Origin of the sequence: Curtobacterium sp. TC1, assembly GCF_019844075.1 — a bacterium.
Classification (GTDB): Bacteria; Actinomycetota; Actinomycetes; order Actinomycetales; family Microbacteriaceae; genus Curtobacterium.
Genome location: NZ_CP081964.1, coordinates 449,217 through 505,459, shown reverse-complemented (window position 1 = coordinate 505,459; position 56,243 = coordinate 449,217). Strand labels below are relative to the sequence as shown.

At 71.2% G+C, this 56,243-nt stretch carries 56 protein-coding genes and 1 tRNA gene (2 of these 57 cut by a window edge); 24 read left to right on the top strand and 33 right to left on the bottom strand.

Features of this window, described 5'->3' with window-relative positions; genetic code table 11:
• From mmsA to KZI27_RS03595, 3 genes are all read left to right on the top strand, one after another.
• A protein-coding gene (mmsA, locus tag KZI27_RS03605) for a multiple monosaccharide ABC transporter ATP-binding protein (protein ID WP_222661166.1) crosses the window boundary here: on the top strand, nt 1-740 show its final stretch. It extends 784 nt beyond the left edge of the window; 740 of the gene's 1,524 nt are visible here — the last part of the coding sequence; its start codon lies beyond the left edge, outside the window; its stop codon occupies nt 738-740.
• Entirely contained in the window at nt 737-2,029 is a 1,293-nt protein-coding gene (gene mmsB / locus KZI27_RS03600) for a multiple monosaccharide ABC transporter permease (protein WP_222659351.1), read from the top strand. Before mmsA ends, mmsB begins: the two co-directional genes overlap by 4 nt.
• 62 nt (nt 2,030-2,091) lie before the next feature.
• Entirely contained in the window at nt 2,092-3,195 is a 1,104-nt protein-coding gene (locus KZI27_RS03595; protein WP_222659350.1) for a sugar-binding protein, read from the top strand.
• A 162-nt stretch (nt 3,196-3,357) separates the two neighbouring features.
• Here KZI27_RS03595 and KZI27_RS03590 read toward each other — a convergent pair whose 3' ends face one another.
• The 3 genes from KZI27_RS03590 to dcd all read right to left on the bottom strand — a co-directional run bounded on the left by KZI27_RS03590 (nt 3,358) and on the right by dcd (nt 4,927).
• Nucleotides 3,358-3,705 (bottom strand): DUF86 domain-containing protein, encoded by a 348-nt coding sequence (locus KZI27_RS03590; RefSeq protein WP_222659349.1) that lies wholly within the window; start codon nt 3,703-3,705, stop codon nt 3,358-3,360.
• Nucleotides 3,702-4,217 carry a helix-turn-helix domain-containing protein gene (locus tag KZI27_RS03585; protein ID WP_222659348.1) on the bottom strand — a complete coding sequence of 172 codons (516 nt, stop codon included), beginning with the start codon at nt 4,215-4,217 and terminating at the stop codon, nt 3,702-3,704. The genes KZI27_RS03590 and KZI27_RS03585 overlap by 4 nt, the downstream gene beginning before the upstream one ends.
• A 122-nt stretch (nt 4,218-4,339) precedes the next feature.
• Complete coding sequence (gene dcd, locus KZI27_RS03580; RefSeq protein WP_222659347.1) at nt 4,340-4,927, bottom strand: dCTP deaminase; 588 nt, start codon at nt 4,925-4,927, stop codon at nt 4,340-4,342.
• 89 nt (nt 4,928-5,016) lie between these two features.
• Here dcd and KZI27_RS03575 point away from each other — a divergent pair, with 89 nt between their 5' ends.
• The 3 genes from KZI27_RS03575 to KZI27_RS03565 all read left to right on the top strand — a co-directional run bounded on the left by KZI27_RS03575 (nt 5,017) and on the right by KZI27_RS03565 (nt 9,047).
• Nucleotides 5,017-6,111, top strand: a complete 1,095-nt coding sequence (locus KZI27_RS03575) for a GNAT family N-acetyltransferase (protein WP_222659346.1) — start codon at nt 5,017-5,019, stop codon at nt 6,109-6,111.
• A gap of 9 nt (nt 6,112-6,120) precedes the next feature.
• Entirely contained in the window at nt 6,121-6,819 is a 699-nt protein-coding gene (locus tag KZI27_RS03570; protein WP_222659345.1) for a DUF6882 domain-containing protein, read from the top strand.
• A 167-nt stretch (nt 6,820-6,986) separates the two neighbouring features.
• Nucleotides 6,987-9,047, top strand: a complete 2,061-nt coding sequence (locus tag KZI27_RS03565) for a cytochrome c oxidase assembly protein (RefSeq protein WP_222659344.1) — start codon at nt 6,987-6,989, stop codon at nt 9,045-9,047.
• Between the two features lie 42 nt (nt 9,048-9,089).
• Here the strand turns inward: KZI27_RS03565 and KZI27_RS03560 are convergent, their stop codons facing one another.
• Nucleotides 9,090-9,401, bottom strand: a complete 312-nt coding sequence (locus KZI27_RS03560; RefSeq protein WP_222659343.1) for a hypothetical protein — start codon at nt 9,399-9,401, stop codon at nt 9,090-9,092.
• Nucleotides 9,402-9,426: 25 nt separating this feature from the next.
• Complete coding sequence (locus KZI27_RS03555) at nt 9,427-10,545, bottom strand: DUF6177 family protein (protein WP_222659342.1); 1,119 nt, start codon at nt 10,543-10,545, stop codon at nt 9,427-9,429.
• Nucleotides 10,546-10,743: 198 nt separating this feature from the next.
• On the opposite strand from KZI27_RS03555, the gene KZI27_RS03550 reads away from it, so the two are divergent.
• The 6 genes from KZI27_RS03550 (at nt 10,744) to KZI27_RS03525 (ending at nt 17,203) form a co-directional block, all read left to right on the top strand.
• Nucleotides 10,744-10,817 (top strand) — tRNA-Gly (locus KZI27_RS03550).
• Nucleotides 10,817-11,767 (top strand): class A beta-lactamase, encoded by a 951-nt coding sequence (gene bla, locus KZI27_RS03545; protein ID WP_222659341.1) that lies wholly within the window; start codon nt 10,817-10,819, stop codon nt 11,765-11,767. The genes KZI27_RS03550 and bla overlap by 1 nt, the downstream gene beginning before the upstream one ends.
• Nucleotides 11,768-11,854: 87 nt before the next feature.
• The gene (locus tag KZI27_RS03540; RefSeq protein WP_222659340.1) at nt 11,855-13,123 is read left to right on the top strand and encodes an NAD(P)/FAD-dependent oxidoreductase; all 1,269 of its coding nucleotides are present in this window, start codon (nt 11,855-11,857) and stop codon (nt 13,121-13,123) included.
• Nucleotides 13,120-14,256: an FAD-dependent oxidoreductase gene (locus tag KZI27_RS03535; protein ID WP_261784068.1), complete on the top strand. Its 1,137-nt coding sequence runs from the start codon at nt 13,120-13,122 to the stop codon at nt 14,254-14,256. The genes KZI27_RS03540 and KZI27_RS03535 overlap by 4 nt, the downstream gene beginning before the upstream one ends.
• Nucleotides 14,253-15,812, top strand: a complete 1,560-nt coding sequence (locus KZI27_RS03530) for an ABC transporter substrate-binding protein (protein WP_222659339.1) — start codon at nt 14,253-14,255, stop codon at nt 15,810-15,812. The genes KZI27_RS03535 and KZI27_RS03530 overlap by 4 nt, the downstream gene beginning before the upstream one ends.
• Complete coding sequence (locus KZI27_RS03525; protein ID WP_261784066.1) at nt 15,809-17,203, top strand: M20/M25/M40 family metallo-hydrolase; 1,395 nt, start codon at nt 15,809-15,811, stop codon at nt 17,201-17,203. The genes KZI27_RS03530 and KZI27_RS03525 overlap by 4 nt, the downstream gene beginning before the upstream one ends.
• Before the next feature lie 58 nt (nt 17,204-17,261).
• Here the strand turns inward: KZI27_RS03525 and KZI27_RS03520 are convergent, their stop codons facing one another.
• The 6 genes from KZI27_RS03520 to KZI27_RS03495 form a co-directional block, all read right to left on the bottom strand.
• Nucleotides 17,262-20,825, bottom strand: coding sequence for an HtaA domain-containing protein (locus KZI27_RS03520; protein WP_222659338.1), 3,564 nt, complete (start codon nt 20,823-20,825; stop codon nt 17,262-17,264).
• A 70-nt stretch (nt 20,826-20,895) separates the two neighbouring features.
• The gene (locus KZI27_RS03515; protein WP_222659337.1) at nt 20,896-21,471 is read right to left on the bottom strand and encodes a hypothetical protein; all 576 of its coding nucleotides are present in this window, start codon (nt 21,469-21,471) and stop codon (nt 20,896-20,898) included.
• A gap of 56 nt (nt 21,472-21,527) precedes the next feature.
• On the bottom strand, nt 21,528-22,526 hold the full coding sequence (locus tag KZI27_RS03510) for a hypothetical protein (RefSeq protein WP_222659336.1): 999 nt from the start codon (nt 22,524-22,526) through the stop codon (nt 21,528-21,530).
• Complete coding sequence (locus KZI27_RS03505; protein ID WP_111085393.1) at nt 22,523-23,326, bottom strand: heme ABC transporter ATP-binding protein; 804 nt, start codon at nt 23,324-23,326, stop codon at nt 22,523-22,525. Before KZI27_RS03505 ends, KZI27_RS03510 begins: the two co-directional genes overlap by 4 nt.
• The gene (locus KZI27_RS03500) at nt 23,323-24,426 is read right to left on the bottom strand and encodes a FecCD family ABC transporter permease (RefSeq protein WP_410004016.1); all 1,104 of its coding nucleotides are present in this window, start codon (nt 24,424-24,426) and stop codon (nt 23,323-23,325) included. The genes KZI27_RS03505 and KZI27_RS03500 overlap by 4 nt, the downstream gene beginning before the upstream one ends.
• Nucleotides 24,423-25,550, bottom strand: a complete 1,128-nt coding sequence (locus KZI27_RS03495) for a hemin ABC transporter substrate-binding protein (protein ID WP_222659335.1) — start codon at nt 25,548-25,550, stop codon at nt 24,423-24,425. Before KZI27_RS03495 ends, KZI27_RS03500 begins: the two co-directional genes overlap by 4 nt.
• 118 nt (nt 25,551-25,668) lie before the next feature.
• On the opposite strand from KZI27_RS03495, the gene KZI27_RS03490 reads away from it, so the two are divergent.
• Nucleotides 25,669-26,706 (top strand): glycerate kinase, encoded by a 1,038-nt coding sequence (locus KZI27_RS03490; protein ID WP_222659334.1) that lies wholly within the window; start codon nt 25,669-25,671, stop codon nt 26,704-26,706.
• 114 nt (nt 26,707-26,820) lie between these two features.
• On the top strand, nt 26,821-27,867 hold the full coding sequence (locus tag KZI27_RS03485) for an NAD(P)-dependent alcohol dehydrogenase (RefSeq protein ID WP_123310619.1): 1,047 nt from the start codon (nt 26,821-26,823) through the stop codon (nt 27,865-27,867).
• 79 nt (nt 27,868-27,946) lie between these two features.
• On the opposite strand, the gene KZI27_RS03480 is transcribed toward KZI27_RS03485, so the two are convergent.
• The 4 genes from KZI27_RS03480 to KZI27_RS03465 all read right to left on the bottom strand — a co-directional run bounded on the left by KZI27_RS03480 (nt 27,947) and on the right by KZI27_RS03465 (nt 31,986).
• On the bottom strand, nt 27,947-29,356 hold the full coding sequence (locus KZI27_RS03480) for a hypothetical protein (RefSeq protein ID WP_222659333.1): 1,410 nt from the start codon (nt 29,354-29,356) through the stop codon (nt 27,947-27,949).
• Complete coding sequence (locus KZI27_RS03475; RefSeq protein ID WP_222659332.1) at nt 29,346-30,167, bottom strand: TIGR03943 family putative permease subunit; 822 nt, start codon at nt 30,165-30,167, stop codon at nt 29,346-29,348. Before KZI27_RS03475 ends, KZI27_RS03480 begins: the two co-directional genes overlap by 11 nt.
• Nucleotides 30,154-31,173, bottom strand: a complete 1,020-nt coding sequence (locus tag KZI27_RS03470) for a permease (RefSeq protein ID WP_222659331.1) — start codon at nt 31,171-31,173, stop codon at nt 30,154-30,156. The genes KZI27_RS03475 and KZI27_RS03470 overlap by 14 nt, the downstream gene beginning before the upstream one ends.
• 234 nt (nt 31,174-31,407) lie before the next feature.
• A complete protein-coding gene (locus KZI27_RS03465; protein WP_261784064.1) occupies nt 31,408-31,986 on the bottom strand; it encodes a TetR/AcrR family transcriptional regulator in 579 nt (192 codons plus the stop codon).
• Between the two features lie 97 nt (nt 31,987-32,083).
• Here KZI27_RS03465 and KZI27_RS03460 point away from each other — a divergent pair, with 97 nt between their 5' ends.
• Together KZI27_RS03460 and KZI27_RS03455 are read left to right on the top strand one after the other, a co-directional pair.
• On the top strand, nt 32,084-32,398 hold the full coding sequence (locus KZI27_RS03460; protein ID WP_222659330.1) for a DMT family transporter: 315 nt from the start codon (nt 32,084-32,086) through the stop codon (nt 32,396-32,398).
• A gap of 1 nt (nt 32,399) precedes the next feature.
• Nucleotides 32,400-32,768, top strand: a complete 369-nt coding sequence (locus KZI27_RS03455) for a DMT family transporter (protein ID WP_222659329.1) — start codon at nt 32,400-32,402, stop codon at nt 32,766-32,768.
• Nucleotides 32,769-32,910: 142 nt separating this feature from the next.
• Here the strand turns inward: KZI27_RS03455 and KZI27_RS03450 are convergent, their stop codons facing one another.
• Together KZI27_RS03450 and KZI27_RS03445 are read right to left on the bottom strand one after the other, a co-directional pair.
• Nucleotides 32,911-34,050 (bottom strand): CE1758 family FMN-dependent luciferase-like monooxygenase, encoded by a 1,140-nt coding sequence (locus KZI27_RS03450; RefSeq protein ID WP_123310633.1) that lies wholly within the window; start codon nt 34,048-34,050, stop codon nt 32,911-32,913.
• 98 nt (nt 34,051-34,148) lie between these two features.
• Complete coding sequence (locus KZI27_RS03445) at nt 34,149-34,955, bottom strand: phosphatase PAP2 family protein (RefSeq protein ID WP_222659328.1); 807 nt, start codon at nt 34,953-34,955, stop codon at nt 34,149-34,151.
• Between the two features lie 331 nt (nt 34,956-35,286).
• Between KZI27_RS03445 and KZI27_RS03440 the strand changes: the two genes are divergently transcribed.
• Nucleotides 35,287-35,736 carry a DUF4383 domain-containing protein gene (locus KZI27_RS03440; protein ID WP_185021241.1) on the top strand — a complete coding sequence of 150 codons (450 nt, stop codon included), beginning with the start codon at nt 35,287-35,289 and terminating at the stop codon, nt 35,734-35,736.
• 115 nt (nt 35,737-35,851) lie between these two features.
• Here KZI27_RS03440 and KZI27_RS03435 read toward each other — a convergent pair whose 3' ends face one another.
• The 12 genes from KZI27_RS03435 to KZI27_RS03380 all read right to left on the bottom strand — a co-directional run bounded on the left by KZI27_RS03435 (nt 35,852) and on the right by KZI27_RS03380 (nt 46,190).
• On the bottom strand, nt 35,852-37,183 hold the full coding sequence (locus KZI27_RS03435; RefSeq protein ID WP_123310641.1) for an ATP-dependent RecD-like DNA helicase: 1,332 nt from the start codon (nt 37,181-37,183) through the stop codon (nt 35,852-35,854).
• Nucleotides 37,180-39,138 carry a cytochrome c oxidase assembly protein gene (locus KZI27_RS03430; protein ID WP_222659327.1) on the bottom strand — a complete coding sequence of 653 codons (1,959 nt, stop codon included), beginning with the start codon at nt 39,136-39,138 and terminating at the stop codon, nt 37,180-37,182. Before KZI27_RS03430 ends, KZI27_RS03435 begins: the two co-directional genes overlap by 4 nt.
• Nucleotides 39,139-39,313: 175 nt before the next feature.
• On the bottom strand, nt 39,314-39,601 hold the full coding sequence (locus KZI27_RS03425; protein ID WP_111085379.1) for an HU family DNA-binding protein: 288 nt from the start codon (nt 39,599-39,601) through the stop codon (nt 39,314-39,316).
• A 290-nt stretch (nt 39,602-39,891) separates the two neighbouring features.
• Nucleotides 39,892-40,197: a 30S ribosomal protein S14 gene (gene rpsN, locus KZI27_RS03420; protein ID WP_017886455.1), complete on the bottom strand. Its 306-nt coding sequence runs from the start codon at nt 40,195-40,197 to the stop codon at nt 39,892-39,894.
• Nucleotides 40,198-40,199: 2 nt separating this feature from the next.
• Nucleotides 40,200-40,370 (bottom strand): 50S ribosomal protein L33, encoded by a 171-nt coding sequence (gene rpmG, locus KZI27_RS03415; RefSeq protein WP_017886456.1) that lies wholly within the window; start codon nt 40,368-40,370, stop codon nt 40,200-40,202.
• Nucleotides 40,370-40,606, bottom strand: a complete 237-nt coding sequence (gene rpmB, locus KZI27_RS03410; RefSeq protein ID WP_111085377.1) for a 50S ribosomal protein L28 — start codon at nt 40,604-40,606, stop codon at nt 40,370-40,372. Before rpmB ends, rpmG begins: the two co-directional genes overlap by 1 nt.
• Nucleotides 40,607-40,836: 230 nt before the next feature.
• Nucleotides 40,837-41,529, bottom strand: coding sequence for an alpha/beta fold hydrolase (locus tag KZI27_RS03405; protein ID WP_222659326.1), 693 nt, complete (start codon nt 41,527-41,529; stop codon nt 40,837-40,839).
• Between the two features lie 10 nt (nt 41,530-41,539).
• Complete coding sequence (locus tag KZI27_RS03400) at nt 41,540-41,989, bottom strand: Fur family transcriptional regulator (RefSeq protein ID WP_222659325.1); 450 nt, start codon at nt 41,987-41,989, stop codon at nt 41,540-41,542.
• Nucleotides 41,986-42,990, bottom strand: a complete 1,005-nt coding sequence (locus tag KZI27_RS03395; protein WP_222659324.1) for a metal ABC transporter permease — start codon at nt 42,988-42,990, stop codon at nt 41,986-41,988. Before KZI27_RS03395 ends, KZI27_RS03400 begins: the two co-directional genes overlap by 4 nt.
• The gene (locus KZI27_RS03390) at nt 42,990-43,835 is read right to left on the bottom strand and encodes a metal ABC transporter ATP-binding protein (RefSeq protein ID WP_222661156.1); all 846 of its coding nucleotides are present in this window, start codon (nt 43,833-43,835) and stop codon (nt 42,990-42,992) included. Before KZI27_RS03390 ends, KZI27_RS03395 begins: the two co-directional genes overlap by 1 nt.
• Nucleotides 43,836-43,882: 47 nt before the next feature.
• On the bottom strand, nt 43,883-44,794 hold the full coding sequence (locus KZI27_RS03385; protein ID WP_222659323.1) for a metal ABC transporter solute-binding protein, Zn/Mn family: 912 nt from the start codon (nt 44,792-44,794) through the stop codon (nt 43,883-43,885).
• 127 nt (nt 44,795-44,921) lie between these two features.
• Nucleotides 44,922-46,190, bottom strand: coding sequence for a PTS transporter subunit EIIC (locus KZI27_RS03380; RefSeq protein WP_222659322.1), 1,269 nt, complete (start codon nt 46,188-46,190; stop codon nt 44,922-44,924).
• Nucleotides 46,191-46,368: 178 nt separating this feature from the next.
• Here KZI27_RS03380 and KZI27_RS03375 point away from each other — a divergent pair, with 178 nt between their 5' ends.
• Together KZI27_RS03375 and KZI27_RS03370 are read left to right on the top strand one after the other, a co-directional pair.
• Nucleotides 46,369-46,605 carry a PTS transporter subunit EIIB gene (locus KZI27_RS03375; protein WP_222659321.1) on the top strand — a complete coding sequence of 79 codons (237 nt, stop codon included), beginning with the start codon at nt 46,369-46,371 and terminating at the stop codon, nt 46,603-46,605.
• Nucleotides 46,602-47,054, top strand: a complete 453-nt coding sequence (locus KZI27_RS03370) for a PTS glucose transporter subunit IIA (RefSeq protein WP_222659320.1) — start codon at nt 46,602-46,604, stop codon at nt 47,052-47,054. The genes KZI27_RS03375 and KZI27_RS03370 overlap by 4 nt, the downstream gene beginning before the upstream one ends.
• Before the next feature lie 102 nt (nt 47,055-47,156).
• Here KZI27_RS03370 and KZI27_RS03365 read toward each other — a convergent pair whose 3' ends face one another.
• Nucleotides 47,157-47,891 (bottom strand): GntR family transcriptional regulator, encoded by a 735-nt coding sequence (locus KZI27_RS03365; RefSeq protein ID WP_222659319.1) that lies wholly within the window; start codon nt 47,889-47,891, stop codon nt 47,157-47,159.
• Between the two features lie 268 nt (nt 47,892-48,159).
• Here KZI27_RS03365 and KZI27_RS03360 point away from each other — a divergent pair, with 268 nt between their 5' ends.
• The 3 genes from KZI27_RS03360 to KZI27_RS03350 are packed head-to-tail and all read left to right on the top strand — an operon-like array spanning nt 48,160 to nt 51,111.
• Entirely contained in the window at nt 48,160-48,399 is a 240-nt protein-coding gene (locus KZI27_RS03360; protein WP_222659318.1) for a lactococcin 972 family bacteriocin, read from the top strand.
• 55 nt (nt 48,400-48,454) lie between these two features.
• On the top strand, nt 48,455-50,482 hold the full coding sequence (locus KZI27_RS03355; protein ID WP_222659317.1) for a hypothetical protein: 2,028 nt from the start codon (nt 48,455-48,457) through the stop codon (nt 50,480-50,482).
• Nucleotides 50,479-51,111, top strand: a complete 633-nt coding sequence (locus KZI27_RS03350) for an ABC transporter ATP-binding protein (protein WP_222659316.1) — start codon at nt 50,479-50,481, stop codon at nt 51,109-51,111. The genes KZI27_RS03355 and KZI27_RS03350 overlap by 4 nt, the downstream gene beginning before the upstream one ends.
• Before the next feature lie 6 nt (nt 51,112-51,117).
• On the opposite strand, the gene KZI27_RS03345 is transcribed toward KZI27_RS03350, so the two are convergent.
• The gene (locus KZI27_RS03345; RefSeq protein WP_222659315.1) at nt 51,118-51,699 is read right to left on the bottom strand and encodes a GNAT family N-acetyltransferase; all 582 of its coding nucleotides are present in this window, start codon (nt 51,697-51,699) and stop codon (nt 51,118-51,120) included.
• A 122-nt stretch (nt 51,700-51,821) separates the two neighbouring features.
• Between KZI27_RS03345 and KZI27_RS03340 the strand changes: the two genes are divergently transcribed.
• Both KZI27_RS03340 and KZI27_RS03335 read left to right on the top strand, forming a co-directional pair.
• Nucleotides 51,822-52,880, top strand: a complete 1,059-nt coding sequence (locus KZI27_RS03340; RefSeq protein WP_222659314.1) for a hypothetical protein — start codon at nt 51,822-51,824, stop codon at nt 52,878-52,880.
• On the top strand, nt 52,877-53,713 hold the full coding sequence (locus KZI27_RS03335; protein ID WP_222659313.1) for a hypothetical protein: 837 nt from the start codon (nt 52,877-52,879) through the stop codon (nt 53,711-53,713). Before KZI27_RS03340 ends, KZI27_RS03335 begins: the two co-directional genes overlap by 4 nt.
• A gap of 6 nt (nt 53,714-53,719) precedes the next feature.
• Here the strand turns inward: KZI27_RS03335 and KZI27_RS03330 are convergent, their stop codons facing one another.
• Nucleotides 53,720-55,321, bottom strand: coding sequence for a dihydrolipoamide acetyltransferase family protein (locus KZI27_RS03330; RefSeq protein WP_222659312.1), 1,602 nt, complete (start codon nt 55,319-55,321; stop codon nt 53,720-53,722).
• A gap of 46 nt (nt 55,322-55,367) precedes the next feature.
• On the bottom strand, nt 55,368-56,243 hold the 3' portion of the coding sequence (locus tag KZI27_RS03325) for an alpha-ketoacid dehydrogenase subunit beta (RefSeq protein ID WP_123312162.1). It continues 84 nt past the right edge of the window; the window shows 876 of its 960 coding nt (coding positions 85-960); its start codon lies off the right edge, out of view; its stop codon occupies nt 55,368-55,370.

Here is a 56,243-nt window from a genome sequence, read left to right as displayed (position 1 = left end):
TGCAGCACCCGCTCGACTCGTCACGTCTGGTCTGCAAGGGCTCGAACTTCCACGTCCGCCGCGGTGAGATCGTCGGCTTCGCGGGCCTGATGGGCGCCGGACGCACCGAGCTCGCGATGAGCCTGTTCGGTCGTTCGTACGGCACCTGGCTCGACGGCCAGATCATCAAGGACGGCCGCGAGATCAAGGTCACGAACGTCCAGCAGGCGATCGAGAACGGCCTCGGCTACGTCTCCGAGGACCGCAAGGCGCTCGGCCTGAACCTGCTCGACACGGTGAAGCGTTCGACGGTCGCCGCCGACCTGCAGAAGATCTCGAAGGTCGGCGTCGTCGACTCGCTCGAGGAGTACTCCGTCGCCGAGAAGTACCGCAAGATGCTGCGCACCAAGGTGCCGAGCGTCGAGGACAACGTCGGCAAGCTGTCCGGTGGCAACCAGCAGAAGGTCGTCCTGTCCAAGTGGATGTTCACCGACCCGGACATCCTGATCCTCGACGAACCCACCCGCGGCATCGACGTGGGCGCGAAGTTCGAGATCTACGGCATCATCCAGCAGCTCGCGGCCGAGGGGAAGGGCATCATCCTCATCTCGTCCGAGCTCCCCGAACTCCTCGGTCTCTCCGACCGGATCTACACCATCTTCGAGGGCCAGATCACCGCTGACCTCCCGGCCGACCAGGCCGATCCCGAATCGCTCATGCGCAGCATGACCTCCGCGCGGAAGGGCGCCACCGCCTCATGAACAACCTGAAACTGCTCTTCGGCAAGGGCAACAGCATCGGCCAGTACGGCATGATCATCGCCCTCATCGTGCTGTTGGTCTTCTTCTCGGTCACGACGAACGGGCTCATCCTCGAGCCGACCAACGTCATCAACCTGTTCCTGCAGTACTCGTACATCCTGATCCTGGCGCTCGGCATGGTCATGGTCATCATCGCGGGGCACATCGACCTGTCGGTGGGTTCGGTCGCAGCGGTCGTCGGCATCGTCGTGGCGCAGTCCATGGCCGTGTGGGACTTCCCGGTGTGGGCCGCCATCATCCTGGGACTCGTGTGCGGTGCCCTGATCGGTGCGTGGCAGGGCTTCTGGGTCGCGTTCGTGAAGGTCCCGGCCTTCATCGTGACGCTGGCCGGTCAGCTCATCTTCCGCGGTGTGAACCAGATCATCGGCAACTCGACGTCGGTCCCCGTCCCGGACGCCTTCACCCCGATCGGTGCCGGCTTCCTCGGTGACTTCGGCCCCGACTTCGGCTTCAGCAACGGCACGCTCCTCATCGGCCTCGTCACGATCCTCGCGCTCATCATCATCGAGGCCCGAGGCCGTGCCCGCCGCCGGAAGATGCAGGCCGAGGTCCCGCCGCTGTGGGTCTCGATCGTCCGCACCGGCATCCTGGTCGCCGTCACGCTCGTCGCCACGTACCTGTTCGGCGCCGGCCCGGTCGGCACCTCGGTCCCGATCGTCGCGATCATCCTCGGCATCCTGACCATCGTCTACGGATTCGTCACGAAGAACACGATCTTCGGTCGCCAGGTCTACGCCGTCGGTGGCAACGCCAACGCCGCCGTCCTGTCCGGCGTCTCGGCGCGACGGGTCAACTTCTTCGTCATGATGAACATGTCGATCCTCGCCGCGATCGCCGGCATGGTGTTCGTCGCCTACTCCGGCGCCTCGGGCCCCGCGGACGGCACCGGCTGGGAGCTCGACGCGATCGCCGCCGTGTTCGTCGGTGGTGCTGCGGTCGCCGGTGGCGTCGGCACGATCTCCGGCTCGATCATCGGTGGTCTCGTCATGGCGCTGCTGTCGAACGGTCTGCAGCTCATGGGCCTCGAGTCCAACCAGGTGCAGATCATCCGCGGTCTGGTCCTGCTCGTGGCCGTGGCCTTCGACGTCTACTCGAAGTCGCAGGGTCGTCCGTCCCTGATCGGCGGCATGCTGCGGCAGTTCCAGCGCAAGGACACGGAGCAGAACACGGTGGCCGCCCAGCAGCCGCGGTCCATCGAGGACCAGCCGGACAAGATCACCCTCCCCTAGTCCACCCCTCCCCACAGCGGGGCTCCGGCCCCACACCTCCTCAACGAAGAGAAAGCAATCACATGCGCAAGAAGATCGTCGCCGGCCTCAGCCTGGCGCTCATCGCGGGCCTCGCCCTCAGCGGCTGCTCGGCACGCGGCTCGTCCGACGACGCCGGCAGCACCAGCACCATCAAGAAGGGCGACCTCATCGGCGTCGCCCTGCCGGCCAAGACCTCGCAGAACTGGGTCCTCGCGGGTGCAGCCTTCAAGAAGTCCATCGAGGACGCCGGCTTCAAGGCCGACATCCAGTACGCCAACGCCGGCAACCCCGTCCCGGACCAGCAGTCGCAGATCTCGGGCATGATCACCAAGGGCGCCAAGGCCGTCATCATCGGTGCCGCCGACGGTTCGCAGCTGACCGCGCAGGTCAAGTCCGCCAAGGACCGTGGCGCCGTCGTCATCGCCTGGGACCGCAACATCCTGAACACGAAGAACGTCGACTACTACGTGGCGTTCAACAACTTCAAGGTCGGCCAGCTGCAGGCCGAGGCGCTGCTCAAGGGCCTCGAGGAGAAGAAGGGCGACAAGCCGTACAACGTCGAGCTCTTCGCCGGTTCGCCGGACGACGCCAACGCGACCGTGTTCTTCAACGGTGCGATGGACGTCCTGCAGCCGAAGATCGACGACGGCACGATCAAGGTCGTCTCCGGTCAGACCACGTTCCAGAAGGTCGTCACGCAGGGCTGGCTCGCGCAGAAGGCCCAGTCGCGCATGACCGACCTGCTCTCGCAGTACTACACGGGTGACACCGAGCTCGACGGCGTCCTGTCGCCGAACGACACCCTCGCCCGTGCGATCCTCACCGCGACCAAGGCCGCCGGCAAGGACAACCCCGTCGTGACGGGCCAGGACTCGGAGACCGCGTCCATCCCGCTCATCATGAAGGGCACGCAGTACTCGACGATCTTCAAGGACACGTCGAAGGAGGCCCAGGCGGCCGTCGACCTCGTCTCCACGCTGTCGAAGGGCGACAAGCCCGACACGACGATGGACAAGACGAACAACTACAACGGCAAGAAGACGGTCCCCGCGATCGAGCTCACGCCGGTCCTGGTCACCAAGGACAACGCCGTCGAGGCCTACAAGGGCAACGACACCCTCGAGGAGCTCGCCAAGAAGGGCTGATCTCCCCAGCACCACGGACGGCCCCGTCTCGCCTCGGCGAGACGGGGCCGTCCTGCGTCGTCCGGGCGCCGGCCACACGGCGGACGGGAGGCCCGGCGCACGTCGTGATCCGTGCCTCCCGTCCGCCGTGCACGCGGTCCAGGGCCGACGCGACCCGCCGACTCAGGGCCGCGCCGCGCGCAACCGACGCGCCGCCTCGGCCAGGTGCGGCACGTCGGTGTGGGCGGTGCCGAACACCACCGCGCGGGTGGTGTCGAAGTAGCGCCGGGTCAGGCGTTCGCCGAGGTCGGACACCCGCGACCACGGGATGTCCGGCTCACTCGCGGTGACGGTGCTCGGCAGGACACGGACCGCCTCGCCGATCTCGACCAGCCGCATCCGGACCGCGTCGTGCACCAGGTCCTCCGGCAGGCGTGCGTCCCCGACGTAGCGCCGGATCGCCTCGCACGCACCGATGACGTCGTCGAGTCGGTCACGGACCAGGCGGTGCGTCGTCGGGTCCTGGCTCACAGCGGCACCGCGCGGCGGACGACCTCGGGGCTCATGCCGGCGGCGTCCACGACGTCGACGCGCACGCCCAGCAGCCGTTCGGCGGCGTCCTGGATCCGCATCAGCGCGAAGATGCCGAGGCCCGCGTCCACGTCGATCATCAGGTCGACGTCGCTGCCCGGGCCGTCCTCACCGCGAGCGACGCTGCCGAAGAGGCGGGGGTTCCGGCCGCCGAACCGCTCGACGACGGCGATCAGGTCCTGCCGTGCGGCGGCGACGCGGTCCCGCAGGGGCGGTGGGTCCTCGACCGGCAGCAGGTCGATCGACGTGGTGAAGCCCGCGGCCCGGAGCATGCGCTGGAGCGCGGCGAGCGACGGTTCGCGGCGGCCGTTCTCGTACGTGCTGATGACGCTCTGTGTGACACCGGCCCGACGGGCGAGCTGCACCTGCGTGAGCTCGGCGCGTTCACGGGCGTCGCGGATGAGCGCGGCCGCCGACACCGTCGGCACCGGATGTGGAGGGACTGCGGACATGCTGCAACGATACACAGAATGCGACATTTCGTCCGCTGGATGACGTGGCGGTGCCGACTCGGAACGACGTCATCGATGTCGCACGACGTCGATGACGTCGTTCCGAGTCGGATGGACCGCGGTCAGGAACGCGCTGAGACGTCCGCGCGGTGGAAGTTCTGCGCGGAACGCGACGGCGTCGGGCCGCGCTGGCCCTGGTACCGCGACTGGTACTCGGCCGAGCCGTACGGCTTGTCGGCGGGACTGGACAGCTGGAAGAAGCAGAGCTGCCCGATCTTCATGCCGGGCCAGAGCTTGATCGGCAGCGTCGCGACGTTCGAGAGCTCCAGCGTGACGTGGCCGGAGAACCCCGGGTCGATGAACCCGGCGGTCGAGTGGGTCAGCAGCCCGAGGCGGCCGAGCGAGCTCTTGCCCTCGAGCCGCGCAGCGATGTCGTCGGGCAGCGTGACGACCTCGTACGTCGAACCGAGCACGAACTCGCCGGGGTGCAGCACGAAGGCTTCGTCCGGGTCGGTCTCGACCAGCCGGGTCAGGTCGGGCTGGTCGACCGCCGGGTCGATGTGCGGGTACTTGTGGTTGTCGAACAGCCGGAAGAACTTGTCGAGCCGGACGTCGATGCTCGACGGCTGGACGAGCGAGGCGTCGTGGGGGTCGAGACCGATCCGGCCCTCGGCGAGCTGGGCGGTGATGTCGCGATCGGAGAGCAGCACGCCGTGCAGCCTAGCGGCAGCGGACCCCCGCCGATATGCTGCGAGGCTGTCCGGGGCCGGGCGGCGTCGCACCGCCGGGAGGAACCGACATGACCGCGTACACCGTCCACGAACTCGTGGTCCCCGCCACGATGGACGACGACCCGGGGACCGTGCAGGCGTTCCGCGAGTGGGTCGACGTGCAGAACCGCGCCGAGGTGTCGATCACCGGACTGCCGGAGCTGCTCTGGACGCCCGAGGAACAACTGCCGTACCTGATCGACCCCGACGCACCCAGCCGACTGTTCCTGGTCCGGGACGACGAGGGAACCGCGGTCGGGGCCGGCTCGTACGACTCGAAGGCCACCGCGGACGCCCCGAACTGCTGGATCGCGGTCAGCGTCGCGCCCGAGCACCGACGCCGGGGCATCGGCACGCTCCTGGCCGAGCACGTCGAGGACGTCGCTCGGCAGCAGGGTCGCACGCAGTGGAAGACGTACGCCGTCTCCCGGCACGTCGGGGCGGCGTCCGACCCCGGCTACCTCCGTGCGCCCACCGGGTACGGCGCCGTGCCCGAGGACGAGCCGGGGGTCCGGTTCCTGACGGGCCGGGGTTGGCGGTTCGGCCAGGTCAACCGGATCAGCCGTCTCGAGCTCCCCGCCGCCCCTGCTGCCCTCGCCGAGATCCGCGCCGCGGCGACGCGGGCAGCAGCCGGCCGGTACCGCGTGCACACCTGGGCCGGGCCGACGCCGCTCCGGTGGCAGACGGACGTCGCGCTCCTCCTGACGCGGATGAGCACCGACGCCCCGTCCGGCGACATGGCCGAGCCCGAGGACGCCTGGACGGTCGACCGGCTCCGGACGCACGAGCAGCACCTCGACGACGGCCCGCGAACGATGCGCACCGTCGCCGTCGAGAACGTGTCGTCCGGCTCACTGGTCGGCTTCACCCAGCTCGCCGTCCCCGGACCCGTCGTCCAGCCGGTGATGCAGGGCGACACCCTGGTGCTGCGCGAGCACCGCGGCCACCGGCTCGGGTGGCTGCTCAAGGTCGTCGGGATCGAGACGATCGAGCGCGACCACCCGGGGCACCCCTCGATCATCACGTTCAACGCGGAGGAGAACCGCCCGATGCTCGACGTGAACGAGGCCGTCGGGTTCGTCGGCGTCGGCAGCGAGGGGATCTGGGAACACCGCCCGGCGTAGGGTTCCCCCATGGCGCGCTCACGGGGGATGGACGATCTGGTCAGCGACGGGGTCTTCCTGGCCTGGGAGGCGCAGCTGCAGCTCGCCGACCTGTACGACGACCACGAACGCTGGAACGTCGACCTCGCCGCCGGCACCCTGCAGTTCACCGGGCCGCACCCGGGCGAGTTCCGGATCCAGCTCCTGGGATCGGCCGCACCGGGGCCGCGCACCTGGCTCTGGGGCTGGGCGAACCCGTCGCAGTACCCCGCGTCGGTGCTCGCCGCCGCGAACGCCACCCGTGCGCTGGGAGAACGGCTCGGCATCCCGGAACTCGTGCAGGGCGAGGTCCCGTTCGGCGAGCACCGGCAGGCCGACGCCGCAGACGCCGGGTACGAGTTCGCGTGGGACATGTCGATCGCGGCACGGCTGGCGACCGGCTCGTGGTTCGGCTTCGGCGGGCACGTCGGTGGAGGTTCCCGCCTCTGGGTGCTGTTCGAGGGTCTGCTGTTCGCGCCACCGACGGTCCCCCGGATGGTCCGGGAGTTCGGTGAGGGCCTGCAGACGACCGAGGTGCACGACCACCGCCGCGCCGTGGGGAGCTGGGCGTCGCTCCGCGGTGTCCCCTGGGACGGGCGCACGCTGACGTTGGCGGACGGGACCATCACGGTCGACTTCGACGAGCTGGGCCGGATCCGCGACCTGCAGGGGTCGTCGGCGCGAGCCTGAGGCGGACCGCAGCGCGCGCTGCGGACTGACACCGCTCCTCTCCCCACCGGCACGGCCTGATCGCCGCTGGCGCGGCGTTCAGGAACCTGCGGCGTGGGCCCAGACCGACCCGCCTACCATGGAGGGTCCGCGGTCTCGCGGACGCACGCGTCCCTGGAACAAGGTTGATGACCGTCACGTCCCCCGCAACCCAGCCCGGAGGCCCGGCGCCGGAATCCGCGCCCGTCACCGCACGCACGTCCACCGTCGCGACCGTGCTGGTCGTCGCGATCCCGCTCGCCGTCGCGTGCTCGCTCCTCGGGCTGACGATCACCGGAGCCTTCACCGCGAGCCAGCAGCTGGTTTCCGCCGGTGACGTCGTCGAGTACGGCCTGCCGATCGCCCGCGTGGTGCACGACACCATGGCGGCCCTGACGGTCGGCCTGCTCATCGTCGCCGCGTTCGCGCTGCCGGCGCAGAAGAAGGACCACCGGGCACTCTCGAGCGTGCAGCACCGCGCCACGCGCTGGGCGGCGGCGACGGGATCGGTCTGGTTCCTCGCGGCTGCCGTCACCGTCGTGCTGACCGGCGCGAACACCCTCGGCGTCCCGCTCACCAGTCCGGTGTTCGCCCGCAACTTCATGCTGTTCGCGTTCCAGGTCGAGATCGGTCAGGCGCTCGTGGTCTCGGCGGCGGCGATCCTCATCGCGACCGTGATCGCCGCGTTCGCCACCCGGGTCACGACGCTCGCCGTCGCCACGGTGTTCGGCGTCTTCGCACTGCTCCCCCTGGCGCTGTCCGGCCACGCCGCCGGTTCGCTCGAGCACGCCAACGCGGTGAACTCGCTCGCGATCCACCTGATCGGGGTGTGCGTCTGGGCCGGTGGACTCGTCGCCGTGGTGCTGCTGCGCACCCGCACGAAGGGCGCGACCGGACGGGTGGTCTCCCGCTACTCGACGTTGGCCGGCTGGTCGTTCGGTGCCGTCGCGTTCTCCGGCATCGTCAACGCCTCGCTGCGGCTGACCGGTCCGCTCGACCTCGTCACGACGCCCTACGGCGCGCTCATCACGGTCAAGGCGACCATCCTCGTGCTGCTCGGGATCGCCGGCGTCGTGCAGCGCCGCAAGCTCGTGCCCGGGCTGCTCCGCGCGCCGCTCGACCGTCGCCGGTTCACCCGGTTCGCGCTGGCCGAGATCGTCTTCATGGCCGTCGCGATCGGTGTCTCGGTCGCCGTGTCACGCTCGCAGCCGCCGATCCCGCAGACGCCCGAGACCGGCGAGGACACCCGCTCCGGCCTGATCGGGTTCCCGTTCCCGCCGGCGCAGACGATGCAGACCTACCTGACGCAGTGGCACGTCGACTGGGTGTGGCTCGGGCTCGCCGTCGTCGGGGCCGTCTGGTACCTGCTCGCCGTGCGGAAGCTCCGGAAGCGCGGCGACAAGTGGCCCGTCGGGCGCACCATCGCCTGGCTCATCGGATGCGCCCTGTTCATCTGGACCACCTCGGCCGGCCCAGCCGTGTACGGCATGATCCACTTCTCGTCGCACATGGTCCAGCACATGCTGCTCATGATGTTCGTGCCGCTGCCGCTCGTGCTCGGCGGTCCGGTGCTCCTCGCCATGCGCACCCTGCCGGTCCGGAACGACGGCTCCCGCGGGGCCCGCGAGTGGCTCATGCTCTTCGTGCACTCGCGGTACATGCAGTTCATGGGGAAGCCCGCCGTCGCCGGTGTCGTCTTCGCCGGATCGCTCGTGGTGTTCTACTTCACGCCGGCGTACCAGGCGGCGATGCAGTCGCACGAGTGGCACGTGGCGATGGTCGTCCACTTCGTGTTGAGCGGCTACCTGTTCTTCTGGGTGTTCGTCGGCGTCGACCCGGGGCCGAAGCGTCCGCCGTACCCGATCCTGATCATCGCGCTGCTCGCGACGCTGGCCTTCCACGCGTTCTTCGGGGTCGCCGTGATGACCTCGCAGTCGGTGTTCGCGATCGACTGGTTCCACGCCCTCGGCCAGACGAACGACGCGGCGCTGCTCGACGACCAGCACACCGGCGGCGGCATCGCCTGGGGCGCCTCCGAGCTGCCCATGGTCTTCGTGGCGCTGCTCGTGGTGCGGAACTGGATCCGGACGGACAAGCGTGATGCGAAGCGGCTCGACCGCAAGGCCGAACGCGACGGTGACGCCGACCTGAAGGCGTACAACGAACGCCTGGCGGCGATCAACGCGTCGGACACCGCGCGCCGCGACTGAGGCGCATCCGGCACCGCGGACCCGCCGACCGCGACGACTCGGTCAGTCGCCGTGGACGATGCAGACCGCGTCGAGGTCCAGAGCAGCCTCGAGCGCAGCCGAGATCCCGGACTCGCCGTCGGAGCCCGCGGGGGTGACGGTGTCCACCCACCACAGCGGCGTCGCGATCGTGGGGGCGTCCGGCAGGATCCGCTCGACCTCGTCGAACGAGTCCACCCGCCGCACCCCGAGCACCGTGATCACCGGGTGGGTGGCGTCGCGGCAGACCTGCAGCATCGGACCGTCGTCGAGGGCGCGGACACCCCAGGACTCGTCGTGCAGGAGCAGCGCCTCGGCGACCTCCCGCGTCTCCACCGCTCGACGGCAGAGGATGGTGACGTCACGGGGCACCGTGACCGCCCGTCACCCGGGTGTCCCGTACGTGTCCGTCGAGCGTGCCCTCGTCGTGGGCGGGATCGAGCGGTGCTCCGCCGACGAGCTGCAGGAACCGGTCCTCGTCGATGCGGTCGAGGAAGGACTCGAGGGCCTCCCAGCCGTCCTCGAACCGGACGATCATGCCGCCGTCGGCGCTGTCGGTGTCGCCGTCCTCGCTCCGGTCGCCGTCGGCCCCGGACCGGGTGCCGAACGTCGCCGTCGTGGTGCGCGGCGGCGGCCAGACCCCGTCGCGGTCGAGGAACTCGGATGCCTCGGGCCCGATGACCACGGCGAGCGGCGACGGCTCGCCGTGCGACACCGCGCGGACCAGGTGATCGGCGTCTCCGCGGCGCTGCATGACCACACCGAAGACGGGCACGACCTGGTCGGCGACCTGCTGGACGGCGTCGAACAGGCGGTTCGCGAGCTCCGGGTCGGTGTTCTCCTCGGGCACGGTGAGCACGGCGGACATCGTCTCCACGACGACGCCACCGACCAGGTGGGCGGTCATCGTCGCGGAGAAGCCCTCACCCACCGCGTACGACGTCGACACCCCGGGGGCCTCATGCTTGGCGTACTGCGTGACGACCCAGCGGTCCCACGGCACGGTGAGTGGTTCGGCGGTGCCCCAGCGGGTGGGGCAGGTCCCCACGGTGTGGCACAGGGCCTCGATCGCGGATCCCATGTCCACGGCGCGCTCCGCGTGGTGGCGGAGGGTCAGGTCGATGCTGATCTGGCGGACGGAGTCCGCCGAGACGGGGTGCTCGGGCGACGGTGTGCCCACGAGTTCGGGGCCACGGTGCACGAAGTCCTCGATGCCCGAGGCGGCGACGCCCGTCCGGCCGTCCCGGAGGGTGCCGTCGAAGTCCGCGACGGCCCACGCGGCACCGTACGCCCCGAGTGCGTGCCGGAGGGCGGGGGTGATCGCGGATTCCCGTCCGGTCCGCAGCACGACCGTGCGGCCGGCGTCCGCCGACCGACGGAGCAGTGAGGCGAGCGCGTCGGTCAGCCACACGACCGGCGAGGCGGACTCGACCACGATGGCGGGACCGACCACGTCGTCGATGAGGGGATGCCTGACCATCCGGTCCTCCTCGGGTTCTTCGGCGCTGGAACTCCCTGGACGGTACACACGAGCACGACACCTGTCCGTCAGGCTGGCGTGCTCACAGCGGAGACTCGGGAGGCACGACACACGCCCGGCAGGAGGCGTACGGTGCGCGGTCGGCTGGCTTCCAGGCGAGAATCCGCTAGGCTTGCCGAGTCCCGTTCTGCGGGGCGCGCGAGTGTAGTTCAATGGTAGAACTCCAGCTTCCCAAGCTGGTAGCGCGGGTTCGATTCCCGTCACTCGCTCCATGCGTCGTCTGCGCTCCACCGTCGCCCGCGGCGTCGTGGTGTCCACGGTCATCGTGGTCGCCGTGACCGGGTGCTCCGGTGGAACGGCTCCGGCACCGGGTGGTTCCCGGACGTCGACTCCTTCGCCCACTCCGTCGTCGAGCGCCGCCGCACTCGACCACCGGAGTGTCGACCGAGCGCTCGCGGCCCTCGAACGCGAGTACGACGCCACGGTCGGCGTCGTCGCGACCGACACCGTCACGGGTGAGACGGTCGCCTACAACGGCGACCGACGCTTCGGCTACGCCTCGACCATCAAGGTGTTCGCTGCCGCACAGTTCCTGCGCTCGGTGCACGCGGATGCCCGGAACGAGGTCGTGCACTGGACAGCCGCGGACGTCACCGCCGCCGGGTACTCCCCCGTGACGGAACAGCACGTGGCCGACGGGCTGACGTCCGAGCAGCTGGCCGAGGCAGCCGTCCGGATGAGCGACAACACGGCCCTGAACCTCGTGCTCACGCGCATCGGCGGTCCGAGCGGCCTCGACGCCGCGCTGGCCGAGCTCGGCGACACCACCACCGAGGTGGTCCACGGCGAGCCGGACCTCAACACCATCGAGCCGGGCAGCACCGAGGACACCACGACCCCGGCGGCGTTCACCGCGGCCCTGGCGACCGTGCTCGACGGCAGCACCCTGGACAGCGCCGACACCGCGCTGCTGGTCGACTGGATGGGCGGCAACGCGACCGGCGACGCCCTGATCCGCGCCGGTGCGCCCGACGGCTGGGTCGTGGTCGACAAGTCCGGGGGCGCCGGGCCGATCCGGAACGACGTGGCGCGGGTGACCCCGCCCGACGGCGACCCGATCGTGCTCTCCGTGTTGACCGCGCGCAACGACCCCGACGCCGCCTACGACGACGCCCTGGTGGCGCGGTCGGCCGCGGCGGTGCTCGACGCGTTCGACCGCTGATCGACCGGGGCGGCGGCCGTTCTGCACCGCGTCACACGGCGTCATGAACAACACCTGTCGGCGACCTCGGGACACTACGCTCGCTCCATGTCCTCCCCCGAGTCCCCCGTGGTCGTCGTCGGCGCCGGCGTCATCGGACTGAGCGCCGCATGGCACCTCGCCGCGCTCGGGCAGCGCGTCCTGCTCCTCGACAGCGGGACGGTCGCCGGGGGCACGACCACCGCAGGTGCCGGGTTCGTGGGCCAGTGGGCAGCCGGGTACGCCTGGTACTGGAACGAGTCCGAACGCGACGTCGAGCAGTACGGCATCGACTTCTACCGCGACCTCGCCGGCGCCGGGCACGGCCCGACCGGGTACCGGCAGAACGGCAACGTGTGGCTGACCGTCACGGAGCAGGGCCGGGCCGACCACCTGCCGCCGTTCGAGCAGCACCCGCTCCGGCCGGCCGGGGCGCGCACGCTCACCCCAGCCGAGGCGGCCGACCTCGTACCCGGACTCGACCCGGCCGCGGTCACCGCCGGCTTCTTGCACCCCGACGGCATCCAGATCAGCGCGCCGGACACCGCGCGTGCCCTGACGGCATCGGCACGCGCACGCGGTGTCGAGATCCGCGAGCACACGCCGGTGGCCGGACTGGAGGCCCGTGACGGCTCCGTCACGGGCGTCCGAACCGCCGGTGGCGAGGTCATCAGCGCCGATCGCGTCGTGCTCGCCGCCGGCAGCTGGACGAACGCGCTGCTCGCCCCCTTCGGGCGCGAGCTGCCGACGGTCCGGGTGGTCGCCAGCCGCCTCGTGACGACGCCGTTCGGGCTGCCGGGTTCCCTGCCGACCCTGATGCTCCCCGAGCTGCACGGCCTGTGGATCCGCGAGCACCGCGGCGGCCTGACGTACGGTGCCGGCCCCGGGTACGAGCCGCTGCACGTCGGCGGCGCAGACCGGCGCGACGAGCCCGCGCGCCGCCCCGTGCGCACGGATCTGCTCGACGCCATGCGCACGTACCTGCACCCGATCGTCGCCCGGCTGCTCCCCGCTGCCGCGAGCGTGCTCGGGGTCGACGAGACCCCCACGCAGGGCGTCGTCTCGATGACCGCCGACCGGAACTTCATCGTCGGCGCGGTCCCCGAGCTGCGCGGGCTCGTGGTGGCGGGCGGCGACAACGAGTCCGGCGTCACGCACGGTCCGGGGCTCGGGCGGATCGCGGCGGAGCTGAGCGTCACGGGCACGACCACCCTCGGCGATGCGAGCCGCTACGCCCCGGCGCGGTTCCCGGCGGCGGCCCCGACCGAGGCCGAGGTGGTCGCGATGATGCCGGCGCGGCGCGAAGCCGACGCCCGACGTGCAGGAGCAGTGTCGTGAGCGACGTGCTGAGCGACCGGGCCCCGACGCACGTCGTGATCGGCGGCGGGGTCGTCGGTGCCGCCACCGCGTACGCCCTCACACTCCGCGGCGAGCGCGTCCTGCTCGCCGAACAGCACGAGCGCGGACACCACAACGGCTCGTCGCACGGTGCCACCCGGATCTTCCGGCAGGGCTACGCCGACCCCGAGTACGTCGCCCTGACCTCCCGCGCCCTGGTGCTGTGGGAAGCGCTCGAGGGCGCTGCGGGCGAGGAGCTCATCGTCCGCACCGGCGCCGTCGACCACGGCCGCGCCGAGGTCGTCGACGCCATCGCCGCCGCACTGACGGACGCAGGCATCCCCCACGAGACCCTCAGCCCGGACGACGCCGCCGCGCGCTGGCCGGGGATCGCGTTCGAGGGGCGCGTGCTCGCGCACGCCACGGCCGGTCGCATCCGGTCCGACCGCGCGATCGAGGCCTTCCTGACCCTGGCCGAGCGGACCGGGCTCGCCGACCTGCGCTTCGACACTCGGGTCACCGGGCTCGACGACCACGGCGACGACGTGACGGTGACGCTGTCCGACGGGTCCACCCACCGCAGCTCGTCCGTGGTGGCGGCCGTGGGGTCGTGGGCTCCCACGTTGGTCGGCGACCTGCTCGCCGGACGCGGGGCGGGCCTCCCGGCCATCCGCGTCACCCAGGAACAGCCCGCGCACTTCCCCAGCCGTCTGCCTGACCAGGCGTGGCCGAGCTTCGTGCACTGGGCGGCCGACGACGACGTCTACGGCCTGCTCACCCCGGGCGAGGGCGTCAAGGTCGGGTTCCACGGCACCGGCCCCGTCGTCGATCCGGACCACCGCGACTTCACGCCCGTGCCGGCCGAGGCCGAGCGGCTGCAGGCCTACGTCGCGCGGTACGTGCCCGGTGTCGACGCGACGAAGCCGACCTTCATCAGCTGCCTGTACGACAACTCCCCCGACGAGGACTTCGTGATCGACCGACGTGGTCCCGTCACCGTCGCGACCGGGTTCTCCGGCCACGGCTTCAAGTTCGCACCGCTGCTCGGCGACATGATCGCCGACCTCGCGACCGGCGGGGCCGCACATCCCCGTTTCTCCCTCTCGAAACCATCCCCCTCAGGAACCCCGTGACGACCCGACTCCTCTCCGCACTCGCGCTCTCCGCCGCCGTCGCCGCCGTGCTCACCGGCTGCGCCTCGACCGGGGCGTCCACCGACGTCTCCGACGGCCTGGTGATCGGGACGACCGATCCCGTCACGTCCCTCGACCCGGCGGGCGCCTGGGACCGCGGCAGCTACACGGTGCAGACGCAGCTGTACCAGCACCTGCTCACCTACCCTGCGGGCGGGACCACGACGAGTCCCGAGGTCGCCGAGTCGTGCGACTTCACCGACGGCACCCACTACGTGTGCCGGATCCGCGACGGACTCACGTTCTCGAACGGTGACGCCCTGACAGCGGAGGACGTCGTGTTCTCGTTCGAGCGCCAGGTCGGCATCGGCTCCGAGAACGGTCCGGGGTCGCTGCTCGCCAACATGGCGTCCGTGGCGGCCGACGGCGACGAGGTCACGTTCACCCTGGAGCAGGCGAACGACCAGACGTTCCCGTACGTCCTGGCGAGCATGGCCGGCGCGATCGTCGACAGCGAGGTGTTCTCGAAGACGAAGGTCCACGCGGACGACGGGGTCGTCGGGTCCGGTCCGTACGCGCTGCAGCAGTCTGCGGACGGCGGGGCGACCATCGCGTTGACGGCGAACAAGGAGTACGACGGCACCGCGCCGGAGTCGTCGAGCGTGACGATCAAGCAGTACACGAAGTCCGCCGACCTCAAGCTCGCGGTGCAGGAAGGCGACGCCGACGTGGCCTACCGCCAGCTCACGCCGACCGAGGTCACCTCGTTGTCCGAGGACGACGGCCTGCAGCGTGTCCAGGGCTCGTCGGGCGAGGTCCGGTTCCTCGGCTTCAACCTCGACACGATGCCGGGCGACGACACCGCGCAGAAGACCGCGATCCGCCAGGCCGTCGCCGCGACCGTCGACCGCGCGGCGATCGCGAAGGACGTCTACCAGGGCACCTACGCTCCGGCGTACTCGATCGTGCCGTCCGACTTCACCGGCGCGACCGATGCGTTCCGGACGGAGTACGACGGTGCCGACCCCGCGGCCATCCTCGAGAAGGCGGGCGTGCGCACGCCCGTCGCGCTGCCGATCGAGTACACGACGGACCACTACGGCTCCGGGTCGGACGACGAGTACGCGCTGCTCGCCCAGCAGCTCGAGGACACCGGCCTGTTCACGGTCGACCTGCAGTCGGCGAGCTGGGACACCTACGTCGGGAACGTCGGGAAGGGCGAGTACCCGGTCTTCCAGCTCGGGTTCTTCCAGGACTACCCCGACGCCTCGTCGTACCTGACGCCGGCCTACGGTTCCGAGGACGTCAACCTGCTCGCGAACCACTTCGACGACCGGGCCGTGCAGCAGCTGGTCGCCGCGCAGGCGGTCGAGGCCGACGCGACCGAGCGGACGAAGCAGATCGAGGAGATCCAGCAGGACACCGCCGAGTCCGTGCCGCTCATCCCGCTGCTGGCCGGCCAGGAGAACGTCATCGGGCAGAAGTCGCTCACCGGGCTGACGAAGTCGGTCGACGCCTCTGGTGAGTTCCGCATCTGGGAGATCGGGCGCTCGTGAGCACCGGCGACGCAGCGCAGCAGGCGAACGAGTCCGCTGACCCGCTCCGCGACGCCGTCCGCGCCGGGATGCCCGCCGGACTCGACGAGCTCGCGGCGCTCGTCGCCATCCCGTCCGTCCACGACCCGGCCGTGCAGTCCCTCGACGACTGCCGCCGCGTCGCCGAGCGCGTGCACGGTGCGTTCGACGGCCTCGGTCTGACCTCGCGCCTCGTCACGACGTCGGACGGCTCGCAGGCGGTCCTCGCGACCCACCCCGCGCCGCCCGGCGCGCCGACGGTCCTGCTCTACGCCCACCACGACGTCCAGCCCGCCGGCGACCTCGCAGCCTGGACGAGCGACCCGTGGACCCTGACCGAGCGACAGGGTCGCCTGTACGGTCGCGGTGCCGCGGACTGCAAGGGCGGGGTCGTCACCCACCTCGTGGCGCTGCGGGCCCTGCTCGACGTGCACGGCTCGTTCCCGGTCGGACTCGTCGTGGTCGTCGAGGGATCCGAGGAACAGGGCACCGACGGTCTCGAGCAGTACGTGTCCACCCACGCCGCGGACTTCGCCGACGTCGACGCAGCCGTCGTGATGGACGCCGGCAACGCCGCCGTCGGGGCCCCAGCGCTCGTGACCACCCTGCGTGGCACCGCGTTCGTCGAGCTGCGCATCCGGGCGCTGCACGGCACCGTGCACTCGGGGATGTTCGGCGGTGCGGCACCCGATGCCATCGCGACCCTGGTGGCCCTGCTCGGCACGCTGCGCGACGACACCGGGGACACCACCGTCGACGGACTCGACGGCTCCCAGACCTGGGACGGCCTGCCCTACGACGCCGACCGGTTCGCCGCCGACGCCGGGCTGCTCGACGGCGCGGTGCCGATCGGGTCCGGGGACCCGGCATCCCAGGTCTGGGCGCGGCCGGCGCTGACCGTCGTCGGCATCGATGCGCCGGCCGTCGCCGGGTCGTCGCCGTCCGTGCAGGCGACCGCCGGTGCCGCGCTGAACCTCCGGGTGCCGCCGGGCGTCGACCCCGCTGCCGCCGGCGAACTGCTGGTGGCGCACCTGCTGCGGCGAGCGCCCACCGGGGTCGAGGTCACCGCGCGCGTGACGGGGACCGGCGACGGGTTCCGCGCAACGGCCGGGCAGTACTCGTCGGCGTTCCGGAGCGCATTGGCGTCGTCGTACCGGGTGTCGTCGGTGGGCTCCCTCGGCGGCGGCGGATCGATCCCGCTCTGCGCGACGCTCGAACGGGCGATCCCCGGGGTCGAGGTCATCCTGGCGGGGGTGTCCGAGCCGGCTGCGAACGTGCACGCGCCGGACGAGAGCGTGGACCCGTCCGAGATCGAGCACATGGCCCTGGCCGAGGCGACCTTCCTCGCCGGGCTCGGGGCGCCCGGCGGCTGACCCGCCGGGCGCCTGGGCCGGGCGCTGGCGCCGTCACACGACGCCGGGCGCCCGGGCGTCAGGCAGCGGCAGGTGCCGCTGGCTTCCGCCGCGTCCGAACCTGCAGCACCCCCGTCAGCAGCAGCACGACCAGGCCGATCGCGAGCACCACGAGCCCGCCGAGGAACCCGATCACCACGAGCAGCAGGGTCTCGGTGGTCATCCCACCGTCTGCGCCGTCGTCTGCCGCCGCGACGGTCGTGGCCCCGGCGTCGGACGACTGAGCAACCGCTCCGACGCCGTCGACCACCGTGAACGGCACCGCGACGACCGTTCCCTGGTCACCGACGAGCACGACGTGGTGGTCGCCGACCTCCAGTCCGGTGGTGTCGACCGTTGCGGTGGCCGTGCTGTCCTCGACGGTGAAGTCGTCACCCTGCACCGGTTCGGAGTAGGTCCACACGCTCCCGCCCTCGTCGTCGCCCGCCCACGGCAGGCGGAGCTCGAGCTGGTCACCGGCGGTGACCTCGTCGGGGATCCCGGCGTCGGCCGCCGCAATGGTGGTGATGTCGCCGGCGTCGATCTTGCGTGCCAGCTCGTCGGAGTCCGCGGCGGGGGCCGTCGGCGGCTCGACGGCGGCGGGTGCCTTCGCGCTGTTCCGGGGCTGGGCGGCGGTGTTCCGCGGCAGAGCGGTCGGCGCGGCCGTCGGCGCAGTGTCCGAGGCGTTCGTGATGATCGGTGCGGTGGCGGCCGGCGGCAGCTGCACGACAGGCGGCTGGATGACCGTGCCGCCGTTGCCGCCGGTACCACCACCCGTGGTCGGACCGGTCGGCAGGGTGCCGGGGACCGTCTGTCCGGCGAAGTACACCGGCGTGAAGGTCTCGAGCGCGGCGTCGGCGGCGCCGTGCGCGCCGATGGTCAGGACACCGCACTGCACGGCCCCGGACAGGCAGTCGACGCGCTTCGTCGACTGGCCGGTGAACGTGGAGCGCGCGATGACGCCGCCCTGCGTGAAGCCGGCGTTCTTCGTGCCGCTGAACTTCGCGGTCGCCGCGGCGCCGGTGCCGGTGTTGTCGGGCCAGGCGACGAAGCCCTGGCCGTCCTGCCCGGTGCCGCCGGACCCGGGGACGTAGTCGTAGCCCGCGCCGGCCGCTCCCCCGGAGCTCGGGTGCTTCGTGACGTACCCGAACAGCACGTACAGCCCGGAGCCGTTGGTGTTCTTCGTGAAGCCGGAGCCCGTCACGGTGAGCTTCGTACCCGCCGCGTCGGTCGAGAGTCCGGTGGCTGGCCGCACGTTCGTCGAGGCTCCTCGGGCGTTCTCCGCCCCGGTGATCGACCCGTCCGCCCCGACCACGGTCGACCCGCCGCCGGTGCCGCCGCCGCCCGTTCCCCCGCCGCCGTTCCCGCCGCCCGGGTTCGTCGGCGCCTGCACGGTGACGCGCAGGGTCGCGGTGTCCGAGGCGACCCGACCGACGACCGTCGCACCGAGGACGTTCGTGGCGACCGCACGGTACCGGTCGCCGTTCAGCCCTTCGGTGGCCGTGATGCGGAGCGTGCGGGTCGTCGCGCCGGCGACCGAGGGGCCGTCCTGCAGGTCGGCCCAGCCCGACGGGGTGTGCTGCTGCCACTGCACGGTGGGCGTCGGGGTCCCGGTCGTGGTGACCGCGAAGGACACCTGCTGCGGCGTGGCGGGGGTCGTGCTGCCGTCGGTGCCGGTGGTCGCGCCGGTCAGTGTCACGGCGACGTCGGCCGGCTGCTTCGTGATGGTCGGAGTGGTCACGACCGTGAACGTACGGAGCCCCTGGTCGGCGGCGTCGGTCGCGGCGTTCACGACGCCGACCACCGCGCGGCCGTCGGCGGCGATCACGATCGGGTCGCCGGTGTAGGTGGTGCCGGGCTGGTACTCGGCGCCGAGCGTGGGCGCGGTGCTGCCGTCGATGGCGTACGCGCGGACGGCGTTGCCGGTCTCCGTGCCGCCGGCGGCCGACACCCAGAGGCGCTTCGCGGCCTCGTCGACGGCCAGGTACGCGGCGCCGCCGATCCGGCCGATCGAGGTGGTCACGGCCGGGGTCCCGCGCAGCGAGACGGCTCGGAGCGTGGCGTCGCCGTCGTTGCTCCACCACGCCCGGCCCCGGGAGTCGACGACGGTCCCGCCGGCGGCCCCGGACGTCGCGGTGGCGCCGATCGACACGTCGGCGACCGCGGCCCCGGTGTCGAGGTCGACGACGCGGGCGAGTGCGGCGGCCTGGTCGAAGACGACGGCGCGCTTGCCGGTCCAGTCGACGCCGACCGACGAGATCGTCCCGGTGACCGAGCCGATCAGGGTGGCCGTGCGGGTGACGGCGCGGACGGTCCCGCCGGCCGGGCTGGTGCCGACCTCGGTGACCGCACCCGGACCAGAACCCGAACCAGACCCGGCACCCGCGCCGACGGCGGCCACCCGCAGCAGCCCCGCGGACCCGCCGTTGGCGGCCGGAGCGACCTGCGCGACGACGGAACCGTCGGCGGGGTCGATCGCGAACGCCTTCGCCGCGGGCACCGCGACGGAGGGCTTCACGTGCACGACGTCCCGGTACACGGCGTCCGTGCCGCGCACGATGACGACGTACCCCTGGACGTTCGCGCCGGTGCCGCCGAACTCCGCGGCGGGCAACGACGCGGTCGCGACGATGTTCCCGGTCGACGGGTCGACGCTCGGCTTCGAGGTGGCGACACCCGGGTCGATCGGCCCGGCGACGCGCTTGCCCTCGTCGTCCACGACGAAGTACCTCGCCTTGGCGGTTCCGGCAGCCGGTACCTGCACGACGTTCAGGGCGCGCGCGGCGTCCCGCACCACCGTGGTGACCCGGCCGATCGTGCTGTCACCGACCGTGGTCTGCACGCCGGCGCTCACGAGTCCCTGGACGCCGGGGTCGCTGAACCCCTGGTCGCCGTCGGCGCCGCCGTCACCGTCCGCCCCCTCGGCGGCCCAGTCGCCCGTCACGGCGACCGAGAGCGGATCCAGGGCGGTGCCCGCGGCGTAGAACTGGGTCGGGTTGCCGCCGCCGGTGACGTCGGCGGCGAAGGCCGCCGCACCCGCCGCGGTGATCGTGGTGGGCAGACCGGTCCACGAGTACTTCCCGTCGGTGACCGATCGGGTGCCCTTGGTGACGTCGATCGTCGCGAACGCGATGCGCTTCGTCCCCGGGTCGGACGTCGTGGCACCGGTCGTCGGGTCCACCAGCCGCACGTCGACCCCGGCGGTCAGGGTGCCGGTGGTCGGCGTGAGTTCGATCGCCGGGTCGCGCAACGAGATGACGAACGTGTGCGCGCGGTAGTCGAACACCGCGGCGCCGGAACCCGTGACGGTGAGCTTCCGCGTGCCGGGGTCGTAGCTGCCGCCCGACGCGGTGAACCGGAACGTGCCGTCGGCGTTCTTCGACGCACCGCCGGACACCGACTGCCCTGCAGCCGGCACGTAGTTCCGGAACGACTGCTTGAACCCCCAGTCGAGCGTGCCGCCCGTGACGGACGTGCTCGGCCCCGAGGCGGCGGTCGCGGCGGTGGGCACGGTGCCGGCGACGGCCGCCGTCAGGCCGATGATCGCGGCGACGGTGGCGCTGAGCGCGCGGAGGCGACGGGCCGGTCTGGTCTGGGTGTGCATCGGTTCCTCGGGTCGGGTGGTGCGGATGTGGGGAGACGGTGCCCCGGGCGGACCCGGGGCACCGCGTGGGTCACCAGGTGACGGGGACCTGGACCTCGTCGAGGTCGACCGGGTCGTTCGCGACGCCGTGCGCCGAGAAGGTCTGGACGAAGCACTCGTACTGCCCGAGCGCCGCGTTGGCGGTCGCGGTCTTCGTGGCGTCGTAGTCGCAGCTGACGGTCGCCGCCGCGTCGCCGGTGTGGTGCGGATCCGCGGTGTAGGACTTCGCGACGTCGATCGTCGTGGTGAAGCCACCACCGGCCGTGAACGCGCTCTTCGACACCCACTGGGCGGAGCCGAACCAACCCGAGTTGGTGGCGTAGTCCGCCTGCTTGGGCCCGTAGACGACGTAGACGCCGAAGCCGCGCCCCTGCGCGTCCCCGTCGAAGCCGCTGCCGGTGACCGTGACGGTACCGTCCGAGACGCCGTGCAGTGCCCCCGGGCCGTCGGTGACGACCGAGGCCGGTCCGCTGACCGACAGGCTGGCGCCGTAGTCGTTCGTGACCGCGGTGGCCGCGGACGCGCTGACCGCGGGCAGGACGGCGATGCCGACCGCGGCGACCCCTGCCGCCAGCGTGATCCCGAACGAGCGTGCGATTCGTGTCATGTTCGTGTTTCCCTCTCGATGTGGGCGCCCCCTGTGAGCACCCGGGTCCGGTGGTCCTACGGCGCGACGTCGGTCGCGGTGCGTCGTGCGGCGCGGCGGGAGTGCACGATCGCGAAGACGACGAGCGCCGCGACGGCCACGACGAGCGCGGACAGGCCGCCGAGGACGATCCGCAGGACGCTCGGGTCGATCCCGCCCGAGGAGCCGTCGGCAGCCGCGGCCGCCACCGCCGACGGGGTCGCCCCGGCCGGCACGGTGGGGGTCGCCGACGCGGTCGGCTCCGCGGTGGCGCTCGGCTTCGCCGTCGACCGCGCAGACGGCTTCGTGGCCGCGCGGGTGTCGGCGCTCGCCTCGGACGTCGGCTCGGCGGACGGACGGGAGGCACTGCCCGCGTCCGTCGTGTCGGCCGGCGCCTGCCCGGTGGTTGCCCTGGTGCCGCCACCGGCCAACGTGCCGCCGCTGCCGTACAGGTTCTGCACGGAGACGGGTGTGAACGACTCGTTGTTCGCGTTCGCGACGCCGTGCGCACCGATCGTGATGATCCCGCACTGCACGACCGTGCAGTCGACGGTCTTCGCGGCGCCGTTCCGGTCGAGCGCCTGGAACGTCGAACCGGGGACCTTGAGGGTCGCGGACCAGGTGCCCGTGGCGGAGTCGACCGTGCCGCCGTTCGCCGCCGACGCGGTGGTGCTGCCCTCGAAGGCCACGAAGTCGAGGTACCCGGTGGGGTTCGACTCGTCGTCGGGCACGTAGCTGTAGTCCGCGCCCGTCGCCCCGCCCTTGCTCGGCTGCCAGGTGCCGTTCACGGTGCCGAACGCCACGTAGATGCCGCCGTACCCGTTCTTGATGCCCTGGAACCCGGAGCCGCGCAGGCGCAGCGTCGTCAGGTACGTCGAGTCGACCTGGTTCGTGACCTCGGGGTGCCCCTCGATCGCGACGCTGACACGGCCGGCTGCCGATGCGGGGGCGACGCCCACCAGGGCGGCTCCCCCGGCGCTGAGCGCGACGAGCAGTCCGGCGAGCGCGAGCCGCAGCGGGCGGGTGCGGGTGGTCACGAGGAGGCCTCCTGGAGGGTTCGGGACGGCACGACGACGGGCGTGCCGGTGTTCGGGTCGGGCACGACGGTGACCGGGTGCCGGTAGACGGCGCCGATGCGGTCGGCGGTCAGGACGTCGGTGGGGGTGCCGTCGGCGACGATCCGGCCGCCGGCGAGCATGGCGACGCGATCGGCGTACGCCCCGGCGAGGCTCAGGTCGTGGAGCACCACGACGACGGCGCCACCGGCCCGGGCGTGTGCGCGGGCGACGGCCAGCACGGCCTCCTGGTGTCGCAGGTCGAGGGCGGCGGTCGGTTCGTCGAGCAGGAGCACCGGGGTCGACTGCGCCAGGACCCGGGCGAACGAGGCCCGGGCTCGCTCCCCGCCCGACAGCGAGGGGAACGCCTGGTCGATCCGGTCGGCGAGTTCGACCTGGTCGAGCACCCGCGCGACCACGGTGTCGTCGTCGACCGCTCGCGGGGTCCCCCGCCACGGCGCCCGGCCCATCCGGACGACCTCGCCGACGCGGAACCCGAAGGCCACGGCGGTGTCCTGCTCGAGCACGGCACGCCGACGAGCGGTGGCGAGCGGTGCTTCGCCGCCGGTGCGCACCCCGTCGATCGCGACCGTGCCGCTGTGGGCGAGGTCCCCGGCGATCGCCCGGAGCAGGGTCGACTTGCCGGCACCGTTCGGACCGACGAGCGCCAGGACCTCGCCCGCGCGCACGGTCAGGTCGACGTCGGCGAGCAGCGGTCGTCCGTCGATGACGACGCCGATCCCGGACACGACCACGGCGCCGACAGCGCTCGTCTCGATCATGCCCAGCCCCCCGACCGTCGGCGGGCACGGCGCAGGAGCCAGAAGAAGAAGGGTCCGCCGACGAGCGAGGTCAGCATGCCGATCGGCAGGTCCGCGTACGGCACCAGGGTGCGCGCGAGCAGGTCGGCGATCGTCAGGAGCAGGGCGCCGCCGAGCGTCGAGACCAGCAGCAGCGGTCCGTGCGCCGGGCCGATGACCATCCGCATCAGGTGCGGGACGACGAGCCCGACGAACGCGATGATGCCGGCGAACGCGACCGCTGCGCCGACGAGCAGGGCGACCACGACGATCGCGACGACCCGGACGGCCTCGACCCGCACCCCGACGTGCCGCGCGGCCCGGTCGCCGAGGGCGAGCAGGTCGAGCGAGCGCGTCAGCACGACGGCGCCGACGAGTCCTGCCCCGATGACGGGGGCGATCGCCGCGGCCTGGTCCCACATCGAGCCGTTCAGGGACCCGAGCTGCCAGAACACGATCTGCTCGCGCGCCTGCTGGTCGCCGAGGAACGTCAGGAAGGCGAGCCCTGCCCCGGTGAACGCGTTCACGGCGATGCCGGTGAGCAGGAGCGTGACGACCTCGGTGCGGCCGCCGGCGCGGGACAGTCCGTAGACGAGCAGCGTCGCGACCAGGCCCGCGGCGAACGCCATCAGCGGCGTCGTCCAGTACCCGGCGAACTGCAGCCCGAACACGATCGAGGCGCACGCTCCGAAGGCTGCGCCGCCGGACACCCCGACGACGCCGGGGTCGGCCAGGGGGTTCGCGAACACGGCTTGCATGAGCACACCGGCTGCGGCGAGCGCGGCGCCGATCAGCAGCGCCATCACCACCCGCGGGAACCGGATCGTCCACAGCGCCTGGGTGACGAGGTCGTCGGCGGGGCCGTCCACGGGCAGGCCGAGCGACCGGCCCACGGTCCGGAGCACCTCGGCGGGCGAGATCCCGAGCTGTCCGACGCTCGCCGACACCAGCGTCGCGACGACGAGTGCCACCGCGAGGCCGGTGGTGAGCAGCGCGATGCGGCCGACCCGCGACCTGGACGTGACCGCCGGTGCGGCGGAGACGTGCGTGGCGGGCGCGATCCGTTCCTCCCGGACGGTCACGAGGCGTCCGCCGGACCGTAGATCGCCGCGGCCAACGCGGCCACGATCTCGGGCGTGCGCGGCCCGAAGCTCATCACCGTCGTGTCCGCCATGTCGACGATGCGGCGGTGCTCGCCCGCGGGCGTCTTCGCGATCGCGGGGACCCGCTGGAGCAGTCCGTCGACGCCGTCGACGGACTCGAGCCCCTTGGTCATCATGATCACCAGGTCCGGCTGCATCGCGACCAGCGCCTCGGCGTTGACGGGGCGCATGCCCGTCCAGTCCTGTTCCGTCGCGACGTCCCGCCCGCCGACGGCGTCGATGAGCGAGTCGGCGCCGGACTCGCTGCCGAACAGGTAGTAGATCCCGGCGTTCCCCCGCACGTACAGGAACACCATCTTCAGCTTGTCGGCGCGAGCCGACGGCGCGATCCGGGCCACCTGCGCAGCGACGGCCCGCTCCTGCGCGTGCACCTCGGCGGCCAGGCGGTCGCCGGTCGCCGGGACGCCGAGCGCGGTCGCGACCTGCTCGATGATCGCGTCGGTGTTCGTGGTGTCCCGGTGCGGGTCCACGACGACGACGGGGACGCCGGCCTTCCGGATCTGCAGCACGACGTCCCACGGGCCGAGCGAGGTGTCGGTCAGCAGCACCGTCGGCCGGAGCGCGAGGATCGCCTCGGCGGAGAGCTCGTGGCCGTTCTGGGTGACGAGCGGCAGGTCCTCGGTGCCCGCGAAGCCGGTCGAGACGTCCCGTCCGACCAGGTGGTCCCCCAGGCCGAGGCCGTACACGGTGGACGACAGCGTGCCGGAGATGTCGAGCGCGAGGATCCGGTCCGCGCTCGTGACGGTCACCTCGGTGTCCTGGTTGTCGGTGACGGTGACGGGCAGCTCGGGCTCGTCCACCGTGCTCGCCGTCGGCGGCAGGTCGGTCGCCAGGGTCGCGGTGCGCTCGCCGGTCACGTCCTTCGCGTCGGTCACCGGGGCGATGGCCCGGAGGCCCGCGGCCGGGTCCGTCGCGCTCGTCCCGCGACCCGCCGCCTGCGTCGCACCCGCGGTGCCGGTACCGCCGCCGGTGCAGCCGGTCGCCACGGCGAGGACGACGAGGGCGGACGCTGCGGCCGTGAGGGCGCGACGGAGTGACGACATGGAGATGATCCCGAGTGCTGGTTCGTGAAGTTAGGTGAGCCTCACCTAACCGTTAACTTAGGTGAGCCTTGCCTACCTTGTCCAGCACGTGTTGCCGTCTCCCCGCTACGGTGGTGCCGTGCGCATCGTGGTGGCTCCGGACTCGTTCAAGGGCACCGCGACCGCGGCGTCCGTCGCCCAGGCGATCGCGGACGGCTGGCTGACCGAACGCCCCGACGACGATGTGGTGCTCGTGCCGATGGCCGACGGCGGCGAGGGCACCCTCGACGCCTTCGCGACCGCGGTCCCCGGCGCGGTCCGCGTCCCCGTCACGGTCACGGGTCCGGCCGGCGAACCCGTCGACACCCACTGGCTGCGGCTGCCCGACGGCCGTGCAGTGGTGGAGCTCGCGGCGACGAGCGGTCTCCCGATGCTCGACGAACTCCTGCCGGACACCGCCACGAGCCGGGGGTTCGGCGAGGCGATCGCCGCCGCGCTCGACGCCGGTGCCACGGGGCTCGTGCTCGGCATCGGTGGCAGTGCCTCGACCGACGGCGGACGGCCCGTGCTCGAGGCGCTCGGCCACGACGGCGACCGCGGCGCGCTGCGTGCCCTGCCACCGCTCGGCGTGACCGTGCTGACCGACGTGACCTCGCCGTTGCTCGGCCCGACCGGCGCCGCCGCGGTCTTCGGGCCGCAGAAGGGCATCGCGCCCTCGCGCGTCGCCGCGTTCGACGAGCGGCTGGCCGCCTGGGCCGCACGGTTCCCGGACGTCGACCCGGCCACGCCCGGCGCCGGCGCCGCTGGTGGCGTGGGCTTCGGTCTGCTCGTCTGGGGTGCGACCCTGGCCCGCGGTGCGGACGGCGTCGCCGAGGTCCTCGGCTTGGCCGATCGGCTCACCGGCGCCGACGTGGTCATCAGCGGCGAGGGCCGGTACGACGGCCAGTCCGCCGCCGGCAAGGTCCCGTCGGTGGTGCGGTCGCTCACGGCGACGCACGCACCCGAGGCTCGGTCGATGCTCGTCGCCGGCGCGATCGAGGCGTCGCTCGACGACTACGCCGCCGCTGCCTCGCTCACCGTGCTCGCCACGCAGACCACCGGCGAACCGGACGACGCCCTCGCCGATCCGCTGCGCTTCGCCGCCATCGCGGGGCAGCGGCTCGCACGGCTGGCCTGAGCACCCCGATTCCCGCACTGGGGAGCCCCAATGGGACCTCCCACGCTGTGGCGCGCTCCATCAGACTGGTTCCGGGCCGGAACCGGCCCGCAACGCACCCCCACGAGGAGATCATTGCGCACCGTCAACGCGTACGCGGCACCGTCAGCGACCGAGCCGCTCGTCAAGACCACCATCACCCGTCGTGACGTCGGCCCGGACGACGTCGCGATCGACATCGCCTACGCCGGCATCTGCCACTCGGACATCCACACCGTCCGCGGTGAGTGGGGCCCCATCCAGTACCCGCAGGTCGTCGGCCACGAGATCGTCGGCCACGTCACCGCCGTCGGCGAGAACGTCACCAAGCACCAGGTCGGCGACCGCGTCGGCGTCGGCTGCATGGTCAACTCCTGCGGCGAGTGCGAGAACTGCGTCGCCGGCCAGGAGCAGTACTGCCTCAAGGGCAACATCGGCACCTACGCCAGCGTCGACCCCGCCGACGGCTCGATCACCCAGGGCGGCTACTCGCAGGCCGTCGTCGTGAACGAGGACTTCGTGCTCCGCGTCCCCGAGTCGCTCGACATCGAGAAGGTCGCGCCGCTGCTCTGCGCCGGCATCACCACCTACTCGCCGCTGCACCACTGGAAGGCCGGCCCCGGTACGAAGGTCGCCGTCGTCGGCATGGGCGGGCTCGGCCACATGGCCGTCAAGATTGCCGTCGCGCTCGGCGCCGAGGTCACCGTCCTCTCCCAGACCACCTCGAAGCAGGAGGACTCGCTCCGCTACGGTGCGAAGGCCCACTACGCGACGAAGGACCCGGAGACGTTCGAGAAGCTCGCGAACTCCTTCGAGCTCATCATCAACACCGTCTCGGCGAAGATCCCGATGGGTTCCTACCTCGGCCTGCTCAAGGTCGACGGCACGCTCGTCAACGTCGGTGCACCGTCCGAGCCGCTCGAGGTCCCGGCCTTCGCGCTCATCCCGCGCCGGCTCAGCTGGGCCGGTTCCGCCATCGGCGGCATCCAGGAGACCCAGGAGATGCTCGACTTCTGCGCCGAGCACGACATCCTGCCGGAGACCGAGCTCATCAGCGCCGACCAGATCAACGAGGCCTACGAGCGCGTCCTGTCCTCGGACGTCCGCTACCGCTTCGTGATCGACGCGGCCACGCTGGCGTAGTCGTCACCACCTGCATGACAGGGAGGCCCGTTGCCGGCCGGCAACGGGCCTCCCGTCTGTCCGCCTGCCCGCCTGCCCGTCAGCCGACCTCGTCGCCCGACGGCAGGGCACCGCACCAGTCGACCGAGCCGGCATCGATGCTCGCCTCGAGCGCGCCGGAGGTCGCGTCGACGATGCTCACCAGCTCGTCGGTCGCCGACTTCGTCGCGACCGCGACGAACTGGCCGTTCGGCGACGGGCAGACCGCGGTGACGCTCGCGTCGTCCGGGATGCTCACCGGCAGCCGGGAGGCCCGTCCCCCGTCCACACGCACGATCCGAGCCGAGACGGTCCCGTCCGACCGCACGTCCCCCAGCACCCGCAGGTACGTGTCGTCCGTCAGCGGAGCGATGCGGCCGAGGACCGCCGCATCGGTGCTGGCGGCCGAGGCCCGCAGCGCCGTCTTCGCGCCGTCGGTCAGGTCGAGCCGCTCGATGCCGGTGCCGGTCTCGACCACGGCCGTGGTGCCGGTGCCGACGAACCCGTGCAGGTACGTGGCGCTGCCGAGCCGGACCGGATCGGCGCGGCCGCTCATGTCGACGAGCACCAGGTCGTCGCTGCCCGTCCGGACCAGGGCACTCTCGGTGCGCGGGACGTAGGCCCACTGCCCGACCGTCATCGGCACGGCACCGGTCTTCGGCTTGCCGTTGGCCGCGATCGCGGTGGGCAGGTGCGTGCCCGTCATGTCGACCACGTACAGGCCGGTGTTCCGGGACTGCCCGGTCGAGGTGTCGGCGTACTCGAACCCGAACGAGGCGCCGTCGTCGGCGACGTGCAGCGCGGTGACCCGCCCCTGCGACGACGGCAGGGTGAGGTGCTCGACGGGGGTGTCGTCGTCCTGCACCCCGCCGCTCAGCGCCACGACGTCGACGGACGAGCTGGCGTCCGTGCCGCTCACGACCACCAGGGAACGACCGAGCCGGGCGTACTCGTTGATCGCCGTGCCCTCGTAGACCGTGGTGGCACCGCCCGCGTCGAGGGACCGCCGGACGATGCGGTCCTTCGCCCCGGCCTGCCCGGGGACGAGGGCGAGGACGTCGGTGCTGCCGGTGCGGATCGCCGCGGTGAGGTCCGACGTGGCGCGCTGCCCCGGCGCCCGGACGTTCGCGACCGTCACGGTGTAGTCGCGGTCGTAGGCCAGGGGGCCGGCGAACTCGACCGCGATCGTGTTGCCGCTCGAGGTCACCGTGTGGGCGGCTGCCGGGCTGACCCGGACGTCGTCGGCGGACACCTGCTGCAGGGCCTGGTTCGCCGTCAGGATCACCCGCTGCGCCGGTCGGGACACCAGGCCGCTGGCGTCGTAGGAGACGTCGCGGAGCCGCGGGCCCTGCTGCGAGCCGACGACGGCGGCGAGCGCCGCGACCACGGCCAGGACCACCACGACGGCGAGGTACCGGCGGTGGAACCGGTGTGCGACCGGGCGGCGCTCACGGCGCCCCTCAGTACTCATACGGGTCCTTCGGCTGCGCGATCTCGGTGACCTTCGCGGCCTTGATGACGATGCGGGCGTCGGCGGACTGGTCCGGGTTGGCTGCGAGTGCGCCGGTCACCGTGACCCACTGTCCCTCGTCGGGCACCGCGTCGGAACGGTCGCCGGCGTCCGTCACGACACCGAGACCGACGGGCTGGGCATCGACGGCGCAGCAGCTGATCACGAACCGGGTGAGCGTGAACGAGCCGTCCTGGCCGGGGACGACGAAGCCGGACAGCCGCACCTGCTTGCCGACGAGCGCAGTGGTGTCGGTGGTCTGCCGGATGAGCGCCGCCCAGTCCTTGACGCCGTACTGCGAGGTGTCGACGCCCTCGCTGCCGAGCAGGGACACCGCTGCCTCGGAGCCCGTGGCGTTCGACAGGGTCGCCGAGTCGACGCTCCGCTGCTGCGCGGTGCGGGCGGAGAGCGTCGTCGGGGGCAGGACGAGCATCGCGACGGTGACGCCGATCGTGACGATCGCGGCTGTCCCGCCGAGCGCGATGCGCGTGCGGCGACCCGCGCCTCCCGGTCGCCCACCGTGTCCGTGTTCGTGCTCGTCGGCGTCGTCGCCGTGCGTGTGGCCGTACCCCCGGGCGATGACGACCAGGCCGGCGATCGACGCGGGCACCCCGACGGCGGCGAGGACGATCGTGAACACCGAGTAGCGCGGGTTGATGTACAGGTCGAGGTGCCCGACCAGTGCCAGCCACAGCGTGCAGAGCGCCACGGCCAACACGGACCCGAGCCCCAGGTACGCGGGCGCGTTGCTGCGTGCATCAGACGAGGACATTCATCACCAATCCCACGGCGCCGGCGAACAGGACGCACACGACGGCGAGCAGCACCAGGAACCGGACCCGGAACGTCGTGCGCAGCAGCGCGATCATCTTCACGTCGATGATCGGCCCGATGATCAGGAAGGCCGTGATCGACCCGGGCAGGAACGTCGAGGCGAACGACAGCGCGAAGAAGGCGTCGACGTTCGAGCAGAGCGACACCGTCATCGCCAGCAGCATCATCGCCGCGACGGACAGCACCGGGTTCGAGCCGATCGCGACCAGGGTCGAGCGGGGCACGGCGACCTGGATCGCGGCCGCCAGCCCGGCACCGACGAACAGCGCCGGCATCATCGTCGCCGTCTCGCCGCCGAACTGCGCGGCGCTCTGCCGCCATCGGTGCAGGCCCCGGGGTGCTCCGACGGCCGCGCGGCACCGGGCCTCGAAGGCAGGGAGCAGCAGGTCGGCCGGACGGCGGTGCGCGGCGACGATCCAGCCGACCAGGTTCGCGATCACGAAGCCGCCGACGATCCGGACCGGCAGGATCCACCCGGACCAGCCGAAGGCCTGCGCAGTGCTGATGATGACGAGCGGGTTGAGGATCGGGGCGGCGACCAGGAACGTGACGGCCTCGGCCGGCGTGAACCCGCGCAGCATCAGGCCGCGCGCGAGGGGCACGTTGCCGCACTCGCACACCGGGAACAGCATGCCGATCAGGGAGATCACGGCGCGACGGCCGAAGGCGTTCTGCGGCAGGACCCGCTCGAGCGCGCCGACCGGCACCCAGACCTCGACGACGATCGACAGCACGATGCCGAGCACCACGAACGGCAGCGACTCGACGACGACGCTGATCGCCAGTGTCAGGAAGTCCTGCACGACGTCCGGCAGCCCGGCGGCCCCGATGCTCGGGGACAGCAGCCGGATCCCCAGGAGCACGACGACGGTGAGCAGCACGAGGCCCGGGCCCGTCAGGGAACGGGAGCGGGAGCGCTGCTGCGGCGGCGTGGTCGTCGTCACCCGGAAAGGATAGGCGACGCGTGCTGCGCGACGGTCCGTGCGCGCCCGCCTGCGCACCGTGCGAGTTCGTTCACCCCGTGCAGGGTTGCTCGCTCGGTGCCGGCCTGGAGCGCCGCACGGAGCCGCCAACGACGCACGGGTCCGCGAACCCGGCACCGTGCACCTGCTCCCCCGCCAGCAACAACGCCGCACCGGCCCGCGAACCCGGCACCGTGCGAGCGCGACGGGCCGCGGTCAGCCTCGGGCGATACCCGCCACGTGCCGGTCGAGGGTGTCGATCGCCCACGAGGCGTCACCCCCTGGATCGAGCCGCACGATGTGCATCGCGAGCCCGTCCACCAGGGCGTGCAGGCGGCGGGTCTCGTAGGCGGCGTCGGCGTCCGGCACCCCGAGCACCCGCAGGATCCGCCCGCACCACTCCCGCATCTCGTCGACGACCCGGTCGTGGAACGGCCGGAGTTCGGCGTCGGTCAGGGCCGCGGTGCCGAGGCCCAGGTAGACGTCGAGCTCGATGCGCCGTTCCTCGTCGAGGGGCAGGAGCTCGAGCAGCACCGCGTGGGCGTAGGCCGTCCCTTCCAGGTCCGCGGGCACGGCGTCGATCCGGGCCGAGGTCGCGTCGAACACGAGCTCGAGCGCGTGGGACCGGACGCTCGCCTGGGTCGGGAAGGTGTAGCGGACGGTGCTCGGCGGCAGCCCCGCCTCCGCCGCGACGTTCCGCACGCTCAGCGCCCCCAGTCCGTCGCGGGCGAGCACCCGGCACGCCGCCTCGGACACGGTCCGACGCCGCTGCTCCACGTCCATGCTCCTGGCCACGGAGCCATACTCGCACAGTCGTACGAACTCGTGCTAGCGTCGGGATGGTTGTCGCACAGTCGTGCGACTACTCGATCGGAACGAAGGGAACATCGTCATGGCATGGGTCATCCTCGTGCTGAGCGGCGTGCTCGAAGCCGTCTGGGCCACCGCGCTGAGTGCGTCGAACGGCTTCAAGAAGGTCGTCCCGACGATCGTGTTCGTCGCCGGCATGGCCCTCAGCATGGTCGGCCTGGCATTCGCGATGCAGTCGATCCCGGTCGACACCGCCTACGCGGTCTGGGTGGGCATCGGCGCCTCGCTCACGGTCGTCGTGTCGATCCTGCGCCGGCAGGAATCGGCGTCGCTCGCCCGCCTCGGCCTGGTGTTCGGCCTGGTCGCCTGCGTCGTCGGCCTCAAGGTGGTGAGCTGAGGTGGCCTGGATCGTCCTGTTCGTCAGCGCCACGCTCGAGACCGTGTGGGCGACCGCCCTCGGCGAGAGCGACGACTTCACCCGCCCCGGCCCCACGGTCGTGTTCGTGATCACGATCGTGATCAGCCTCGTCGCGTTCGGCTACGTCCTGCAGCACATCCCGATCAGCACCGCGTACGCGGTCTGGACCGGCACCGGTGCCGCGTTGACCGTCCTGTGGGGCATGGCCACGGGCGCCGAGCCCGTCACGGTCCTGCGCGTGCTGTTCATCGCCGGGATCGTCGGCTGCGTCGTCGGCCTGAAGCTCGTGCCGGCTCGTCCGGCGGTCGCGCCCAGGATCTCGGCGGGGCGAGCCCGAGACTCGGTCTGAGCGACCGATCTCGCGCCGCGTGCCCCGAGAACCGTCGCTGACCCCGAGACTCGGGTCGCGCTCGCGACACAGGCGGTGACGGACGGGAGGCCCGGTGCCAGCTGGCACCGGGCCTCCCGTCCGTCAGGTGGTCACGTGACGATCAGACGGACGCGCCCGTCCACTCGTCCTCGGCCGCGACGTGGTCGCTGCCGACCGTGCCGGCGGCGAGCGCCGCGGCGGCGCGCTCCGTGTGGCTCGGCGGGTTGGACGGCACGTCGGCCGGACGGCCCTCGTCGTTCAGCTTGCGGAGCTCGGGCACGATGTCCGTCGCCAGGATGTCGATCTGCTCGAGCACCGTCTTGAGCGGCAGCCCCGCGTGGTCGACCAGGAACAGCTGTCGCTGGTAGTGGCCGACGTGGTCCTTCATCGCGGCGTACCGGTCGATGACCTGCTGCGGCGAACCGACCGTGAGCGGGGTCTGGGCGGCGAAGTCCTCCATCGAGGGACCGTGGCCGTAGACCGGGGCGTTGTCGAAGTAGGGCCGGAACTCGTCGACCGCGTCCTGCGAGTTCTTCCGGGCGAAGAACTGCCCGCCCAGACCGACGATCGCTTGATCGGCGCGGCCGTGACCGTAGTGCTCGAAGCGCTGGCGGTACAGCCCGACCATCTGCTCGGTGTGCTGGATCGGCCAGAAGATGTTGTTGTGGAAGAAGCCGTCACCGTAGTAGGCGGCCTGCTCGGCGATCTCCGGCGTGCGGATCGAGCCGTGCCAGACGAACGGGGGCACGCCGTCGAGGGGGCGCGGCGTCGAGGTGAAGCCCTGCAGCGGCGTGCGGAACTTGCCCTGCCAGTTGACGACGTCGTTCTCCCAGAGCTGGCGGACGAGCGCGTAGTTCTCGATCGCCAGGTTGACGCCCTGGCGGATGTCCTGCCCGAACCACGGGTACACGGGGCCGGTGTTGCCGCGACCCATCATGAGGTCCATGCGGCCGTCGGAGATCACCTGGAGCATCGCGTACTCCTCGGCGATGCGCACCGGGTCGTTCGTGGTGATGAGCGTGGTGCTCGTCGAGAGCGTGATGTCCTTCGTCTTCGCCGCGAGGTAGGCCAGCAGCGTGGTCGGCGACGAGGCGACGAACGGCGGGTTGTGGTGCTCTCCGGTGGCGAAGACGTCGAGTCCGGCCTGGTCGGCGTGCTGCGCGATGGTGAGGATGTCACGGACGCGCTGGGTGTCGTCCGGCGTGGTGCCGGTCGTGGGATCGGTCGTGACGTCACTGACCGTGAAGATGCCGAACTGCATGATGCGCCGCCTTTCGCGATATCGATGCGTTTGCATCGACTTGCTGGGTACAACGTAGCGCACGCCGGCACATTCCCGCCAGGTGCTGACCGGTCGCGTCAGCGGGCGTCGGGCAGTGCGGCCGGGTCCGTCCGGGCCGCGTGGTGCATGCCGTCGAGGAACCACACCGCGGTCACCACCGCCAGGACGCTCGCGCTCGAGGCCAGGCGTCCGGCCATCAGGATCGCGGCGCGGTCGTGGGCGCCGTCCCCGGTCAGGCCGACGACGAGCGCCGCGACACCGACGGCCAGCGTGACCCCGGTCGCGACGAGCAGGACGACACTGACCACCCGGCGCGGCCCCCGACGGCCGTCCCGGTCACCGCGGAGCCCCCGGTCGACCCTCGGCCCGAACGCCCGGACGACGCCGAGCCAGAACATCGCGATCGCGCACGCGCCGATGATGTCGCTCACCCGGTGCCAGCCGTACACGACCGTCTGGTTGGCCACGAAGACCGCGTAGACCGCCCCGAGCAGGGTGACGATCGGCCGGAAGCGACGGGGCGTGACCATCAGCACGGCGAACAGCGCGGCGAGCGCGATCGTCGCGTGCCCCGAGGGGAACGAGTTCGGCGTCGTCGACTGGGCGATCTCCGGGCGCTCGGCGATACGCTTGACCAGCGTCGAGGTGGCCGCCGACGCGAGCACCACTGCACCCGCGCCGAGCCCCACCGAGAGCCGTCGCCTGGCGAACGCCACCGCGACGATCACGACAACGAGCAACAGGATCACCGGCACCGAGATGACGTTGAGCGCAGTGTCCGAGCTGAACAGGTCGGACTCCCGGACCCCGCCGAGCGCGGCGTCCTCCATGCGCTGCCCCACCGGCGTCAGCACCGCGGCCGCGTAGACGGAAGGTACGATCACGAACCCCAGAGCCGCCAGCACACCCCACCGCAACCGCCGCGAGACGCTCGGTCCACGCGACTCCGGTCCATTGCGCTCGGGTGTCAAGGTCACCGGGCTGGTCCTCCTCGGAGTGGTCGTCGTCGGTCTCGTCGCACGCCTGGTGACGGCGCTGCGATTCGGACGGTCGGGGTCGGACACGATACCGTTGGCTCACCGGCCGGAGGCTGGGAACCGCGCGGCCGTCAACCGCGGATCCCGCGCTGTGCCGCTCAGTGCCGCGCCGCGCAGTTCGGCGGGCACCGCCGGACTGACGCACGTCGCGTCGGCAGTGTACGAGGAGGAGACCGAAGTGGCCATCAAGGAACCGGGCATCACCGCCTCACCGAACCGCGGGCTCGCGCTCACGGTCGGTGGCGTCCTCGCACTCTGGGGCATCCTGGGCTTCTTCTTCGCCGCCGACGGCGACCCCGGCTTCTTCAGCCGACAGGGCGGGATGCTGTGGAACGCCTTCGGCGTGAACCCGCCGCTCGCCCTCATCTGGGTACTGCTCGCCGCAGTCCTGCTCATCACCGGGCTCGGCAACACCATCGGTTCGCGGAACGGCAACCTGCTCGTCGGCGCCGTGCTCGTCGTGCTGGCGGTCTACGGGTTCGTGTTCGTGGACACCTCGGCGAACATCTTCGCGCTGAACACCACCGACAACGTGTTCCACGCGATCGTCGGGGTCGTCCTGCTGCTGACGGCGTTCGGTGCCGACAAGGAGAACCTCCGCGCGCTGCGTGCGGCGGCTCGCGCCTGACGCACCGACCCGCTCCCCGACGCCCGTCTGCCGCTCCGGCAGGCGGGCGTCGTCGTGTGCGCGGAGCGTGGGTGTAGTGCGTGGGTGCAGTGCGTGGGTGCAGTGCGCGGGTGTGTCAGGCGTCGTCGTCGGAGTCGGGGTCCGACGCAGGCTCCGGCTTCGGTGCTTCGAGTGCCGTCGCGACGATGCGCGGCGCTTCGGACATGAAGCGCCGGACGTCCGTGTCGACGATGATGTCCTGCGGCCGCAGCGGCCGGGTCAGGTACAGCCCCTCGAGCGAGGTCAGCCGTGACAGCGCGACGTAGGTCTGGCCGGCGCTGAACACCCGGTTGCCGAGGTCGACCACCGCGCGGTCGTAGGTGCTGCCCTGGGACTTGTGGATCGTGACCGCCCAGGCGAGCCGCAACGGGAACTGCTGGAACTCGCCGACGGTGTCCTTCTTGAGTTCCTTCTTGTCGGCGTCGTAGGAGTACTTGAACTTCTCCCACACCGACGGCTGGACCTCGAACGACTCCCCGTCGACGTCGACCCACACCGTGTCGCGGATCGCCGTGACGATGCCGAGCGTCCCGTTCACCCACCGCTGGTCAGCGTCGTTGCGCAGGAACATCACGTGCGCGCCGGGCTTCAGCTCGAGTGCTTCGTCGGCCGGGAAGTTCCGCCCGCCGAAGTCGCCGTTGACGTCGGCCTTCGCGGTCTTGACCTTGCCGGGCAACCGGTCGAGCGCCGCCTTGTTGATGCGCGCGACGGTGTCGTTCCGGGTGGCGAGGGTGATGGCGTCGTCGGGCGAAGGCCGCGCGCCCGCGGTGTTCAACTGGTCCGCGATCTCGGCGGTGACGCGGCCGTGCCGCACCGCCGTGAGCATGGCGGCGAACGCGTCGTCGCGCTGGCGGTGCACGGTGGCGAGCTCGATGATGTTCAGCTTCGCCTCGAGCCACACCTTGGCGTCGAAGAACCACATCGACCGGTAGTGGTCGGTGAAGTACGCGCGCTCGTCGGCGCCGCCCGGCACCGGCGGCAACTGGTACGGGTCTCCGAACATCACGACCTGCACGCCGCCGAACGCCTCGAACTGCCGCCCGCGGGCCTTCCGCAGCGAGCGGTCCATCCCGTCGAGCAGGTCGGCGTTCACCATGGAGACCTCGTCGATGACCAGGGTGTCGATGGTGTTCAGGAGCTTCCGGGTGTCCGGCCCCTGGCGGAGCTCGGCGTCGGCGATCAGGCCGATCGGCAAGCGGAACAGGGAGTGGATCGTCTGACCGCCGACGTTCAGGGCCGCGACCCCGGTCGGTGCGCAGATCACGACCTGCTTCTCGGTGTTCCACGACAGGTGGTTGAGCAGGGTGGACTTGCCCGTCCCCGCCCGACCGGTGATGAAGACGTGGTCGCGGGTGTGCTCGATGTACTCGAAGACGGCCCGCTGCTCGTCGCTGAGCTCGATGCTCATCGGGCGTCCTGCTCGAGGGTGCGCGGTTCCGCCGCGGGCGTGCGCGCGTCCGCCGCGGGCGTGCGACCCGACGTTCCAGCACGCCGCAGCTGCACGAGCACCACGACGACGACCGCCACCAGGAGCAGCACCCCTGCGGCCACGAGCACGAGTCCGCCGCGGGCCTGGTCGACGAGCGGGTCGGGCCCCCACGTGCGTCCCATCGCGCCGAACCACGAGGCCTGCAGCAGCCCGAGCGGCCCGCGCATCGCGATGCCGAGTGACACCGCCCCTGCCGCGACGACCACGGCTCCGACGATCCGGACGACCGCCGCCCCGCGGGTCGGGTGGGTCCGGCCAGCCGCGACGGGGGTGAAGAGCGTCGGCATCGCGAGGAGACCGACGAGCAGGAAGCCGACGTCGATGACGGTGCGTCCCGTGGAGTCGCTCACCGACCAGCGGACGGCGTCGGTGGCGAAGTACGCCCACCACACCGCTGCGGCGAGCAGGAACGCGGGGAAGGGCTGCACGAGGTAGCGGACCGCGGCGTTGTCGACCAGCACACCGGTCCACTCGCGCACCCCGGTGCTGTCGTCGTCGCGAGGGTGCACCGCTGCCCGGATGAGCACGACCGGAGCCGCCGCCCACACCAGCGCGGGCACCACGAGTCCGAGCAGCACGTGCGCGCCGACGTTCGCCGACACCAGGAACCGGTCGTACTGGTGCAGCGAACCGGACGTCGCGACGACGAGCGACACGATCGCCACGGCCGCCGCCACCGAACGCCGCACCGGCCAGCGGACCCCGGCACGGCGCAGGCGGACGACGCCGGCGACGTACGTCGCGGCGAGCAGCACGGCGGCCATCAGCCAGAACAGGTCGATGTTCCACTGCGTCAGCCAGCCCCAGGCCCCGGGCGCGTGCGGCAGCAGGTCGTCGGTGAGCAGCTCGGCCGGGCTCGGGTCGGTCGTCTTGCTCAGCGCGATCTGGTCGACCGGGGTCGCCGTGCGTCCGAGCGCCGCGGCGAAGCCGGACGCGACGCCCATCACGGCGAGCTCGACCACGATCAGGGTCCAGAACGGGCGGTGCCGTGCCGGTGCCTCGGCCAGGGACCGGATCGCACGCCGACGCTGCACGGCACCGAGGACCCCGATGGCCACGATTGCGCCGATCTTCACCAGCACGAGGGTGCCGTACGGCGTGAACAGGTTCGACAGGGCGCCGACACGGATCTGGGCCGAGGCGACACCCGACACCGCCACGAGCACGAAGCAGCCGAGCGCGATGCTCGAGTACCGCGCGACGACCACGGCCAGACGGTCGCCCGGCAGCACGCCGCGCAGGAGCACGAGCATGGTCAGGCCACCGACCCAGAGCGCGGCACCGACCAGGTGCAGCCCGAGCGCGGTGACCGCGGCGTCGTGGCTGGCGGTACCGGCGGCGTGGCCCTGCTGCGCGAGCGGGATGAGGCCGATCATCGAGACCGCAGCGGTCAGGGCGACCATCCCCCGCGAGCGCACGGCGAAGCAGAGCACCGTGACCGCGGCGGCGACGAGCACCGTGACGAGCCAGGCGAGGCCGAGGTCTGTGCCCGTCAGGAACACGCCCATCGACTGGCCGAACTGCTCGTCGATGCTGATCTCCGAGCCGGCGACGCTCAGGAAGGTGAAGAAGGTGGTGACCGCGGACGACACCGTCCAGATGCCGCTGGCAGCGGCCGCGACGTCGATGGCGCGGTTCCACTCGGGGCCGGACCGCGAGAGCCCGACGGTGGCGAGCGCCAGACCGCCGATCGTCGCGGCGGCGGACAGGTCCACGACCAGCCGGGAGATCGGCAGCCCGAAACGGACCAGGGGGCCGGGGTCGGCGATCAGCGCTGCGTTCGCACCACCGCCGATGACGAGTGCCGTGAGCAGCGCCACGAACCCGACGAGCAGGAGCACGGCGGGACCGGCGATGCGCGCGATCCGATTCACCCGTCAAGCCTAGGCGGTGCCCACCCGGCCGCAGAACGGGGCGGGCCGATCTGTGGGAACCGGCACGGGCCTCCCGGTCGACGCAGCGCGACGAACGCGACCAGACGCGACGTACGCGCCCCGGGAACGACGAAAGGGACGGCCGAAGCCGTCCCTCCCGATGCGCGGAACAGTCTTACTTGACCGCAGCCTTGAGCTTCGAGCCGGCGCTGACCTTGACCGAGTCGCTCGCGGCGATCTCGATGGCCTCACCCGTCTGCGGGTTGCGGCCGGTGCGGGCGGCGCGGTGCGTCTTCTCGAAGGCGATCCAACCGGGGATCGTGACCTTCGTGCCGTCCGCGACGGACGACGAGACGACGCTGAAGAGCGCGTCGACGACGCCGTTGACGGTGGCCTGGCTCTGGCCGGACTCGGCGGCGACGGCAGCGACGAGCTCGGTGCGGTTCAGTGACTTGTCAGCCATGGATGTCCTCCTCGGACTTCTTGCAGTATCGGTCGGACGAGCGTGCCGTCCGGCGCCCGGAGCGGTTGCCCCGTGCCACGGTGCCAGTGGGCCGAGGGCCCGGCGGAACCGGAGTTGAACCTACCAGCCGCAGGGGGTGAAAACAGCCGACTCGCCCGGATTTCCGGGCTTGTCGGGCTCGGAGATGGATGCTGGAGGGGCAGATGTGACGAATGACCGGTCGCATGTACCCCGTACACAGCGAACGCCCCGCCACCAAGAGGTGACGGGGCGTCGGGTACTGCGAGTGCTTACCAGGAGCTCTTCGTGATGCCGGGGAGCTCTCCACGGTGGGCCATGTCGCGGAAGCGGACACGGCTGATGCCGAACTCACCCAGGTGGCCACGGGGGCGGCCGTCGATCGCGTCGCGGTTGCGGTAGCGGATCGGGGATGCGTCGCGGGGCAGCTTCTGCAGGCCCACGCGAGCGGCCTCACGCGACTCGTCGGTGCCGTTCGGGTCCACGAGGGCCTTCTTCAGCTCGAGACGACGCTCGGCGTAGCGCGCGATGATGACGGCACGCTGGTTGTTCTTCGCGATCTTGCTCTTCTTCGCCATGCTTAGCGCTCCTCACGGAAGTCGACGTGCTTGCGGATCACCGGGTCGTACTTCTTCAGCACGAGACGGTCGGGGTTGTTCCGACGGTTCTTCTTGGTCACGTACGTGAACCCGGTGCCCGCCGTCGAGCGGAGCTTGATGATCGGACGGATGTCCTGACCCTTTTTCGCCATCAGATCTTCTCCCCACGGGCGAGGACGTCCTTGACGACGGACTCGATGCCGCGTGCGTCGATGACCTTGATGCCCTTAGCGCTGACATTGAGCGTCACGTTGCGACGCAGCGACGGCACGTAGTACGTCTTCTTCTGCACGTTCGGGTCGAAGCGGCGCTTCGTCCGGCGGTGCGAGTGCGAGATGTTGTGACCGAAGCCGGGAACGGCGCCGGTCACCTGGCACACTGCTGCCATGGTTTCCTCCTGAGGTACCGTGCGACCGGACGGCCGCACCCAAGTTCACTTGCCTGGTGCGCACGCGCAGGACCACCGGAGTGGTGCATGCGAGGGGGTTGTGCACACCGCCCAGGCCCGCAACCCCTGTCGAAGGGGGAACGAGCACCACGCGACCGCGGCGTTCGCGACGGTCGGAGGGCTTGGAACAACGGGTCCCCCACGCGGACGTGGAGAACCAAGGGGAGAGCCTACGCGAGGTCCGGGCGTGTCGCAAGCGCACGCACCATGAGCTCGCCGAGCTCGAGCGGTGCCGTGAACATCGGCCAGTGTCCGGTCTCGAGTCCGACGATGCTGAGTTCCTCGGTGGCGACGAGTTCCTCGGCCCAGGCCTGGTGGTCGGCCACCATCGTCGCGAGCTCGGTCGCCGGGATCTCGCAGGTGATCACCGTCGCCGGGATCGTGTGCCGGGCGGCGTCGGCGTAGTGGAAGCGGTCGGACGGAACCGCGGCGGGCTCCGGGATCGCCCGGTGCTCGAACGCTTCGCGCAGGGACGGGGTCATCCCGCGCACCGTGGCCGGCTCCCAGACGTCCCACGACGGCAGCGGGACCACCCCGTCGACCACGGGCAGTTCGTCGTTGACGCAGCCGCCGGCGGGGCCGGGGAACGTGTCGACGTACAGCAGGTGCGCGACGAGCGAGGGCCGCTGGTCGGCGGCCATGTACGCGATCGGTCCGGCACCGGAGTGTCCGGCGAGCACGACGGGCTCGTCGGGGCTGGCGACGTCGTCCAGGCGCTCCACGAGCGCCGCGACCTGCTCGTCGAGCGTGTCACCGTCGCGGGTGATCGCCTCGACCGTGTGGCCCGCCTGCAGCAGCACCGGGGCGACGTCGTCCCACGCGCTCGCGTCGAGCCAGAACCCGGGGACGAGGATGACGTGCATGGCGCGGACCCTACTCGCCGGCGGCGTCGCCGGTCGGTGATCCGGTTCCGGTTCCGGCACCAGCCGCCGTGCACACCGCGCACTCACCGAAGATGTCGACGACGTGGCTGGCGTTCGTGAACCCGTTGGCCGCGGCGACGTCCTGCGCCCACTGCTCGACGGGGTCCGCCTCGATCTCGACGGTCCGGCCGCAGTTCCGGCAGATCAGGTGGTGGTGGTGCGCGTCCGTCGTGCACGCCCGGTACAGCGATTCGCCGTCCTGCTGCAACGAGTCGGCGTCGCCCTCGGTCGCGAGATCGGCGAGCGCCCGGTAGACGGTGGCGAGACCGATCGTCGAGCCCTCGTCACGCAGGTGCTGGTGCAGCGCCTGCGCACTGACGAACCCCTCGGTGGAGTCGAGGGCACCGCGCACCGCTTCGCGCTGCCACGTGTTCCGCTTGACCTTCTGCACGGCGTTCATGCTGGCACCTCTTCCTTCTGGCCGGCTGCCGGCTTCGTCCCGGTGGTTCCGGTTCCGGCTCCGGTGGTTCCGGTTCCGGCTCCGGTGGTTCCGGTTCCGTTCGTTCCGGACGGGAGGCCCGGTGCGCCCCCGCCACGCTGGTCGCGGCGGACGACCCGGTCGCGTCCACGGCGGTCGCGCCTGGCCCCGACGATCCGGCAGACCACCCAGATCGCGAACGAGATGGTCGTCACGTAGGGGCTGATCGGCAGACCGCCGCCGAGTGCGAGCAGGATGCCACCGACGACCGACACCACGGCGAACACCGTGGACAGCACCGGCACGACGACCGGGTGCGAGCTGAGCCGCAGGGCCGCGGCCGCCGGGGTGACGAGCAGCGACAGCACGAGCAGCGCGCCGACGATCTGCACCGACACCGCGGTGGCCAGACCGAGCACGAGCATGAACACGATCGCGAGGGTCCGTACCGGGATGCCGGCCGCCGCGGCCACGTCGGGGTCCACCGACGCGAACATCAGCGGGCGCCAGATGACGAGCAGGGTCGCGACGACGATGGCGGCGATGACGATCAGGAACGTCAGCTGCGGGTTGTCCACCGACACGATCTGGCCGGTGAGCAGTCCGAACTTGTTGGCCGCACGCCCCTTGTAGAGCGCCAGGCACAGGATGCCGAGCCCGAGGCCGAACGGCATGAGCACCGCGATGATCGAGTTGCGGTCGCGCGCCCGCGAGCCGAGCACCCCGATGAGCAGCGCCGCGATCACCGACCCGACGAGGGACCCCGTGACGACGTTGACGCCGAGCAACAGGGACGCGCTCGCCCCGGCGAAGGACAGCTCCGAGATGCCGTGCACCGCGAAGGGCATGTTCCGGGCGACGACGAACGGGCCGATGAGCCCGCCGACGATGCCGAGCACCGCACCGGCCCAGATCGAGTTCTGGACCAGGGCCACGAGCTCGCCGTAGTCCTGGAACGAGAAGACCGTCGACAGGACGTCCATCAGATCCGCCCTTCGTCCGACGCCGGGGCGTGCGGGTCGACCTCGCCGTGGTGGTGGTCGTGCGCGTCGTTCGCGCCGACGATGACGATGCGCCCCATGGTCCGGACGACGTCGACGGGGGTGCCGTACAGGTCGCTCAGGACGTCGGCACGCAGGACCTCGTCGGGGGAACCGATGCGGAACCGGCCGCCGGCGATGTACAGGACCCGGTCGACGACGTCGAGGATCGGGTTCACGTCGTGCGTCACGAACAGTACGGCGGCCTCGTGCTGCCGACGCTGCCGGTCGATGAGCTCGGTGACGCCGCGTTGGTGCCGGAGGTCGAGCGAGATGAGGGGTTCGTCGCACAGCAGCAGTGCCGGGTCGGCGGCGATGGCCTGACCGACGCGGGTGCGCTGCTGCTCACCGCCGGACAGCTCGGCGACCGGGGCGTCCGCGAACGCGGTGGCACCGACCTCGTCGAGGATCCGGTCGATGCGGGCCCGGTCGGCCTTCGACGTCGGCAGGACGCCCCAGCGGTGTCCCGTCACGCCCTGCGCGATCATGTCGCGCGCGCGCAGCGGGGTACCGGCCTCCATGAGCCGCTGCTGCGGGATGTAGCCGATCTTGCGGTGTCCGCGACGGACGGACTGGCCGAGGAACGACATCGTGCCGCTCGTCAGGCGCTGCTGCCCGAGCACCGTGCGCAGGAGCGAGGTCTTGCCGGCACCGTTCGGCCCGAGGACCGCGACGAACTCCCCCGGCGCGATGTCCAGGTCCAGGTGCCCCCAGAGCTTCCGCTCGCCGAAGGACAACCCGGCGTCGCGCAGCGCCAGGACCGGACGGGCCGCAGCCCGGTCGTCCACCGAGGTGGTCGCCGGGCTGTCGGTCGTCGCTGCTGCGGTCGAGGTCGTCACTTCTGGAGCGCCGCCTGCACCGCGTCGATGTTCGCCTGCTGCCACGAGACGTAATCCTGCCCCTCGGGGAGCGTCTCCGTGACACCGACCACCGGGACGTCGTTGTCCTCCGCCGCCTTCTTGACCTGTTCGGTCTCGGGGCTGGAGGTCTGGTCGTTATAGGCCAGGAGCTCCACGTCGCCGCTCGTGAACAGCGCGAGGGTGTCCTTGAGGGCGGCCGGCGGCACGTCGTCGTCCTCCTCGATCGCCTCGGAGAAGGCGTCGGGGGTCTCGTTGTCCAGGCCGATCGCGTCGAACAGGTAGCCCGGCACCGGCTCGGTGTACGCCACCGCGTCGCCGTCGTACGTCTTCTTCAGGTCGGCGGTCTGGGACTCGAGGTCCTCGAGCTTCGTGGTGAGCGCGTCGGCGTTCTGCTCGAACGTGGACTTCTCGCCCTCGTCGAGCGCGGACAGGCGCTTCGTGACGTCGTCGACGAGCTTGACCATCGTCGGGTAGCTGTAGAACACGTGCTCGTTGAACTCGGCGTCGCCGCCCTTGTCCAGGCCGGACAGCTGCACGACGTTGATCGTGTCGGCCTTCGTGTCCGACGCGTCGGCGAGGGTGGTCATGAAGTCGTCGTACCCGCCGCCGTTCTCGATGAGCAGGTCGGCCTTCGACACCGCGAGCTGGGTGCGGGCGCTCGACTCGAACGAGTGCGGATCCTGCGAGGGGTCGTTCAGGATGCTCGTGACCGACACGTGGTCGCCACCGATCGACTCGACGATCGAGCCGTAGACGTTGGTCGAGGCGACGACGGCGATCTTCCCGTCGCCGCTGGCGTCGCCCGAGGCCGAGGAGGTCGCGCAGCCCGTCAGGGCGAGCGCTGCGGCGCCGGCGACGAGCGGGAGGGCGAGGAGTCGGTTGTGCATGCTTCGACGGTAGCGCTTGCTGATAACGATTGTCAAAACCGGTATCGGCGCTCTGGTGGTGACGACAGACGGACAGGAGGCGCGGTGCCAGTTGGCACCGCGCCTCCTGTCCGTCACGTGGTGACGTCTACGGCTTGGTGGCCGCGTCGATCGTGTTCTCGGCGATCGTGTCCTCTTCACGCCCGGGCGTGCGGAGGTTCCACTTCTTGATCACGAAACTGAACAGGAAGTAGTAGACGACCGCGTAGCCGAGGCCGATCGGGATGAGCCAGATCGCCCCGTCCGCCTTGCCGAAGTTCAGCACGTAGTCGATCGCGCCGGCCGAGAACGAGAACCCGTCGTGGATCCCGAGGGCATTGACGAGGGCCAGCGAGGTCCCGGTGAGCACCGCGTGGATGACGTACAGCGGGAACGCCACGAACATGAACGAGTACTCGAGCGGCTCGGTGATGCCGGTCACGAACGAGGTGAGGGCGGCGGAGATCATGATGCCGCCGACGAGCTTGCGGTTCTGCGGCTTGGCGTTGCGCCAGATCGCGAGGGCACCGGCGGGCAGGGCGAACATCATGATCGGGAAGAAGCCGGTCTGGAAGATGCCCGCGGTCGGGTCACCGGCGAGGAAACGCGGGATGTCGCCGTGGACGATGTCGCCCGCCGCGTTGGTGAAGCTGCCGAGCTGGAACCACGGGAAGAAGTTGAGCAGCTGGTGCAGGCCGATCGGGATGAGCATGCGGTTCGCGAACCCGAAGATGCCGCCACCGATGACGGCGTTGTCGGCCACCGCGGTGCCGGCAGCGGTGAGTGCGATGTCGAAGTACCGGTAGACGAACGACATCAGGACCGCGATCACGAGTCCGGCCGCGGCCGTCAGGATCGGGACGAGACGACGACCCGAGAAGAACCCGAGGAAGTCGGGCATCTTCGTGCGGTGGAACCGCTCCCACATGACCGCCGAGACGAGACCCATCACGATGCCGCCGAGGACGCCGAAGTTGATGACCGCCTGGTCGCCGTTGGCGTCCTTGACGCCCGCGAGCACGACCGGGGACATGACGGCGAACACCTGGTACATGACCATGTAGCCGACGACGGCGGCGAGCGCCGTCGTGCCGTCGGACTTCTTCGCCCAGCCGATCGCGATGCCGACCGCGAAGAGCAGCGGCAGCCAGGTGAAGATCGCCTGACCAGCGGCGGAGATGACGCCCGCTCCGGTCTCGAACCCGGGGATGGCCCCGAGCAGGTCGGGCTGGCCGATGCGGTTCAGGATGCCCGCGGCGGGCATGACCGCGATCGGCAGGAGCAGGCTCCGTCCGAGGCGCTGCGCTTGCGCGAACAGCCGGGACTGCTTCTTCGGCTTCTTCTTCTCCGGCACGTCCGTGGCAGTGGTGGCGCTCATCGGAGGTCCTCTCGTCATTGGGTGGAGCTGTCGGGGTGAGTTGAGTCGTGCAGCCAGCGCAGGTAACCTCGGCGGTGTCGCCAGGTCCGGTCCTGTCCGGTCATGACCAGTTCCGTAGTCTGAACCGAGACCGGTCCCGTGTCAACCTGGTACGAGAACCCTTAACGAGGAGGAAACGATGGCCGACATCAAGGCAGCCGACATCATCGCCGCGCTCGGCGGTGCCGACAACATCGAAGAGGTCGAGGGCTGCATCACGCGCCTCCGCGTCGAGGTCGAGGACGGCGACCTCGTCGACAAGTCCGCACTGCAGGCCGCGGGCGCCCAGGCCGTCGTCGGTGGCGGCACCGGCTGGCAGGTCATCGTCGGCACGGTCGCCGACAACCTCGCGCAGGACATCCAGGACGAACTGTGACGGCGGTCCGCACGCCGTTCGCCGGTCCGGTCGTCGCCCTCGCTGACGTGCCGGACCCGGTGTTCGCCGGCCAGCTCGTCGGCGCCGGCGTGGCCGTCGACCCGACGGGCGTCGAGGGCGCGGTCACCGCGGTGGCCCCGGTCGACGGCACCATCGTGAAGCTGCACCCGCACGCGTTCGCGCTGCAGGGCGCGGCGGGCACGGACGTCCTCGTGCACGTCGGCATCGACACCGTGAAGCTGTCGGGCGAGGGCTTCGAGCTCCTCGCCACCGAGGGCGCGACGGTCACGGCCGGCGACCCCGTCGTCCGGTTCACCCCCTCGGTGATCTCGGCCGCCGGGTACTCGCCGATCTGCCCCGTCGTGGTGCTCGGCTCCGCGCCGGACACCGTCGACCAGGGCACGGTGGGCACCTCGGTGCTCGACGGCGACACCCTGTTCGAGGTCTGACCCGGATCGACCCCGGTCCTTCCCCGGTCCTTCCCGCCCAAGCGACTGTGAACCGCGAACCGTTCGCGGCACACAGTCGCTTTCGCGTTCCCAGCCCGAGACTCAGGCGACCACAGGGGTCGCCGTGACCTCCATCTGCACGCGGTACCGGTCCGAGCGGTACCAACTGCGGGTGTGCTCCACGGGGCGCTCCCCCGCGTACGACACCCGGTCGAACTCGAGCACCGGAGCGCCGGTCTTCGTGCCGAGCAGCGTCGCGACGTCGTCTGCGGCGGGGTTCGCGGCCACCGTCTGCTGCGCCCGGTCGATCGGGGTGCCGTACTCGTTGGCGATGATCGAGTACACCGACCCGGACAGGTCGTGGTCGAGCAGACCCGGGAACGCGTCGGCCACGAGCCAGGCGTCGTCGATCGACACCGGAGCGCCGTCCGCCATCCGCAGTCGCTTCACGTGGAAGGCCGACACCTCGGCGTCGAGCCGCAGGGCCGCCACGGTGTCGCTCGGCGGCACGCGCTCCTCGCGCACCAGGACGACCGTCGTCGGCACGTGGCCCATCGCCCGCATCTCCTCGGTGAACGAGGCCAGGTGCAACGTCGACTGCACGGGCCGGTGCGCCACGAAGGTGCCCTTGCCGCGCACGCGCTCCAGGTAGCCCTCGTTGACGAGCTGCCCGAGGGCTTCGCGCACGGTGATCCGCGAGACGCCGTACTCGGCGATGAGCTGACGTTCGGACGGGATCGCGGCGCCGGGAGCCAGGCGTGCGGTGGCGAGGTCGAGCAAGATGCGCCGCAACTGCTGGTGCTTCGGTTCGGCACCCTCGGTGATGCGGCTCGTCATGCGTCCCTCGTGCTCCGTTGCTGGTCCTGGGCGGTGGTCATGCGCGGACATGACCAGTTCCCAACACAGTAGCGAGTCGACCTCGGAACGCCAACGTGCGCGATGTTCCGCCTGGGCAGGGCGGGAGGGCGTGTTGATGTTTCACCGGCTTGACATCACATTCTCAACCCTGCCAGTGTGACGCTCGGTCGCATCCGCGTCAGCGCTCGAGGTCCTCGGGTCCGGCGCGGAAACCGGCGGCGTCACGATCGCCGATCCGGGTGCGGGCGTGAGCGGTGGGACCCGCGACTACTCGACGCATGGCGACGGTGGGGGTGGGAGCTTCTGGCAGTGGGGTGTGGGTCGCGACGACACGTGGTCGAACTACTTCCGCGAGAAGCGGTGCCACGGCGCGACCGCCGTCGGCAAGAAGTCGAAGCGCGTGTCGAACGTGCCCGGTGGGAAGTACGCGATGGCGATGACCCCGAAGGCGAGCAGCGGCAACAAGGCGTATTACCACAACTGCTGAGGCGAGGAGCGGGCGCTCCGAGGGAGAGCCCGCTCCTCCGATCGCAAGGGGGAGCATGAACATCCGCTCGGTGACACTCGCGTACGTCGTCCCGCCGCTCCTCGCGTTCGTTCTCGGGTTCATCGGCCTCGTCCAGGTCAGTGAGGCCGGGCTCGTCGGTGCATCGTCGGTGGTGACCGCTGCAGCGGGCGCCGACACCGCGTCGAACCAGCGGGTCGCGAAGTCACTCGAACAGGTCGCCGAGACCGAGGGCACGACGATCGTCCGTGTCGTGGCCGATCGCGCGGCACCGTCGACGCTCCGCCATGCGCTGGTCACCGGTGCGCCGTCGAGTCTGGGTGCCGGCTGGCTCAGCGACGGGTACGGCGACTTCACCAGGTCGATGAGCACCACCGTCCTCCCGATGTCGGACCTCGACCACTTCGATCCCGTCGGCTCCTACGCGGTCTTCGGAGACGACGCTGCTCGGCACGCGGTACTCGATGCCCTCTCCGGCCTCGGCTACGACGTCAGCTCGGAACGAGTGCCGTTCCTGCGCCGCATCGGAGTCAGCGACGGGTTCAGCGGGACGTCCGGCCTCGTCGGCGCCCTCACGTTGGGATGCGTCACGCTGTGCCTGATGGGGACGCTCGGCGCCCCTCGCCGGAGTGCGGTTCGACGACTGCACGGACAGAGCGCCGCCTCCATCGTGGTCAGTGAGCTGGCCGAGGTCCGCGGCACCCTGCTCGCCGCCGTCGTCGGCACCCCCGTGGTCGCCTTCGGTCTGTTCTTGTACAACGGGCTCGCGTCAGCGGCGACGTTCGCCACAGCAGTCGTCGTGATCGGCACAGCGTTCCTGGCACCGGTCATCGCCGCCCACACGATCGGCACGGTGCTCGCCTGTCGACAGCCGCTGGCCACCGCACTCCGAGGTGCTCGACCCGTCGGAGCGCTCGTGCTCGTCGCGCAGGTCGCCCGCGCGCCCGCGCTCCTCTTGCTCGTCACCGCCGTGTTCGACCTGTCGGGTGCCGTTGCGACCCTCCGTTCCGGGACAGCAGAACGCGACCTCCGAGCCGCAGGCGAGACCGTCCAGCTCTGGGTTACCCCGGACCCCCGTCCGATCGACTCGCAGCAGTACTGGGACCGCATCGGAGCCTTCGCCGGCAGAGCGCTCCAGCAGCGTGATGCGCTGCTCGCCGCGACCGTCGAGGTGTCCAGCGGGCAGGGGAAGTCCACGGTTCCGGCGCTCTTCGTCGACGCTGGCTACCTCGGCTTGCAGGACGTCCGCACCGAGGACGGCAGCCGCATCACCGCCGACGACGCGGACATCTCCGTGTGGATCCCAGCCGACAGTCGGCTCGATCGGCGTCGGCTCGTCGCCGCGCTCGCCGACTGGCAGCTGCGAGAGGCGCCCGCCGCCGCGCGGGAGCAGATCACCGGTGGTCGACTTGCACGCCAGCAGGTCTACTCGTACCCGGACGATTCGTCGACGCGCTCCTGGCTCGCTGACGCGGTCATCGTGGTCGTCCCGAGGCCGGCCGACGTCTTCTCAGCCGATCAGCTCGGTTCGTGGCTGTCCACCGGGGACGTGGTGTTCAAGAACCGCGCCGTCGCGGAACGGTCGATCATGACGTCAGACGTCCGCAGGGAGTTCAGCGCCGTGGTCGCAGTGGGACAGGTCGCCGCCGAGCAGGCACGGCTCGCGGCCACGATGACCATGATCGCCACGGCCACGGTGGTCAGCACCCTGATCGTCAGCGTCATGCTGGGGCTGCTCGGGACCGTCGCCCACAGGCGTCGCCACGGCCGCGCGCTGTTCGCGAAGCTCGCCAGCGGCACCTCAGCCGTCCGGGCCGACGCCGGGCTCCTGCTCGTCGAGACCGCCCTGGTCTCGATCGCCGCCGTCGCCACTGTCAACTCCTGGTGGGGCGCTCGCCCGGACGGGACCGGGCACAGCTCGGTACTCGATCCCGTCGCGCAGTCGGCGGGGACCGCCGGAGCACTGGCACTGCTCGCCATTGCAGCGGTGAGTGCGGTCAACGGCGCCGTCCTGGCCGCCACCGCGCGCAACACCCTCCGGGATCGAGGAAACGGAGCACGATGATCGAGGTACGACACGCATCGAAACACCACGGACGACGGACACTGTGGAACGATCTGTCGTTCGACGTCGCGCGCGGCGAGATCGTCTGCCTGGTCGGGCCGAGTGGCTCTGGGAAGTCCACGCTCCTCGACTGCGTGGGACACCTCGATGCGCTCGACTCAGGCACGATCCGCATCGCCGGCGAACCGGTGAGCCGGAACAGGCGGCAGGCTCGGCTCCTGCGGCAGCGCCACCTGGGCTACCTGTTCCAGGACTTCGGATTGGTCGCCGACATGACCGCCCAGGCGAACATCGACATAGCTCGGACATCCCGCGGACCGAACCGTGGGGTCCGGACGAGCGACGCGCTCGACCGGGTCGGTCTGACCGGACGCGCAACCGACCGGGTCCACGAGCTCAGCGGCGGCGAACAGCAGCGGGTGGCGATGGCGAGGCTCTTGGTGAAGCGCCCGTCGGTCATCCTCGCCGACGAACCGACCAGCGCTCTCGACGACGGGAACGCTGCGATGGTGCTCGACCTGCTGGCCGAACTCGCCGGCGACGGGGCCGCTGTGCTCATCGCGACCCATTCGCCGGCCGTCGAGGTGCTCGCCACGCGGAGCGTCTCGCTGAACGCACCGGGTACGTGACCGCGCTCAGGCGTTGCGGACGAGCCAGGCGAACTGTTCGTCGGAGAGCAGCCGGTCGGTCCAGACCTGCCCCTCGACCCCCGCGGCGGAGGACGTCTGCACCCCGGGAGCCCCCTGCCACACGAGCGACAGCCCGGCACGACGGAGCACCGCTGCGGAGGCCGGGTTGTTCGTGAGCACGCGCCCCGTGACGGGGACGTCCGGTGCGGTGTCGGCAGCCGCGCGCACGGCAGCGAGGGCGATCTCGGAGGCGAAGCCCTGCCCCCAGGCGGAGGGTGCCAACCGGTACCCGAGGTTCCAGACCCCGCCGGCGGTCATGTCCATGCCGCCGACCCCGACGAACGCGTGATCGGCAGCGGTGCGGACGGCCCACGAGCCGAGTCCGTGTCGAGCCCGACCACCGATCTTCCGCTGCACCATGTCCACGCTCGAACTCCGGGCGACGTGCCGACCGCTCGGCAGGTGCTGCCACGTCCGGGCGTCGGAGAACACCGCGTGCACGTCGTCGATGTCGGCCGGCGTGAGCGGGGTGAGCAGGAGGCGATCCGTTCGGATCTCCTGCGAGGGGGTCAGGAGCTGGTGGACCATGTCCCGATCATGCCCCGCACCACCGACATCCGTGTGAACACCACGCGACGTTTGCGGAACCCCGCTGATCCGCAGACCGAAGCTATTTCACTCCGACACCTTTTTCACTGTACAGTGAAAAGGTGCCCATCCTCGAAAATCGAGCGGCTGCAGAAACAGCACTCCGTGCAGCGCTCCCGCGCGGCTCCGTGTCCCTTCGCACGAGAGCCGACGGTGACTTCAGCGCGGTCTTGCCGGACGGGACGAGGAAGGCACTGCACCTCGCCTGGGCCGGGTACGGGTACCCGAGGGACGTCGAGCGGACGCTTCGCGACGAGCGCGTGATCGATGCACGCTCGAAGGAGGACCTCGTGGTCATCGCGGCCCGAACACTGTCGGACGGGGCTCGCCAGTTGTTGCGTTCGGAGGGGCTCTCCTGGCTCGGCCTCGACGGCTCGGCAGAACTGCGACTCGGCACGGTGTGGGTCGACCGGGACGGCAGCAGGACGAGCCCAGCGCTCCGACCTGCGATCGGTTGGACCCGAGGCAGGGCAGACGTCGCAGAGGCTCTCTTGGCGATCATGGCGAAGCGGGAGCCAGAGCGTCCCGGAGCAGACGACGTTCCCGAAGTGGAGGCGCTGGCGAACCTGTCCGGCCGATCGCTGGGAACCGTCGCGAACACCCTCGCCTCGTTCGACGCCAACGGCTGGACAGCCCCAGGAAGGCAGCCGCGCAGTCGGATCGTCGCAAACGCTCCGGCACTCCTCGACTCGTGGGCGGTGTGGGAGTCCACCCAGCGGCGACGGTTCGACGGGTACCACTCGATCCACCGCGAACCGCAGCGCGTCATCGACGATCTCAGCGCCGCGTTCGGCCGGTCGCTCATCCTCACCGGAGCGGCTGCGAGCGAAGAGATCCGCCCGATGCTCACGGGGAGCTGGGTGGTGACTGCGTACGTCGACACGACGGACGGGTGGCCGGGGGTGGACCTCGGTACCCGGCGCGCGAAGATGATCCCCGCCGCAGTGCCTCGGATCCGCCTCGCGCCGGCTTCCCAGGTGATCGTGAAGACGAGGGGCCCTGGACACCGCACCTGGGTTTCCTCCCCCGCTCGCACGTACGCGGACCTGCTCGCCGGCTCAGAACGGGAGCTCGAGGCCGCGGAAGCCTTCCGAGAGCTCGCTCTCCGGCAGTTCTCGTGAACGCGTCAGCTCCACGCAGCCGGGATGCGCGCGCACTCGCGGAAGCCGGGTTCGCCGCACTCCTCAAGGCAGTGGGCCCGAACCGCGGGCGGCTCCTGCTGATCGGCGGGCTCGTGCCCGAGCACCTGGTGCACTCGGACGAACCACACCAGGGCACCAACGACGTCGACATCCTCCTCGACATCGGTCTCGTCTACGACCGAGACGGCCTCGACTTCGCGTGGCTCGAGCAGGCGCTCGAGACCGCAGGGTTCGTCACGTCGACACCCAACACGGGGTGGCGATGGTTGAAGGAGATCAGTGGTTTCCCGATCCAGGTGGAGTTCCTGGTGGACGTCCCCGACAACCTGGACCAGGAGATCGCGCTACCGGGCGCCGAGACCCTGGGGGCCAAGAACCTCCGGGGTCCGGGGCCGGCGCTCCGGGACGTCCACGACATGGTCGTCGCCGGCGAGCGCGCGACTGTGACCGGGATCGGCGGGTACCTCTCCGCCAAGGGCGCGAGTGCGTACTGGCGCCGAGCGGACAAGGACCTCTACGACTTCGCCTGGGTGCTCGTCGCCGACCTCCGCTCAGGAGAACGGCGAGCGGCCAAAGCCGTGCAGCGAGTCCTGGACCCACTGACGGAACGCGACCGAGCCGACGCACTCCTCGCGGTCTGCGACCTGTTCAGCGGGCCCGGCGCGGTCGGCGCAACGACCTACGCCCGGCTGTCGATCGCGGCGGGCGGTGTCGATGCCTCGGAGAACCTCGCCCTCGACGCCGTGGTCGCCGTCGGAGCCTTCCGCGCGGAACTCGCCGCGCTGCTCGACGACCGACGCGTCGGTCCCTGAACGCACTCAGTCGAGCAGGAGCGCGGGCTCCTCGAGCACCGAGGCGACGTCGTGCACGAAGCGGGACGCCACGTCACCGTCGACGACCCGGTGGTCGAACGAGGCACCGATGGTCGTGACCATGCGCGACCGGACCTCGCCGTCGACGACCCACGGCTTCGGCTTGATCGTGCCCATGGCGACGATCGCGACCTCGCCAGGGTTGAGGATCGGGGTCCCGGTGTCCATGCCGAACACACCGATGTTCGTGATGGAGACGGTGCCGTTCGCCATCTGCTTCGGCGTCGTCTTGCCGTCGCGGGCGGTGAGGGTGAGTTCCTCGAGCGCCTGCGCCAGCTCGAGCAGCGACATGTCCTGCGCGTCCTTGATGTTCGGCACGATGAGCCCGCGCGGGGTCGCCGCGGCGATGCCGAGGTTCACGAAGTGGTGGACGATGATCTCGCGGTCGGTCCAGGTCGAGTTCACCGAACGGTTGCGGCGGACGGCCCAGATGACGGCCTTCGCGACGATGAGCAGCGGCGAGACCTTGACGCCGGCGAACGTCGGCGAGGCCTTGAGCCGCTTGACGAACTCCATCGTGTGGGTCGCGTCGACGTCGACGAACAGCGACACGTGCGGTGCGGTGAACGCGGAGGTGGTCATCGCGGTCGCGATGGCCTTACGGACGCCCTTGACCGGGATCGTCTCGCTGCGCACCTCGCCCCACTCGGGTGTCTCGATGTTGCGGAAGACGCTGGCCTGCTTCGCGTGCCGGATGACGTCGTCCCGGGTGACCTCGCCGGCGAGGCCGGTCGCCACGATCTCGACGAGCTCGACGCCGAGGTCCTTCGCGAGCTTCCGGATCGGCGGCTTCGCGAGCACGTTGGTCGCGACGGTCTGCTTGCGGGCGGGCGCGGACGCCAGACCGGCGATGGCCTCGGCGGTGGTGTCCTCACCGGGATCGCTGGCCGCTTCGGCCGCTGCTGCGGCATCCACACTGGAGGCACGGCTCGCCTCGGCCGCGAGTGCTGCGGCCCGGCGAGCGCCCGGCTTGCGACGCGACGGCGACGAGGTCGCCGAACCGTAGCCGACGAGGACGGCGCCGGAGGACTCGTCCGTCCCGACGACGGAGGCGCCGTCGGCAACGGGCTGCACCGGTGCAGCCGACGGGGCCACGGGCGCTGCGGCAACCGGGGCCGGGGCCGCGCTGACGGGAGCTGCGGCGGGAGCCGGAGCCGGCGGGGTCTGCACGACCGGAGCAGCCGGGGCGGGCGCTGCCGGCGGGGTGGCCGCGACCACGGGCGAGGTCGGGACGCTGTCGGCGACCGGTGCCGGGCCTCCCGACTGGGCGGCCGGGGCCGTGACCGGCGCACCGGACGCGACCGACGCGTCGGACTCGACACGGATGATCGGCTTGCCGACCTCGACCGTGTCACCCTCGGACACGAGCAACCCGGTGACGGTGCCGGCGAACGGCGACGGCAGCTCGACGAGCGACTTCGCGGTCTCAATCTCGACCAGGACCTGGTCGACGGTGATCTCGTCCCCGATCGCGACGCGCCACTGCACGATCTCGGCCTCGGTGAGGCCTTCGCCCACGTCGGGCAGGGGGAATTCGGCGACGGCCACTTACGGCTCCTTCGGCGTTCGGACGAGTTGGGTCAGTCGAGCTGGATCAGTACGCGAGGGCGCGGTCGACGGCCTCGAGGACGCGGTCGGCGTCCGGCAGGTGCAGGTGCTCCAACTTCGAGACCGGGAACGGGACGTCGAACCCGGACACCCGCAGCGGCGGCGCCTGCATCGTGTAGAACGCCTTCTCGGCGACCGTGGCGGCGATCTCGCTGCCGACGCTGACGAAGCCGGAGGCTTCCTGCGCGATGACGAGGCGACCGGTCTTGCGGACCGAGGTGAGGATCGGCTCCCAGTCGATGGGCGAGATCGAGCGGAGGTCGATGACCTCGCAGCTCGTTCCCTCGGACTCGGCGAGCTCGGCGGCCTGCATCAGGGTCGCGACCATCGCACCGTGGCCGACGAGGGTGACCTCGGTGCCGGTGCGCGCCACACGGGTGGTGTGCATCGGGACGTGCCCGTCGACGAGGTCGACCTGACCCTTCGGCCAGTAGCGCGACTTCGGCTCGAGGAAGACGACCGGGTCCTTCGAGGCGATGGCCTCCTGGATCATCCAGTAGGCGTCGTTCGGGGTGCTCGGGCTGACCACGCGCAGACCGGGGGTGTGCGCGAAGTACGCCTCGGGCGACTCCTGGTGGTGCTCCACGGCGCCGATGTGGCCGCCGTAGGGGATGCGGATGACGACGGGCAGCGACATGTGCGCCGGCAGCCGGTTCGCCATCTTCGCGAGCTGCGAGGTGATCTGGTCGAAGCCGGGCCAGACGAAGCCGTCGAACTGGATCTCGACCACGGGGCGGTAGCCGCGCAGGGCGAGGCCGATCGCGGTGCCGATGATGCCGGCCTCGGCGAGCGGGGTGTCCCGCACGCGCTCCGGGCCGAACCGGTCCTGCAGGCCCTCGGTGATGCGGAAGACACCGCCGAG

Bases quoted from the DNA above. Each gene is read 5' to 3' on its own strand.
- KZI27_RS03350 (WP_222659316.1), top strand. From the start codon at position 50,479: ATGATCGAGGTACGACACGCATCGAAACACCACGGACGACGGACACTG.
- KZI27_RS03460 (WP_222659330.1), top strand. From the start codon at position 32,084: ATGGCATGGGTCATCCTCGTGCTGAGCGGCGTGCTCGAAGCCGTCTGG.
- mmsB (WP_222659351.1), top strand. From the start codon at position 737: ATGAACAACCTGAAACTGCTCTTCGGCAAGGGCAACAGCATCGGCCAG.
- KZI27_RS03400 (WP_222659325.1), bottom strand. From the start codon at position 41,989: ATGAACGCCGTGCAGAAGGTCAAGCGGAACACGTGGCAGCGCGAAGCG.
- KZI27_RS03380 (WP_222659322.1), bottom strand. From the start codon at position 46,190: ATGAGCGCCACCACTGCCACGGACGTGCCGGAGAAGAAGAAGCCGAAG.
- KZI27_RS03495 (WP_222659335.1), bottom strand. From the start codon at position 25,550: ATGTCGTCACTCCGTCGCGCCCTCACGGCCGCAGCGTCCGCCCTCGTC.
- KZI27_RS03395 (WP_222659324.1), bottom strand. From the start codon at position 42,990: ATGGACGTCCTGTCGACGGTCTTCTCGTTCCAGGACTACGGCGAGCTC.
- KZI27_RS03515 (WP_222659337.1), bottom strand. From the start codon at position 21,471: ATGACACGAATCGCACGCTCGTTCGGGATCACGCTGGCGGCAGGGGTC.
- rpmB (WP_111085377.1), bottom strand. From the start codon at position 40,606: ATGGCAGCAGTGTGCCAGGTGACCGGCGCCGTTCCCGGCTTCGGTCAC.
- rpsN (WP_017886455.1), bottom strand. From the start codon at position 40,197: ATGGCGAAGAAGAGCAAGATCGCGAAGAACAACCAGCGTGCCGTCATC.
- KZI27_RS03565 (WP_222659344.1), top strand. From the start codon at position 6,987: ATGACCGTCACGTCCCCCGCAACCCAGCCCGGAGGCCCGGCGCCGGAA.
- KZI27_RS03520 (WP_222659338.1), bottom strand. From the start codon at position 20,825: ATGCACACCCAGACCAGACCGGCCCGTCGCCTCCGCGCGCTCAGCGCC.
- KZI27_RS03480 (WP_222659333.1), bottom strand. From the start codon at position 29,356: ATGAGTACTGAGGGGCGCCGTGAGCGCCGCCCGGTCGCACACCGGTTC.
- KZI27_RS03405 (WP_222659326.1), bottom strand. From the start codon at position 41,529: ATGCACGTCATCCTCGTCCCCGGGTTCTGGCTCGACGCGAGCGCGTGG.
- KZI27_RS03555 (WP_222659342.1), bottom strand. From the start codon at position 10,545: ATGGTCAGGCATCCCCTCATCGACGACGTGGTCGGTCCCGCCATCGTG.
- KZI27_RS03595 (WP_222659350.1), top strand. From the start codon at position 2,092: ATGCGCAAGAAGATCGTCGCCGGCCTCAGCCTGGCGCTCATCGCGGGC.
- KZI27_RS03435 (WP_123310641.1), bottom strand. From the start codon at position 37,183: ATGAGCATCGAGCTCAGCGACGAGCAGCGGGCCGTCTTCGAGTACATC.
- KZI27_RS03540 (WP_222659340.1), top strand. From the start codon at position 11,855: ATGTCCTCCCCCGAGTCCCCCGTGGTCGTCGTCGGCGCCGGCGTCATC.
- bla (WP_222659341.1), top strand. From the start codon at position 10,817: ATGCGTCGTCTGCGCTCCACCGTCGCCCGCGGCGTCGTGGTGTCCACG.
- KZI27_RS03385 (WP_222659323.1), bottom strand. From the start codon at position 44,794: ATGCACAACCGACTCCTCGCCCTCCCGCTCGTCGCCGGCGCCGCAGCG.
- KZI27_RS03345 (WP_222659315.1), bottom strand. From the start codon at position 51,699: ATGGTCCACCAGCTCCTGACCCCCTCGCAGGAGATCCGAACGGATCGC.
- KZI27_RS03505 (WP_111085393.1), bottom strand. From the start codon at position 23,326: ATGATCGAGACGAGCGCTGTCGGCGCCGTGGTCGTGTCCGGGATCGGC.
- KZI27_RS03585 (WP_222659348.1), bottom strand. From the start codon at position 4,217: ATGTCCGCAGTCCCTCCACATCCGGTGCCGACGGTGTCGGCGGCCGCG.
- rpmG (WP_017886456.1), bottom strand. From the start codon at position 40,370: ATGGCGAAAAAGGGTCAGGACATCCGTCCGATCATCAAGCTCCGCTCG.
- KZI27_RS03575 (WP_222659346.1), top strand. From the start codon at position 5,017: ATGACCGCGTACACCGTCCACGAACTCGTGGTCCCCGCCACGATGGAC.
- KZI27_RS03365 (WP_222659319.1), bottom strand. From the start codon at position 47,891: ATGACGAGCCGCATCACCGAGGGTGCCGAACCGAAGCACCAGCAGTTG.
- KZI27_RS03425 (WP_111085379.1), bottom strand. From the start codon at position 39,601: ATGGCTGACAAGTCACTGAACCGCACCGAGCTCGTCGCTGCCGTCGCC.
- KZI27_RS03355 (WP_222659317.1), top strand. From the start codon at position 48,455: ATGAACATCCGCTCGGTGACACTCGCGTACGTCGTCCCGCCGCTCCTC.
- KZI27_RS03375 (WP_222659321.1), top strand. From the start codon at position 46,369: ATGGCCGACATCAAGGCAGCCGACATCATCGCCGCGCTCGGCGGTGCC.
- KZI27_RS03570 (WP_222659345.1), top strand. From the start codon at position 6,121: ATGGCGCGCTCACGGGGGATGGACGATCTGGTCAGCGACGGGGTCTTC.
- KZI27_RS03450 (WP_123310633.1), bottom strand. From the start codon at position 34,050: ATGCAGTTCGGCATCTTCACGGTCAGTGACGTCACGACCGATCCCACG.
- KZI27_RS03475 (WP_222659332.1), bottom strand. From the start codon at position 30,167: ATGTCCTCGTCTGATGCACGCAGCAACGCGCCCGCGTACCTGGGGCTC.